We start from the raw sequence: 57,671 nt of genomic DNA, 5'->3' as shown, positions 1-57,671 counted from the left end.
CCCATAGTAAAATTTCTCCGTTCGCCTCATTAAAACGGTCCATTTTATGGAATGATGTATACGTTGGAGTTGGATCTGAATTACGTGGAACAACGATTGCTTCTAGCACTTCCTTAGACGAAGCATCTTGTCTTTATGAACATAGTGTCATCGGAAACCAGGTGCACATTGGTAAGAAGGTCACTGTTAAACCGGAAGTGAAGGTATGGCCAGAGAAAGGTATTATCGATAATACGATTGTGCATACCTCATTAATTTGGGGTAAAAAGACGACGAGATCATTGTTTACGAGTCGTGGGATTAGTGGAATTGCTAATATTGAAATCACACCGGACTTCGTCGCAAGGGTAGCCTCAGCTTATGGATCCGTATTATCTCAAGGAGGTTTACTCGGGGTCGCATCTGATGATCATCCATTTTCCGAACTGATCTTGAAGGCTTTTGTTCAAGGGCTTCACTCAGCTGGGATACACACTGTTGATATATCGCCAACAATGGCGCCAGTTCTTCGTTATATCATCGAACAAGAGGAGTGGGTAGGCGGAGTCTATATTCGATTCTGTAACCACCATAATGAAATGCTTGTTGTTATAGAGTTATATGACGAGAAAGGGTTATCTATTGATGGAGGGATGGAAAGAAAGATCGAAAATGCGTTTTGGCAGGAGGATTATCGAAGAGCTCCTTTCGATAAAATTGGCATCGGGATGCATGAATCAGGGAAATCAGAAAGATATATGAAAAAGGTCTTGAATGGCGTCAATATCCGTAGTATTCAAGAATGTGCATTTCAAATCGTATTGAATGCGAATGGATCACCGTTCTCGATGGTGTCAAAGCTATTTGAGCGACTTAACTGCAGTGTAATCACAGTTCCATCCGAAACCTCCCAAGAAAATATGATTGGAGTCGTTCAAGCTACAGGGTCACATTTGGGAATATGGATCGATCAATCTGGTGAAAGGCTACAAGTGATGACAGAGGATGGAAGCTGGTTGGATGAAGACCAGATGCTTTCTCTTTACGTCTTATTAGCCTTTGGAGATCATCAACTTTCCCAATATGCAGTTCCGGTTTATGGATCATCTGAACTTGATCAATTAGCCGATAAGCTGAATGGGACATTGATCCGAACGAAAGCAGATGCGAGGTCCATTCTTGAGGTAGGAGGAACCGTACTTAATGTCCAATACGATGCCATTTTCGCTCTCTCCTCCATTCTAAATATGATCTCAAGCCGTCAAATGCCGCTCACACAGCTTGTGAAAATGCTGCCTGAGATCCGTTTGATCAGGGAAAGCGTACAATGCCCTTCCAGAGTTAAAGGAAGGGTGATGCGAAAGTTGATGGAGGAAACAAAAGGACAACAGATTGACCTAGTCGATGGTATAAAAGTATATCATCCTGGAGGTGGTTGGACACTCATCTTACCCGACATCGTAGATCCAACCTTTACAGTGTACTCTCAAGGACCTGATCTTGAGAGCGCGAGGGAAAAGTCGAAATCTTACGTCCATAAAATCAAGTCCTTTCAACAAATGTAGAAGCCCAGCGATATGCAAGAAAGCGTTAAAAGTAGAGAAAGAGTATCTTGATTGTTTGGTGAATATTTGATATGATACAGGGGTGTCATTTGACAATTAGACGAAATCAACGAAATGTTAAGCACTCATCCATCCGCGTGGTGGTTGATTCGTAGCGCTTAATCATTGTAGATAGTTTGGAGGGAAAGAACATGCGCGTACAAGTTACATTAGCTTGCACAGAAACGGGTGACCGTAACTACATCACTTCAAAGAACAAACGTAAAAACACTGACCGTATTGAGCTTAAGAAATACAGCCCAAGATTGAAGCGTCACACACTACACCGCGAAACAAAGTAAAACAGTAGGAGTACTCCTGCTGTTTTTTTCTTGAGTAAAGAAAGTATAAAAGTTTGCGGCATGGATGTAATGTCCAGCTTCAGCGCCCAACCACTTGGATCACTTCAGGCCTCCTGCGGCGGCAACAGCCTCCTCGTCGATCTTCCAGTGACCTTCGTGGCTAAGCAGGGCGCTTGCGCTTTTCTTAATACATTTTTTTCAAGTGCAGAAGGAGAACCTTTATGACGAAAAAAGAAATACGCCAAAACATTCAAAAGCAACTCGTAAAAATGCCAAAGCGGGATAAAGAGAAGTTATCCGAACAAATTAGAGGAAAATTATTTGCGACAAAAGAGTGGGAAGCTGCACATACGATCGGAGTTACTGTATCCCGTGGCACAGAAATAGATACATATTCTATCATTCGGCGTGCTTGGGAAGATGGGAAGGTTGTGGCAGTCCCGAAATGTCATCCCTCAGACTTTTCAATGAGCTTTCACAAACTAGAATCATTCGATCAGTTAGAAACCGTTTATTATGGATTGAAAGAACCAATTATTGAAAAGGTAGAACCTGTTTTCCCCGAACAAATTGATTTACTAATTGTACCTGGTCTCGCATATGATCAAGGTGGCTACCGTATTGGCTTTGGTGGAGGTTATTACGACCGCTATTTACAGAGATACTCTAATCGAACCGTATCATTGCTACTCCCAATACAGCTCGTTCATGATTTACCGAAAGAGTCGTTTGACCTACCTATTGATTGCTTAATACTTCCTGATAAGGTTAAATATGTACGAAAGTAAAAGAAGAGGTAGGAGCCGTTTATGAACAAAGTTTCTAGAAACACATATACAGGCATTACTTTGGCAGGGGGACAATCTAGACGATACGGGACTCCAAAAGCACTTGAAACGCTTGACGAAGAGCCTTTTTATAAACGGAGCATACGCTCTCTTCAACCGATTGTGGATAAACAAATACTTGTCGTACATCCGTCGTTGCAACTACAGATGAGTCAAGAGTATAAGGGATTCATGATAACGGATGAGCCGGAGTTTGCAGGGCATGGGCCTTTAGCAGGTATATTCAGTGCAATGAATCAGGTGACCACATCTCATTATATCGTTCTTGCTTGTGATATGCCGTTAATGGATACAGAGACCTTACAATTACTTAAGGCGGTACAACCCTTTGCTTTAGAAGAGAGTTGTATCGTACCTGTGGTCGAAGGAAGAACCCAACCTCTCGCGGCCATTTATCCAGCTTCTGCAAAACGAGTGATCTACCATCTTTTAACGAGTGAAAAAAGACGGTTGACTGACTTGCTTAATCATTTGAGTTGTATGTACATCAGGTTTGAATCCCCACGGCGAATTTCTGCATTTCAAAATGTAAATACCCCTAAAGATTACCTGCAAATCACTAAAAGTCAGTTTGATGATTTAAATTAAAATGAGAAGTAAAAAGATGTTCCCCAAGTGGATCATCTTTTTTTGCGCGCCATATGAATTTTATTTTCGTCGATAAAGTGCTTTTGACTAATTTTCAACTTAGTTTTTGCTCAAAATACTAAGTTAAGCTCGAATCGAAATCCGGGAAAAATCTTGACGAATCTTGGTGGCAGGCTTATAGTAGAAGGTGCATTTATACTTAAACGCACAAAAGCACAAAAGCATTAAAAAAAATAGAAATTAACATAAAAACGTAGGTGCGAACTGGAGAGGATTACGATGACAACTAAGAAGCAACTCACATTTTCGTTATTAACGTTATTCTTGATTATGGGAACTATTTTATATTCGATGCTCGTACTTAAAACGGAGCCACATATCCCCCTTCTTATTTCATTGGTGCTTATCTCACTTTTAGCGCTATTATTTGGCTTCAAATGGGAAGTGATGGAGAAGGGAATTGTTCAAGGAATTACGATAGGTATTAAACCAGTGCTCATTCTAATGGTGATTGGTATGCTGATTGGAACTTGGATGATGAGTGGAACAGTTCCGACACTGCTTTATTTTGGTACCTCGTTTATATCTGCAGAATGGTTTACAATTAGTGCTCTTGCGGTAACGATTATTGTATCAACCTTTACAGGAAGTTCCTTTACGACAATCGGTACCGTAGGGGTTGCGTTAATGGGACTTTCAGCAAGCCTTGGGATTCATCCGGGTCTAGCTGCTGGTGCAATTATATGCGGAGCCTGTTTTGGAGATAAGATGTCTCCTTTATCAGACACGACAAATTTCGCTCCAGCTGTAGCTGGGGTTCAACTATTCCGTCACATCCAACACTTAATGTGGACTACAATTCCTGCATTGCTATTAACGTTTATCATATTCATCGTAATTGGCAGTGGATCAGGAGTGTCTGGATCTTTATCTACTATTGAAACAGTTCAAGACAGCCTTCAGGAGTTTTTTAAGATAAGCGGTTGGACACTTATCTCACCCCTGATCGTCATTATACTCGCTGTGAAGAGAGTGCCTACACTACCTGCATTAATGATTGGTGTTATTACTGGAATAGCGACGGTTCTAATTGTACAAGGTCAGTCTTCTATAGCTGAAATATTAAGTATGCTACAAAATGGATTTGAGGGAAATTCAGATGACAAAATAGTTAATGAAATTGTGAATCGTGGCGGAATTCAGTCGATGATGTGGTCAATCTCATTAATCTGGATTGCCTTGGCACTTGGAGGACTTGTACAATCAGTTGGTATATTAAAAACGCTCATGGATACTCTTGAAAATAGAATAAAAGGAATGGGAAATACGATCGCTACAACAGCTTTATCCTCGATCGGTGTGAACGTTCTGACAGGAGAACAATACCTGTCAATTCTTATTCCAGGTCAAACGTTTAAAGCCAAGTTTGAAAAGGAGAAATTAGGTCTCCCAAACCTTTCCCGTACGCTAGAAGATGCGGGAACACTCGTGAACCCTCTTATCCCATGGGGGGTTAGTGGTGCCTTTTTTGCTTCCACCCTTGAAATAAGTGTTCTCTCTTATTTACCATATGTGTTCTTTCTTTACTTGTCTCCGATTTTTACAATCTTGTTCGGTTATATTGGAATTGGAACAAATGTATCCACAAAGTAAATACTTGTAATTAGGATTGACCCCTAAGAGAAGGATTTTTGGGAGGTTGATCCTTTTTAGTTCTACGTTAAGAAAGTATAAAATTTCGGTTGCATAGATGTAATGTATATTCCTAACCTGATTATCAGATAGTAAGGATAGAAAGGTGGGAGTATTAATGAAGTTTGGTTTAATTAAATGGGTTGCAGTGTTAGTTGTAACTGTTTTTGCGTATCAAAACCGTTATCGTTTGTTAAATATGATTCTGGGTATGCGACTGCTGAGAACAGTAGCCGTTAGAGGCTTAATGCGGATTCCGGGTATTAGGGGGAAAATGGTCCAAGATCTCTTTTGATGGATTTATGGAACAATTATCCTTTTCCTAATTACCTTCATCAACGTATTCACTTTTTTCTTACACGTTAAGAAAGTATAAAAATACTTTCTATAGTATAAGCGCAACTAAGGAGATCGCCGGCGCTAAGGCTTGGCGCTAGCCAAGTTTTCTTTAAGGGTCAATGAATTGGATGAATTGAACCTCTTTACCCGATGCCGTTTTTGAAAGGAAGATTAGGTGGCTCATATTTTTGTGAAAGAGTAGTAATGGCATGGTGCTTCCAATAGGAGATTCAATATGTCCTTCATATTTCACACCAAGAAAATAATTTTTATAAATGCCTTCCCACAATCCACCGACGACCTTGTCGGTTTTTTCTTTTGATAAACCAGGAAGTGAGTGATTGGTATACATAACGAGTTGCGTAAAAGGAATCATAAAATACTCATCGGTTGGGATGTTGTAATAGTTAATTAAGGAATCCCAAACCATTTTAAGCTGTTGGTCAGTAGCATGATCTAATATTTTTTTGTTATCTTTGTCCTCTACAGTTTCAGGTGTTTTAAAGGACTCTAACGGTTGAAGAGGTGTATCGATTACATAAAGCTGATCATAGCTCATCGTTTGTGCACTTTTAATCACATCATTTGGATAATGAAGTTCTGCATGGTGAAAGCTAATTGCCTCGAAATGCCCACTATCTTCACTCATCATCGTTTTTTCCTGTTCAATTTTATCGGTATCTTCCGTCCATCTTGATGAGGTTTCCTTCAATCGTCCATCCTCAAAGAGAAGAGAGATATCCTGACGTAAATACGCATCTTTCCCTATTGTTGAATTGACTTTCCAACGAATTGAATATTCATCCTCATCCTCTTCTTCTAGTAACTTTAGGGTTGTAGAGGCTGAGGTAAACGTTACAGAAGAATCAATCGGAAAGAAGATAATACTTTCCTTTATTTTGTTATTTTGGTTATCATGGAAATAGAGAAAAACTCCAATTATTGTGACCAGAATTCCTGCAATGATTGCTAGCTTTTTCATACATTCTTAACCCCCATGGGACAGACTATCATTACTACGATATGTTTTACGTGGGGGAATTAGAAGAGATTTTTATAATCGAAAGGGGAAGGGAAATGAATCATAACAACAAAACGAATGAAGTGATGAACCTGATCAAGGAGCTCGTATCGATTCCGAGCCCGTCCGGCAATACAGATAAAGTTATTAATTATGTGAGCGAATATTTCAATGAATTAGGATATGAAACAAGGAGAAATCGTAAGGGTGGACTCCTAGTTACTATTGGGGGTAAAAATAAGAAGAGGCACCGTTTTTTAACGGCCCATGTTGATACACTTGGCGCAATGGTTAAAGAAATCAAGCCGAACGGTAGACTTAAGTTATCCATGATTGGTGGATTTCGATGGAACCATGTTGAAGGTGAGTATTGTCAAATCCAAACGGCAGAAGGTAAGGTGTATTCAGGTACAATCTTAATGCATCAAACTTCTGTTCATGTTTATAAGGAAGCGGGTGACGCTAAACGGGATGAGAATAATATTGAGGTTCGTATTGATGAACGTGCTTCTAGTGAAGAAGAGGTAAAGAATCTGGGAATCTCTGTTGGTGACTTCGTATCCTTTGACCCTAGGGTAGAGGTAACAGAGAGTGGATATATTAAATCCCGTCACCTTGATGACAAAGCAAGTGTAGCCTTATTAATGGATGCGGTAAAAGCCTTAAAAAATGAAGGACATGAACTTCCGCATACAACTCACTTTCTAATTTCGAATAATGAAGAGATCGGTTACGGTGGAAACTCGAATATTCCTGAAGAGGTGGAGGAGTATCTTGCAGTGGATATGGGTGCAATTGGCGATGGACAAGCTACGGATGAATATACCGTCTCAATCTGTGCAAAAGATTCAAGCGGCCCCTATCATTACGAGCTGCGAAAGCATCTAGAACAGCTTGCAATAAGACATGACGTTGAGTACAAAACAGACATATATCCTTACTATGGTTCAGATGCATCTGCAGCAATTCGGGCGGGCTTCGATATTAAGCATGCATTAATCGGACCTGGAATCGATGCTTCCCATGCATTTGAGCGCACACATGAGACCTCTTTATATCATACAGGAAAGTTAATCGAACACTACTTAAAATCAGAAATGAAATAATTTTCAGGAAAACACGACACCCTGTTTTAGGTGTGATAAGCGTTGGATATTTCTGATCAAGAACCTGCTTTCTAGCGTTAGACAGAATAACAAAGTTTTAAACTTTCTTACCCTTTTATAAAAAAGACCCTTCCTTATAGTATGCCATTAACCAAATTGGTTAAAGATGGTAACTGAAAGGATGGGTTTTATATGTCTGAGCATAAAAAAGTACCAGCTATTAAGGATTATGAAGCTACAATTACATATGTAAAAAAAGAATTAGGTATCGGTATTAGCTTTGACCAAATCCATCTGGAGCTAGAATACGCAGGAAGACGGATGAGTCTTTTTATGATCGATGGCTTTACGAAAGATGAGATCATGCATTTTTTGATGAAGCTTTTAGCCGAACTTGAGCCTGAGCAGCTTGAACCTGATCCACTAACTAGATTGATGAAAACATACCTTCCTTACATGGAGATAAGTAAAGAAAAAGATCTTGAAAAGGCAATTGACTTTTCACTTGGTGGTCCTACGATGCTTATCGTTGATGGTGTAGATACAGTTATTATCCTAGATGCTAGAACGTACCCTGTCCGTAGTCCAGAAGAACCAGATCTCGAACGGGTGGTACGTGGAGCGAGAGATGGATTTGTTGAAACAATCATTTTTAATACCGCTCTTACACGAAGGAGAATACGAGATCGATCACTTCGCATGGAATACATGAGTGTAGGAAGACGTTCACAAACTGATATTTGTATCTCTTACATTGAGGACATTGCAGACCCTCATATCGTCAAAAAAATAAAAGATTCTATTTCAAAAATTGATACAGATGGGTTGCCAATGGGTGAAAAAACAATTGAAGAATTTATTTGCGGCAGACATTGGAACCCTTACCCTCTTGTACGATATACAGAAAGACCAGATACAGCAGCGGTTCACTTATATGAAGGTCATGTTCTCGTATATGTTGACGGCTCTCCAAGTGTCTTAATTACACCAGCTACTTTTTGGCATCACCTTCAGCATATGGAGGAATATCGTGAGAAGCCGGTTGTCGGTGCCTATTTACGATTGGTTCGGTTCTTTGCTGTTTTCCTATCGATCTTCTCTTTACCATTGTGGTACATTATGGCTACAAATCCTGAATTATTGCCGGAGCAAATGAAATTTATCGGTCCAGAAAAGTTTGGAGAAATTCCACTCTTTCTTCAGTTTTTCTTGATTGAGATAGGTCTTGATATACTACGAATGGCAACCGTTCATATCCCATCTTCATTAGCAACTGCTCTTGGATTAGTAGCGGCAATCCTAATTGGGCAGGTTGCAGTTGAGGTCGGTCTATTTATTAATGAGGTCATACTCTATATTGCAATTGCAGCAATAGGTACATTTGCAACACCCACATATGAGATGAGCCTCGCAAATCGTCTTGTAAGACTTGCTTTGTTAATTGCAGCTGCATTGTTTGGGGTACCAGGCTATTTTATATTAACAACACTATGGATCATCATGCTCGCAAAACTGAAGTCATTTCATGTTCCATATCTATGGCCGTTCATCCCATTTTCTTATCGAGGATTTCGTGATGTTCTTATACGTTCACCAATCCCTCTCAAAAATCGAAGACCTAAAGTTCTGCATACAAAAGATCCAGATCGTTAAAAGCTGCCAAATCGGCAGCTTTTTCTTTTACGTAAAGAAAGTATAAAAATTTGCTGCATAGATGTAATGTCTAGCTCCAGCGCCCAGCCACTCGGATCACTTCAGTCCCCTTCCGGCGGCAACACACTGATTTGCATCCTGTGTATTCCCACGCAGGGCCGAACTTGTTTGGACCGAGCCTCCTCAGTAGCCTTCCAGTGACTTTCGTGGCTAACCAGGGCGCTTCCGCTTTTCTTTTTGATTCATATTTTTATAAGAACAATGATATAATGGCAAAAGGTGAAAAATATGAAGACATTATATGACGTTCAACAGGAACTAAAAAGGTTTGGCTCCTTTATTTATACGGGGAATCGAAAGGCAGACCTTGAGCTAATGCATGATGAAATACAAGAGTTATTCCAAAATGGTCTACTCGATCGTACTCAATACATGAGTGCCTTATTGATTTTACGGGGCGAATTAAGAAAATGTCCGAAAGAATAAATAGAAACTAAGGATGAATACAAGATGAAACAGAAATTATTAATTGGCGTTGACATAGGCGGTACCACGATAAAAATGGCTTTTATAAATATGAATGGTCAGATACGGGAACAGTGGTATATCCCTACCGATACGAGTGAAAAAGGTAAACAAATTAGTAATGATATCGCCAACTCAATTCGTGATCATTCCTTACAGTTGAACATTCCATATGACACCTTCGCAGGGATTGGGATGGGTGCACCTGGTTTTATTAATATGAAAACAGGATTTATTTATAATGCTGTTAATTTGGGATGGGAAAACTATCCTTTGAAAGACGATTTGGAACTTAAATCCGGACTACCTGTGTATATTGATAACGATGCGAATATAGCAGCACTAGGTGAGATGTGGAAAGGTTCTGGAAACAGATCTGACGACTTGATTTGTGTAACACTTGGTACTGGTGTTGGCGGAGGTATTATTTCCAATGGAATGATTCTTCACGGAGCCAATGGGATGGCAGGCGAGATTGGCCATATGACAGCTGTTCCACAGGGCGGTGCACCTTGTAATTGCGGAAAAACGGGTTGTGTAGAAACAATTGCATCAGCAACAGGTATTGTTCGAATTGCAACGGAAGGGCTAAGTAAATACCCTGAGAGTCTTTTAAATCAAACGTACGATATAAATAGGAGTTTGACGTCTAAGGATGTTTTTGAATGTGCAAGTAAAGAGGATCAATGGGCGGTTGATGTCGTCCAATTTGTGTCTCTACATCTTGGATTAACAATTGCGAACCTTGCAAATGCACTGAACCCATCAAAAATAGTCATTGGTGGTGGAGTATCTAAAGCAGGGGAGCGATTGCTTGAACCACTACAAGAAGTATTTAATCAATTTGCACTGCCACGTGTAAGAGATAAAGCTGAACTGGTGATAGCGAGTCTGGGTAATGATGCAGGTATAATTGGTGCAGCGTGGCTTGTGAAAGAAAACATATCCTGAATTTAGATGTACGTAAAAACCACTATAATTGCGAATAATCTATTCGAAGATTTACTTAGATTGAATTCGTACAAGCAATGAACCATTAAATTACTGGTAAAAAGGTAACGAGTTACAAGTCCTGAATAAATGAAAGGTTCCATTGGGAAATGTGAAGAAAGTGTGAATTATAGATATCTTGTCAAAAGTATGAAACCTTTTATCTTATTTATACGTCTATAGGTTTAGAGCTTGTTTACATAGGGGATTAATCATTTACATCTAACAAATATCCTTTACAATCTCTTTACAATTATTTGAAATTAGTCTTTTTTCACTTGAAATATACAACAAAAGAGAGTAAGATAACAATCATGTGAAAACGAGTGAAGCGTTTGAGAGTTAATAAATACACAAAAAATTATAGTTGTAGCATCTAAGCACAAGGAGGTTATGATGCAATGTTGAAAAACACCTTATCTAAATATCAGGCACTTATCATCACAGGTGTTTTGCTTTGGATTAAATCGTATATCGTTTATAAATTTGCATTTGACTTATCAATTGAAAATAGTGTGCAAGAATTTATCTTGCTAATTAACCCACTAAGTTCTGTCGTATTTATTATTGCATTTGCTTTATTCTTCTCGGGTAAAGGAAGGAACATTGCGATATTAGTACTAAACTTTATAGCAACATTTGTTTTGTTTGCAAATATGGTGTATTACCGATTTTTCAATGACTTTATTACAATCCCAGTTCTCTTCCAAACAAGCAATATGGGAGATTTAGGAGAAAGTATTACATCATTACTTTACCCATATGATTTCTTATTATTCATCGATATTATTTTAATGGCCGTTTATTTTAAAGTTCGAAAAACAGACGGGCCAAAAGTCTCTTCGAAAAAGATTGGATTAACATTTGCAGCAGGTTTAATTCTGTTTATCGTGAACGTAGGAATCGCCGAAACAGAACGGCCACAGCTTTTAACACGATCATTTGACCGTGAAATGTTAATTAAAAATATTGGTGCATTTAACTATCATGTATATGACGCGGTTATCCAATCCAAAGCAAAGGCACAACGTGCGCTTGCAGACAGCAGTGAGATCGTGGATATTGAGAATTATGTAAAAGCTGATTACCGACAACCAGATCCGGAAAAGTTCGGTGCAGCGGAAGGTAAAAATGTTGTTATGATCTCAATGGAATCTCTGCAAGACTTTGTTATTAATAACGAAGTAGAAGGAAAAGAAATTACACCATTTCTAAACGATTTAATTGAAGATGAAGATACGTATTACTTCCCTAATTTCTATCATCAAACGGGTCAAGGGAAAACATCCGATTCAGAATTTATCGTAGCGAATTCAATGTATCCATTACCAAGTGGAGCTGTGTTCTTTACACATTCACAAAATGAATATCAAGCTATGCCAGAAATTCTCGATCAAAAGGACTATTATACAGCATCCATGCATGCCAACAATAAGAGTTTCTGGAACCGAGATATTATGTATAAATCTCTTGGATATGATCACTTCTATTCACTAAAGGACTATAAAGTAACACCAGAAACATCAATTGGTTGGGGCTTAAAGGATGAACATTTCTTCGAGCAATCAGTTGGCCATATGAAAGAAATGCCTGAACCATATTTTACGAAACTCATCACACTGACAAACCACTTTCCATTCAGTTTAGAGCAAGAAGATGAACTTATCCCTGAATGGACTTCACAAGATGGAACAGTGAACAGATACTTCACGACTGCAAGATATACGGATGAATCAATTAAGATGTTCTTTGATAGTCTTAAGAATCAAGGAATGTATGAAGATACTGTGTTTGTTCTATATGGTGACCATTATGGAATTTCAGAAAACCATAATGCTGCAATGAGCAAGTATCTTGGTAAAGAAATTACACCTTTCGTTTCAACTCAGCTGCAACAAGTACCATTACTCATTCATATTCCTGGCGATGGAAATGGTAAAGTGATGGAGACGGTTGGTGGACAGATTGACATTCGTCCAACACTCCTGCACCTACTTGGTGTTGATACGAAGAATACAATTCACTTCGGATCAGATTTGTTCAGTAAAGACCGTCAAGACTTTGCAGTACTTCGTGATGGAAGTTTTATTACGAAAAACCATGTGTACACAGACGGGAAATGCTATGACAAAGAAAGTGGAGAACCAGTAGAAAAAGCACAATGTGAACCATATATGGAAAAGGCGAAGAAAGAGCTGGATTATTCCGATCGTATTATTTACGGTGATCTATTGCGATTCTTCGATCCAAAATCCGGTCAAGTTAAAGAAGAAAAATAAAGATAAAAGGAGTTGGCTCTAACAGGGGCCGCTCCTTTTTTACACGTTAAGAAAGTATAAAAATACTTTCTATAGTATAAGCGCAACTAAGGCTCAGCCGGCGCCAAAGGCTTGGTTTTGCCAAGTTTTCTTTACGTTAAAGTAAAGAACAAGGCCACGGGTAAAAGCATGTCAGGTGCTCTTTAGGAAGGCTTTATGTCAATCCTTAAGATCTAAGTTTAATTCATAACTTCCATCCAACTCCATATATATGGTAGGAGAATGATTTATTGGAGGGAATAAGATGAAAGTAACGGTCCGCCAGGGAGATACTCTATGGTACTATAGTAAATTATTTAATGTTCCTCTTACACTTATAATAGATTCAAATCCTACGTTGAATCCAAATGCATTATCGGTTGGATCTAGGGTCGAAATACCTGGATATGTAACTGAAACATATACGACTAAGCACGGGGATACATTTTATAAACTTTCCCAAGAAAGAAAAAACCCCTTGGATGCTTTGTTACTATTAAATCCAAATGTATCACCCACGACACTACAGGTGGGACAAACAATAACGGTTCCATTCAGAATTCTGAATGCTGTTGTTAATCCGAAGCAAGAGTACACCTATAATACGATGATCCAACACTTAAACAGACTTGAAATGATTTATCCGTTCTTAAACATACGAACCGTTGGAAGCTCTGTATTAGGGAAGACAATCCCTGAAATTCAAATTGGGAATGGGCCAAAGAAAGTTCATCTAAATGCTTCATTCCATGCAAATGAATGGATTACGACATCAGTTGTGATGAATTTTCTTAATGATTACGTATTAGCACTTACCAATCAGCGGACAATAAGAGGATTGAAAATATCGCCTTTTTATGACGGTGCAACATTATCAATTGTTCCAATGGTAAATCCAGACGGCGTTGACCTTGTACTAGAAGGTCCTCCAGAAAGTGAATATTATAGCCAATATGTTGTTGAATTAAATAATGGTAGTTATGACTTTTCAGGTTGGAAAGCGAATATAAGAGGTGTGGATCTTAATAATCAATTCCCAGCTAAATGGGAGGTTGAAGAGACTCGAAAACCACAGCAACCAGCACCAAGGGATTATCCGGGAGAAAAGTCATTAAGTGAGCCAGAAACGATGGCAATGGCTGAACTAACTCAACAAGGGGATTTTGATCGGGTTCTTGCCTTTCATACGCAAGGAGAGGAAATATATTGGGGGTACGAGGGTCTGGAACCACCATACTCTGAGACAACCGTTGATGAATTTGAGAGGGTTTCTGGATACAAGGCTGTCCGTTATCTTGATAGCTATGCAGGATATAAAGATTGGTTCATTAAGGAGTGGAAAAGACCTGGGTATACTTTGGAGCTTGGTGAAGGTGTGAACCCATTACCGTTATCACAATACGATGAAATATACGAAGAAAGTCTAGGAATAATGTTAGCGTCTCTTTATATGTGAAGTAAGAAAAGGTATTGACCATAATCAGGGGTCAGTACCTTTTTATTCCTTGAAACGTTTACGTTATAATAGAGGTTGTTCAAAAAGTCCGGTAAAAATAGCTGTCGAATTTCTTCGTTCCTTGGAAAAGGAGTACACTTTTCCGGCGTGCGAGGCACTGCTTCCGTAGAATATTCTTGTGCTCGGTCTCTTCGGTCCTCACGTATTAATAGCATACGTTCCGGTCCTCGAGACTTTTCGCGCCTCGAACTTCTCGGCTCTTTTTATCCTCCTTTTTGAACACGCACTAATAAGAGTATTTCATGAAAAATGGAGAGCAGATAATGGAAACTAACTCAATTTTACGATGTGAAAATGGATCTACGAGGATATTAAAACAGTTATGCTTTTCAATCCCAGAAAACAGGATAACAACAATCATAGGACCTTCAGGAGCTGGAAAGTCGAGTTTAATAATGCTCTTAAACCGCCTGGAGAATCTTGATAATGGTACGATTTATTATAAGGGAAACAATATAAATGACTATCCAGTTACCGAACTAAGGCGAGAAATAGGGATGGTCTTTCAATCTGCTTACTTGTTTGACGGTACAGTTGAGGATAATTTGAAGTATGGTCCCTCCTTACAAAATAAATGGGACTCAAAAAACGCAGACAAACTGTTGGATTTAGTGGATTTACCATCGTCCTATAAATTACGAGCGGTTACGACTCTTTCTGGTGGAGAGCAACAACGGGTAGCTCTAGCAAGAACATTAGCAAACAAACCAAATGTGTTGTTGTTAGATGAAGCTACTAGTGCGCTGGATGTTAATACTACGAAAATTATTGAACAGCTATTGGAGCGAATTCAGCAAGAAGATGATATTACTATGGTTATGGTAACGCATAACCTTGCTCAATCAATGCGAATCGGTGATTTTTCTTTATACCTACAAGAGGGAAAACTAATTGAATCTGGTGTGACAAAAGAACTATTAGATAACCCTTCTACTAAAGAATTGAAGAACTTCCTAAACATTAAGAAAGCTTAAAGGAGTAAAATAAGAAATGGATACAACTGAAATATCAAACCTTTCACTTACGTTTCTAATCGTGTTTGTCATTATCCCGGTTTCGCTTTCTTATTGGTTTTCACTTGGATTATCAAAATCAATAGTATGGTCATCCTTCAGAGGTGTCGTACAGTTATTTCTTATTGGTTATGTCCTAACGTTTCTATTCTCGATACCGGACTGGCAAGGAATTGCATTATGGGTTACTGTAATGGTTCTGGTTGCGACGATTAACGCTTCTAAACGAGGAGGAAATATCCCTAAAGTACGGATGGTTGTATTTTTGATCATAGCCATTATTGAGGTATCTGTACTTGCTCTTTGGCTCGGGTTTGGATACATAACCTTCACAGCAGATAAAGTGATACCAATTAGTGGGATGGTGATTGGAAATAGTATGATTGCAATCGGGTTAGCACTTGAACGTCTACAAAGTCAATTTAAGGAAGAACGGGGACGGATTCTTGCTGCTCTATCATTAGGTGCAACTCCTAAACAATCATCATTAATGATCGTCAGAAAGTCATTAAAAGCGGCCATGATTCCAAACATCGACGGCCTGAAAACAATCGGTCTTGTACAGCTTCCGGGCATGATGACTGGGTTAATTTTGGGCGGGGTTTCTCCTTTAGACGCAGTTAAATACCAAATAGTAATATCGCTTAGTATTTTTGTATCCGTCGCTATATGTGCAATGCTTGTGACAATGGTTTTATATAAAACCTTCTTTAACGATAAAATGCAATTAAAGGTAATTGACAAATAAGAAAAAGTACAAGCCCGTGGAGATTATGTAGCACAACACGTTCTTTGTGTTTGTGGAAGAATCGAAGTGACGATCTGCACCTAAGCTTCCGAGATTAACACTTCATCAATACAATAAATTTTATATGTACAATAAGAAAAGCGCAAGCGCCCTGGGTAGCCCCGAAGGTCACTGGAAGGCCAACGAGGAGGCTGTCGCCGCCGCAGGAGGACTGAAGTGATCCGAGGGGTTGGGCGCTGGAGCTAGACATTGCATCAATGCAGCAAATTTTATACTTTCTTAACGTGTGAAAAAGAGGATTGGTCCTGTGACCAATCCTCTTCGAGCCAAATTAATGGCCGCCACCCCAGCCGCCTGTTCCTAAGGTATCGATTACGGTCATTACCGTAAACCAACCAAATACGGCTAAGGTGAGAAATGCAAAGCCAAATGAAAACATATTCTTTTTCTTTACTTCTCTAATACACCCTGCAAGGGCAAATAGGGTTACGAGGCCAAAAATAATTGCCAATCCCATATGATTTCCTCCCTTATCTGCTTAGGAATTTGAATTATCCTTAATATACCCTGATTATCGAGAAATACCTTACCTCTATGTAATCGAGTGATACCTTATCTTATTGTACTTGTTTTTCAAATCATTGTCGAGGGTCCATTCTTTACAAAAAAGTGACGCCTATTTTGTAAGCTCTTGCAATCCCTTCAATCAGTTCTTGTTGCTGGCGGTCTACATAATAAATAGTTGAGCTACCTTGTTCTTCGGCAATAAGATGTTCTTTCATTTGCAAAAAAGCCATGTGTTGCTGTTGATTTTCTCCAACCGGTTCATTGAACTGAAATGGAAGACTTAATTCTTTGTAAACATATAGGTGACCAGTGGTAGAAGTAAAACCATAATCGGTATTACATGTGTTCGTTGAGTCGCCACTGAGTTGGTATAATTGGTAGTTTTCTTCAAAGACGCCTTCTTCACTAAATAGTTGTAGAAGGCTATTGGATTCATCTATCGAATTTACAATTACTAAGCGTTCATCCCGATCGATTACATTCACGAGGGAATCAACCCTGTTATATAGGTCGTTTAGATTGCTTTGACTTTGATCGATTTGTTCACAATGTTCAACCCCATAAACATTTTTCATAGTCCTCACACTTTCATATTTGTTTAATTGTTGATATCTTAGAAATGACAACATTAATCAATACTTTACTTTAGTGTAAAAGATGAATAAGAAAATAACAATGGAGGCGATTATAATGGAATGGAAACAACTAACGGTAGGTCCTGTTCAAGCAAATTGTTACCTGCTTTGGAATAGTACTGGTGAAGCGTTAATTATTGATCCGGGCAGTGAAGGGGACCGAATTAACAAACAAATAAGGGATCTGAACGTCCAACCGGTCGCTATTTTACTTACTCATGCTCATTTTGATCATATCGGAGCGTTAGATGAGGTTAGAGCACAATGGAATGTACCTGTGTATCTGCATTCTAAAGAAACGGAGTGGCCGAATAATCCCGATTTGAATGGTTCAAGCCACTTTCCAATGATCGAACCGGTAAGGGCAAAAAAAGCTGATCATGAATTAACCCACGGTGAGACGTTAAATATCGGACAGTTTACCTTTGAGGTATTACATACACCTGGTCATTCTCCAGGAAGTGTTTCATTTTATTTTAAGGAGGAGGGGATTGTCTTAAGTGGCGATGCGTTGTTTATGGGCAGTGTCGGACGTACAGACTTGCCTGGAGGAGACCATGATACACTTATTAAAAGTATTCACAACCAATTGTTAAACCTTGATGAAGAGACCCTTGTATTATCAGGACATGGTCCTTCAACAACGGTGGGAGAAGAAATGAACACAAACCCATTCTTGAATGGATTTTCTCTATGACCGTTCAGGCTTCAGGGGTTATACCAATTCTACAAAAGAAGATTCAACAATCAATTGCAGACGACATCTCCTATGCAGAATTTATTGAAACCGCCCTGTACGATCCAGTCCGTGGTTACTACCGGAGAAAATCGGATAAGATAGGATCCTCTGGTGACTTTTATACGTCTAGCTCAGTTCACCCAGTTTTTGCCTGGGTGTTTGCAGATTACTTTTATGACTACTTGACAAGGTGTAATGCCCCATACATGATTTGTGAGCTTGGTGGTGGGAGTGGATCTTTCGCTAAGGAAGTATTGTCTCACTTAAAATTAAAGCACCCGGAATTCTATAATGAGTTGCACTACCTCTATGTGGATGTTAGTGAAGATCACTTAGCGAAGGCGCAAGATCAACTAGCCTCGTTTCAATGTGTTTCTTTTTATCAATCGACAGATAAGTTGAAGTCAGCGCAGGGAACCATTAATGGTGTTGTGTTTTCAAATGAGCTTCTAGACGCAATGCCCGTTCATGTTGTCGAAAAGCGTGAGGGAGTCATAAACGAGGTTAGAGTTTCGATAAAGTCAACAGAAAAATTAGAAGAAGTGATTGTGCATAAGGTGCAACCAGAGATTGAAGAATGGTTGAATTGGAGTGGACTTAACATACAGGAAGGAAATCGGATAGAAGTACCACTAAAGATGAACGAGTGGGTCGATGAGATGTCGGCACTGATAGAAAGCGGGCTGCTCGTAACCGTTGATTACGGCTATTCCAATGCGGAGTGGCAGGAACCTTCGCATCGTAAAGGAAGCTTACGTGGCTACCATAATCACCAGCTAATCGAAAATCCGTTGCTGAATCCAGGTCAGATGGATTTGACGACTCATATACATATCGATTCATTATTGAAGAAGGGAAAAGAAGTAGGGTTTACAACTATATCGTGTACTCGCCAACGGGATTTTCTGTTAGAACATGGGTTGTTTAATTTCTTGTATGAACATCAAAATCCAGATCCATTTTCAAAGGAAAGCCGATTGAACCGGGCTATTCGTTCTTTTGCAACACCAGGTGGAATTAGTGATTCCTTTCATGTCATCGTGCAGGAGTGTTAATAAAGTTCCTTACTTTAGACAATACAATGAAACAAATCCGAATATCCTTAGGATGCAGATATTCAGCACATCAAGTAGTACTGGCCTATCAAAAGTGTATTGGGGTTAATACTCTTTACATAATAATTTAATCCAAAAGGTGTTGTGACACGAATGATGGATTAAAGAAGAAATGGAAAACAGTTAGCAGTATTAATTGGCCAGAACTTCTAAAACTAAACGTGTTTAAGGTCACCGGTTTGCCTTATATCCCACGGACGACCTTAAACTGATTTAGAGGAGGATTCAGAACTCAAAATAATGATTCTGTATGGTCCCCTGGCTTAAAATGACTCAACAGAGTCCGGTATTCCCACAAAGGGGAAACCGGACTTTTTTTAAGTCGCAAAATTAGCGATTTTCATTGCACGTTAAGAAAGTATAAAAATACTTTCTATAGTATAAGCGCAACTAAGGCGATCGCCAGCGCTAAGGCTTGGCGCTAGCCAAGTTTTCTTTATTTATTTTTTACATAGATCAGATTTCGAAAACTTCTTTGTTTAGTGGGAATCAATCTTAAAAGGCTTCTTCTCTTAATTTTTAATTTTGATAAGTAAGCATAATTACCTTCCTACGGGAAAAGATAACAAGGTTCTCAGGCTATATATCAAACAATGAAAGGGGAATGACCATGAATCAGAAATGGCTTCTTATGTTAACGTGTATATTTTTATCGACTTTGATGGTAGTGGGCTGTAACAATAATCAAGAGCCGGCTCCAGAGGAAGAACAAGCTCCAACAACTGAAAATATGGATGATACTGATGATATTGATCCAATCGGAGACGAAAATACACCTGGTGTCGATGAAAATGATACCCCGAATAAGGATGATGAAAAGGATCAAGATCCAGATCCAGAAGACCCAATAGAGGATCCAGAGGATATTGATGATGAAAATAATAAAGATAACTAATTCAGTGGTCGGATCCCTTTAAAGGAGCCGACCATCTTTATGTTTCGCTTTGAAGCAATCTCTTAACGTATAAAATTTCAGGTATGTTAACGAGATTTCCTATTTATGAAAGTGATACGAAAAAAGGTAATGTTTCAGATCATTTATTTTTTCATTCAACCAAGTTCCATGAATAATGATTACCGTTGTCAACTAAGGTACGGGATAATAAATGCAACGACCCCAAGTCCGATTGCCCACCATGCTAACGATTTCCGTGGTGTTGCTAAACCAATTAATCCTAAGATTACACCAATACCGCCTAACCAGAGCGGGGCGTAGAAAAAACCGATCACAGCTGAAAGGATCCCTAACCATACAATCCATTTTCCTTTTACATCATTCATCTCTTGACAATCCCCCTTTTAACCTTTTTCAAAGAAGTATCATATAAAACGGATTTACTCTGTTTTATTATATGATCCCGAAATTCTTTGGTTCCAACATAATTTAAGCAGATAACTGTATTGAATTATTGTTAGTTGTGGTACTTAAAAAATTACCGACGAATGAAGTTTCTGAAATTGGATTTCAAAAAAGCAACAATCACCTTAACCTTAAGCCGTTATTCTCCAACATTTCAGGGTAAAGATCGGATCAAAAGAATTTAGTGATTTTCATCACCAAGTCATTGCAACTTCATTCAAGGGGCAATATCGGAGTTGATGTTATCTCCACAGAAAAACTAAGCCTTGAAGAGTATAGGTATAGTAAAAAACTGATAAAAAGCGTATTAAAAATGGTTAAATAATGGGGGATAAGAAGGAGTCTTTTTGAGTCGAATAGTAATGAAGTAATACTTATAGTGCTTGTTAGCAACTGAAATAAAATCTTCATTGATAGCTAACGTGGTTGGTTCTTTAATAAAAAAGGATAAAACTACTATTGACCCTGTACCATAGTACGGAGTACATACTAATACGAGGAGGGATGAGATGAAAGGATTAACAATAAGCCAAGTAGCAAGAGAAGCAAACGTCAATATTGAAACCATTCGCTATTATGAAAGGCGTGGGTTGATTTCTGAACCTCCTCGAACGGAATCGGGTTATAGAAAATTTCCTCAAGAAGTCGTGAAAGATATTAAATTCATCAAACGAACACAAGATTTAGGGTTTACCCTCGAAGAAATTAAAAGCCTTTTAGCTGTTTCAAAGGATCAAAAGTTTCGTTCAGAAGAAATGCATGATTTTGCAACAAGTAAAATGAAAGAGATTGAAACGAAAATTCACGATTTACACCAAATGAAAACATTACTTGAGGACTTAGCAGAAAAGTGTCCTGGTTCTGGGATTTCAAAAAGGGAATGTCCAATTATTGAAAATTTTGAAGGAGTGAATTAGAAATGGCTAAACGATTTGTAGAAGTATTTACATCTGGTTGTTATTTATGTGAGGATGTAGTCAAACAAGTGAAAGATTTAGCTTGTGATAATTGTGAGGTTGTCGTTTACGATTTAAATAAAGGTTGCAACACAAACGAATGTGAAACAAGAGCAAAACAACATGGTGTAAAATCAGTTCCGGCCGTTGCAATTAATGGTGAATTAGTGGATTGTTGCAAAAATAACGGAATCGACATTTCATCTTTAAAAGCAGCAGGATTAGGTCAATAATTAACTAATTACAGGGGTGGGCATCATTTCACCCTTGTTTATTTTTTGATGTAGGGGATATTCAAAAAAATTTTACTCTTGAATATATAAGTAAATGCCTATATAATGATTTGTGAATACAGATAAGGGGGAGACAACAATGATGATAAACAGCAATGTTGTACCTGTACTCATTTTCCTTCTCCTCATCTTTGGATGGAGCGTATTTATGCTTCGATCAAGCTCAAAATCTTCAAATCTTGTGTCAGGTTATTTACAACGGTTGAAGTTTTGGGGGAAAAAAGAACAATAATGCATAGTTTTATTTTTTTAGTTAAAAATATTAGTGTATAATTATATATTGATTTATCCTGGAATAGGAGGTGTATCTTATGGAAAAGACAGTCATTGAGGTGGAACAAGTGGCCCATGTTTTAAAATTGTTAGGTGATAAAACCCGCTTAACGATGGTAGGCTTACTAGAAGGTAGTGAATGCTGTGTGTGTGAATTTGTTGAAGTTTTTCAAATGAGTCAACCTTCAATTAGTCAACATCTTAGAAAGTTACGAGATGCTGGGTTGGTAAGAGAAAAACGAAAAGGACAATGGATCTTTTATTCGATCAATAAACAACATATCGCCTACCCCCTTATCCAAGATTTATTAAAACATATGCCTGATCAAAAAGAAAAGTTAGAGGCATTGGAAGCAGAAGGTTTACGCATTATATGTGATTAAGGGGGAACTAAATTGACTTCTATTGTATTAGCATCAGTTATTTTTATACTTACGTTAATTTTGGTTATTTGGCAGCCAAAAGGGTTATCCATTGGTTGGTCTGCCTGTGGTGGTGCAATCCTTGCATTATTAGTCGGAGTTGTTGACTTTAACGATGTCATTACAGTAACCGAAATTGTTTGGAACGCAACCTTTGCATTTATTGCGATCATCATTATTTCCTTGATTTTAGATGAAATTGGCTTCTTTGAATGGGCTGCATTGCATATGGCTCGTACAGCTAAAGGAAATGGTTACAAAATGTATGTGTATGTGACTTTGTTGGGAGCTGTAGTAGCTGCGTTTTTTGCGAACGATGGTGCTGCGTTGATTTTAACACCAATTGTTTTAGCAATGGTCCGTGCTTTAAACTTTAAAGAGGCGATGGTCTTACCGTTTATAATGGCGAGTGGGTTTATTGCGGATACCACCTCATTACCATTAGTGGTAAGTAACTTGGTGAACATTGTTTCAGCTGACTTTTTCAACATCGGATTTGCTGAGTATTTCTCCCGCATGATCATACCGAATTTGTTTTCATTAGGGGCAAGTATTCTCGTTTTATTCTTATTCTTTCGGAAAAACATCCCGGTTAAATACGATTTGACTCAACTGAAAAAACCGCAAGAAGCGATTAAAGATCATCACATGTTTCGCTTGTCGTGGGTTGTTCTTTCCGTCTTACTCATTGGGTATTTTGTCAGTGAATTTCTTAACATTCCCGTATCGATTGTCGCGGGTGTGATTGCTTTATTCTTCTTATTAATGGCAAGGAAAAGTCCAGCGGTTCATACAAAAAAGGTCATTAAAGGAGCCCCATGGGCTGTGGTCTTTTTCTCGATAGGGATGTATGTCGTTGTTTATGGACTACGGAATGTAGGGTTAACAGATGTGTTAGCAAATGTGATTCAAGCTACAGCTAATGAAGGATTGTTTGTTGCAACGATTTCAATGGGTTTTATTGCAGCCATCCTTTCTTCAATCATGAACAACATGCCAACGGTGATGATCGATGCTTTGGCGATAGCAAATACGGATACAACAGGTACCATGCGAGAAGCTTTGATTTATGCCAACATAATTGGATCTGACTTAGGACCAAAAATAACACCGATTGGTTCGCTGGCGACATTATTATGGCTACACGTACTATCATTGAAGGGTGTTAAAATTTCATGGGGCTATTATTTTAAAGTCGGTATCATTTTAACGGTTCCAACACTCTTTATCACCTTAACTGGTTTATACATCTGGTTGTTAATCATTTCATGAAGGGTTTAAGGGGATACAAAAAACACACATTCAAAAGGAGACAGAATATCATGACAAAACCAATTGTTTATTTCTTATGCACAGGAAACTCTTGCCGTAGCCAAATGGCAGAAGGTTTTGGGAAAAAGTACTTAGGAGACAAATATGAGGTTCATTCTGCTGGAATAGAAGCTCATGGAGTGAATCCGAATGCCATTAAAGCCATGAAGGAATCCGGAATTGATATATCTGAACAAGAATCCTCCATTATTGATCCAGAATTATTAAATAAAGCTGATTTTGTTGTCACACTATGTGGAGATGCCAACGACAAATGCCCAATGACTCCTCCTCATGTAAAGCGTGACCACTGGGGATTTGATGACCCAGCCAAAGCGGAAGGAACCGAAGAAGAAAAGTGGGCGTTTTTCCAGCGTGTTCGTGATGAAATCGGGGGACGTATCCAACGGTTTGCAGAGGAAGGAAAATAAATAAAAGTCAGAGAGTGCTCTATTGCTTATTAAAGAGGAGGAATTCAAAATGAAAATCGACATTTTTGATCCGGCAATGTGCTGTGCTACAGGGGTTTGTGGACCAAGTGTTGACCCTGTATTGACAAGGGTGGCGAATACGATCTTTCTTCTTGAAAAAAGAGGCATTGATATCCATCGCTATAATTTAACGAATGATACAGAGGCCTTCATCTCAAACACAACGATTCAAAAACTGTTGGACGAAAAGGGTTCAGACGCTCTTCCTGCAACGATCGTTGACGGAGAGCTTGTAAAGGAAGGAACTTATCCGACAAATGAAGAGTTTGCTCGGTGGTCGAATGTTAATGAAAAGGATCTAATTGTCGAGACACCGTCTTCTAAAACAACTGGTATTGATTTAAACTCACTGAAAAAATAGGGGATGTATACGATGAATTGGTTTCACGAGGAAACAAAAGAGATGACACGTCACCTTTTCTTTACTGGAAAAGGCGGAGTCGGCAAAACATCAACCGCTTGTGCAACAGCAATTTCACTTGTTGATCAAGGAAAGAAGGTCCTCATTGTGAGTACCGATCCAGCTTCGAATCTTCAAGATGTATTTGAAATGGAGATCCCGAATCACCCAATCCCGATTACGAATGTACCAAATTTGTATGCCGCTAATTTAGATCCTGAACAGGCCGCTGCTGCCTATCGCGAAAAAGCGGTAGGTCCTTATCGTGATAAGTTACCAGCTTCTGTGATTTCGGATATGGAAGAACAGCTTTCCGGAGCTTGTACGGTTGAGATCGCCGCATTTGATGAATTTACAAATTTACTTTCAAACCCAGAACATGTTGAGGGTTTTGACCATATTCTATTCGACACGGCCCCGACAGGGCATACGCTGCGGCTTCTTCAATTGCCTACAGCTTGGTCAGGTTTTTTAAGCAAAAGTACGCATGGCGCCTCTTGTCTTGGTCCCCTTTCTGGGCTGAGTGAGAAAAAGGAGGCTTATGCGAAAACTGTAGAAGTACTTTCAGACGACAATGAAACCACTCTAATCCTTGTCACTCGTTTAGATATGTCATCACTGACAGAGGCTGAAAGAGCTTCACAGGAACTTCGTGCGATCGGGATTCAAAACCAACAGCTTTTGATCAATGGTGTTTTGCAAGACCATGTTCAAGAGGACGAGATTTCAAGCGCTTTTTACGAGAGACAACAAAAAGAATTGGCGAACATGCCAAACGAATTAAAGACAATGAAAAGAGCACAGTTACCACTTGTATCTTACTCCTTGACTGGCATGGACCATTTACGAAAATGGGCATCTGGTGTGGATGAAGAGGATAAGGTAAATGAAGAACTGGATAACATTAATATTCCGGGTCTAGGAAGTTTGCTTGATGATCTTAAAGAAAAAGATCATGGTGTCATTTTTACGATGGGAAAAGGCGGAGTTGGTAAAACAACGATGGCTTCTGCGATTGCAGTCGGTTTGGCTGAACAAGGACATACAGTGCACTTAACAACAACGGATCCTGCAGCTCACCTGTCCCATGTCATAAAGGAAGAAGAAATCGATGGAAGACTAACAGTGAGCCGAATTGATCCGAAAGATGAAGTGGCTGCATATCGTAAAGAAGTACTGCAAGAAGCCGCAGAAGGTCTTGATGCGAACGGTCTGGCTTATTTAGAAGAAGACTTAAATTCACCTTGCACAGAAGAGATTGCTTTTTTCCGCGCTTTCGCTAGAGTCGTAGATCAAGCAAAAGGCGAGTTTGTCGTCGTGGATACGGCTCCTACCGGACATACGTTACTGTTATTGGATGCGGCCAAGTCTTATCATAAAGAAATAGCCCGTTCCACCGGGGACGTACCGGAGTCAGTCAAAAAGCTATTACCACGTTTGCGTGACCCTGAAGAAACGACGGTTGTACTGGTGACCCTTGCTGAAGCGACACCCGTGTTAGAGGCGACCCGTCTTCAGGAAGACTTGAAGCGTGCTGAAGTTTCCCCACAGTGGTGGATCATTAATCAAAGTTTTGCAACTACCCCAACAAGAGATCCGATTTTAAGGGGCCGTGGGCATGCTGAAATTCCATGGATCGATCGGGTGAAAAATGAATTGGCACAAAATTGTGCGATCGTACCCTGGCAAACCAAAGAAACAGTCGGCTACAAGAATTTAAAAACATTGTTGTCTTAAACGGGTATTACTATCTAAAAGGGAGTAAAGAATCGATGAACATAACCGATACAGCAAAGCCGCATATTGAAGCGATTTTGCAACAAAATAACGCTCGAAGCCTTCGTCTATATTTTGCAGGCATGGGATGAGGTAGCCCCACAGTGGGGTTGGCTCTGGATGGGCCAAAAGAAGACGATAAACTGGAAGTAGTCAATGGTATTACGGTGGCCATTGATACAAAAATTTTACCGCAAACAGAAAACCTGACCCTTGATTTTCAAGACACTCCTCAAGGCAAAGGGCTTGTGATGCTAGGAGATAATAATTGTTGTTAAATGATAGAATTCAAACTTCGGATTTGCTCTGACAAAAAAGGACCTGAGTGGAGATGTTTTTTCTCCACTCGGGTTTTTCAACTTCCAGTAGTATCATTGTTACGGATTTAATAAGCCTTTTATTGTTCAAAAAGAGAAAGAAGGGTTATGATAATGTCTATGAATAAAGAGAAATAGACAAAGAAAGGGAGGAGAGTCAGGATGACTACCCAAAATTATAACAAGACATCGATCGCTGCGCTATTGCTTACAGGGGCGTTTATCGCCATATTGAATCAGACGTCAATGATTACAGCCATCCCTCCCATTATGAAGGAAATGCATATCAGCGCCAATACAGGTCAATGGTTGACAACGGTCTTTATGCTCGTGAACGGTATAATGATACCCATCAGTGCCTTTTTAATTGAACGATTTACAACGAGGCAGCTTTTTATTTCTGCAATGAGTATTTTTGCAGTTGGTACCTTAGTTTGTGCGATTGCTCCGAATTTTCCGATCCTTCTATTAGGTCGGATCATTCAGTCGAGTGGTGCGGGTATTATGCTACCGTTGATGCAAACCGTCTTTCTATTAATTTTTCCAGTAAATAGGCGTGGAGCAGCCATGGGGATGGTTGGTCTCGTCATCTCTTTCGCGCCAGCCATTGGACCCGCACTTTCCGGCTGGGTGATGGCCCATTATTCCTGGCGAATGATGTTCTGGATCATCTTGCCCATAGCGCTTTTAGATATTCTCTTATCATCTAAAGCGCTTCGAAACGTGACAGAGCTAACTAACCCGAAAGTTGATGTTACATCAATCATACTATCCTCTTTTGGCTTCGGCGGATTGCTATATGGATTTACTAGTGCAGGAAATAACGGTTGGGGAAGTGAAATCACTGTAATCACCTTAATTATCGGAGTGGTTGCGCTGGTTCTGTTTGTATTGAGGCAATTGCGAATGAGTCACCCTATGCTTGAATTCAGGGTATTTAAATTTTTCATATTCACACTGACTACCATCATTGGAATGATCGGTTTTATGGGCTTAATCGGTGTGGAGACTTTGATCCCTCTTTATATGCAAAATATGCGTGACTTTACCGCAATGGAATCAGGATTGGCTATATTACCGGGAGCACTAGTGATGGGCATTATGTCACCTTTAACAGGTCGAGTATTCGATCGATTTGGTGCAAGGTGGTTAGCTATTACTGGTTTAATCATTCTAACAGTGTCCACATGGGCTTTTTCTAATTTGGATACGACTACATCGTTCCTATACATCACTATATTGTATTCGATTCGGATGTTCGGTTTATCCATGGTGATGATGCCGGCGACAACAGCTGGCTTGAACCAACTGCCTAAGCGGCTAATCCCACATGGGGCAGCGATGAGTAATACGATGCGCCAAGTTGCTGCGTCTATTGGAACAGCTATTATAATCACTGTCATGACAACAACAGCAGAGGCTACCCAACAGGGAAAAGACGTCTTACAACCAATGATTTATGGTGTGAATGTCGCTATGATGGTTATTACGGTTCTATCACTTATTGGGGTGGCTTTATCATTCTTTATTAAGAAAACATATCCCCCGAAGGAAGAAATAGAGGATAGTAAAGGGTAAAAATCTGCACAAAAAAAGGAGGTCTAATAAAGACCACCTTTTTTTGCTTGTGCTTTTCTTACACGTTAAGAAAGTATAGAAATACTTTCTATAGTATAAGGGCAACTAAGGCTCAGCCTACGCCAAAGTCTTGGCATTGCCAAGTTTTCTTTACACTTAATGTCCTCCAGATCCAGGGGACATCATAAATGTGGACCAGTACGTGAATCCGATAAAAAAGACCGTTAAGTATGCACCGAAAATATAGATATACATTCTTTCAGACAAATTCAAATATCCGAGTGCAACAAACATAACTGTTTGCCCTACAAATAACAGGGAGAAAGCGGGCATTTCGCCAACATAAGCCATGACAGCTATAACAGCTGTCCAAAATCCCATCATGCGGTACATTCTTGCCATATGTATTCCTCCTTTGCAGCAATGATCGACGAATTAAATAAGTGCTATCTCGATTATCCGTCCAAAAATAAATGGACTCCTCTTGTATTATAAAACAAACAAGCGAAAAAAGTAAATTACATTTGCTATGTCAATTTTGTGTCGAGTACTTATTTCAGTTCACTGTTTAGTATTTAGGTTTTGAAAATAAATATTCAGTGTTCATTTATTTACTTGAATTACGGAAAGTTGAAAGATAGGAGAAGGTATCATCACCAGTGTGTACATTCGACAGATAGATGTAAAAAATATTTTTGAATAAAAAAAGGATTGTATATATTAGTGTCGAATATCTTCTATACTTCCCGAAAGAAGGTGGTCCTATAAGTGTAAATGTCGAAAGTAAAAGCGAATCTCTTTTAAAACGAGCAATATCAATGGGCGCAACTGATCTCCACATTGTCCCCCAAAGGAGGTCATCATTAATTCAAGTACGAATCAACCAACGTTTGTATCCTCTTGAAGAAGTACCCCTAATTTACAGCGAACGTCTTATCTCACATTTTAAATTTTTGGCTGCGATGGACATTGGGGAAAAGCGCAAACCCCAAAATGGTGCTATTCATCACTACCTCCCAGTTAACGGAAACGTCCATTTAAGACTATCAACCTTACCCTCTGCTTACAATGAAGCATTAGCGATTCGAATCTTACCTCAGGAAGACAATACACATTATACAAACCTTTCCATATTCCCGAATGTTCTTGAACAAGTATACTCTTTATTACTTAGACCCCAAGGCTTATTGTTATTTGCTGGTCCAACTGGCTCAGGAAAAACGACATTGATGTACTCATTGCTCAAAGAAACACAGTTATACAAAAAGCGGCAGGTGATCACATTAGAAGATCCGATCGAAAAGAAGATGGATACGGTCTTGCAAATTGAAATAAATGAGCCAGCAGGAGTTACTTATCTGGAAGGATTTAAATCAATCTTAAGACATGATCCTGATGTTATTATGATTGGTGAAATCCGAGATGAGGCTACTGCACAGCTCGCAATTCGTGCCTCACTGACTGGTCACCTCGTTCTTTCGACACTTCATGCGAAAAATACAATTGGATGCCTATACAGGTTAAATGAATTTGGGATTCATATTGAAGATCTCCGCCAAACACTTCTTGGAATTGTATCGCAAAGACTCTATGAATTAAAGTGTCCACATTGTGGGAATGCGTGTTCATTATTTTGTATGATGCGAAGACAACAGCGAAGAATGGGTGTGTATGAACTCCTTAATGGTCAACTTTTACAAAATGTAATGAATATGATTCAGGCTAAGAAACCGATCACGGTCTCTTTTCCAAAGCTCGATGATTATTTCCATAGAGCAGTTGCGATGGATTACATTTCTGCACCTTTTTCCGATACATCAACGGAGCATGGGTATGAGAAAACGTGAATGGAACCGGATGGAACAATCAAAGTTTTTGAGAGAGTTAGGAATGTTACTTGATAAAGGTTATTCGGTCTCCAATGCACTCGTCTTACTGCAACTGCACTATCAAACCTATCCCCAATACCCAGTTAAAGACATTATGCGGGAATTGAAAAGTGGTGCTCCGTTATTTGAGGTGCTTGAAGGGAAGAAGATCCCAGGGGATATATTGGGTTGCTTGTACTTTGCTTCTGAACAAGGAAGGTTATCATTTGGATTACTAGAGGGAAGCAGAATTTTGTTGAAAAGAGAACAGCTGAAAAAGATGTTTTTACGAACGATACGCTACCCGCTTACCTTGCTTCTCATCCTTAGTGCTATGATGTTTTTTATGCTCCGGTTTCTTATTCCGCAATTCACGGCACTTTTTAATTCCGTTGATTTATCCCTTCCTACTGTAACGGTGTATTTACTTACAGTTTTGCAGATGGTACCATATCTCTTCTATTTTGTAATGAGCGTTGGCCTTTTATTGTTGATCTTGTACCCCTTTACCTTTCGGAAGAAATCTCCACATGAACAACTCATGATTGCGCTTAAGGTTCCTCTGCTTTCACATTACCTTCGAATCCTCGTGACTCAATTCTTTGCATTTCAGTTTGGTCATTTGTTAAAAAGTGGTCTTTCTGTATCGCAAGTTCTTCAATTATTCGAAAATCAAAATTATGTGCGTTTGTATCAAGATGAAGCTTTATTATTAAAAAGTGATTTAAGAAAAGGAAAAGCTCTTGATGAAATTTTTCGAGATAAACATTATTTCTTGCCTGAGTTAGCACAGGTTGTTTCCTTTGGGCAGTCCAATGGAAGCCTTGGCGATGAATTAACCCTTTATGGGGAAATGTTGTTCAGTAATTTAGAGGAAAGAATCCAAAGAAGTATATATCTCATTCAACCGATTCTTTTTGGAGCAATCGGATGTCTCGTATTGATCTTGTTCCTTTCAGTAATGGGACCGATTTTCCAGCTATTCCAATCCTTATAGTTTGTTTCGACGCTCATTTAAATGAAAGGGGATTAATATGAAGGGTGAGAAAGGATCTATTTTAAACGAAAAAGGTTTTACGCTAATCGAAATGATGATCGTAATTTTAATTATTTCTGTTCTTCTGTTAATTGCGGTACCAAGCATGTCGAAAAGCAATAAAGTGGTTAAGGAAAAGAGCTGTGAGGCAACGATAGATTTGATTCAAAGCCAAGTAAGCGTATATCAAATTGAAAAGGGTGTGCTGCCATCTACGATAAGTGATATGAAGACCGCTGGTTATATCGATCAAACGACGTGTCCAGGAGAGATCGCATTGGAGATTACCGCGGATGGAACTGTCCAACAAGTCGTCACTCCGTAACAACAAAGGATACACAATGATCGAAATGATGATTGTTCTATCTATTTTAGTTGTGTTAACTGGAATGGTTGTCATCAATCTCGAGCAAATGAAATCGAACCGAGAACTCAACCAGTTCATTCAGTTATTAACATCAGATCTACACTTTGCACAGCAATATGCCCTATCAGAAGGTGCTCAAGTTAAAGTAAAATTTAATAATGGAGAAAAGAAGTATGTCATTCAGTCTGGACCTGAAACAAAGGTTAAACAGGTAGGCTATCCCGAACAAGTCTATTTCCAAAAAGGTACAACTGACTTAACAATTACCTATAGTAGTAACGGCACAATCCAAAAAGGAGGGACACTACTATTACGCTTAGAAAAGAGGACGTATAAGATCGTTTTTCACCTCGGAAAGGGACGGTTTTATATTGAACAATTGTAAAGGGTACTTTCTACTAGACGCTATGATTGGATTAAGTATTTTTACTTTTATGGTGGTTTGGGTTTTGCCGCAAATGACATTGATTTATGAGGAACGTCTTTCATTAAAAGAGAAAAATTTTGGAATACAATTGTGCCATAACTTATTACAAGAATGGGTAGCAACGAAAGAAGAACCGAGTCGAACACTTGAAAAGGGTAAGTATGGGACGGAATTTGAAGTTAGTTGGACAAATAGCACAACTGGCATTGAAATTTGTATTGATTGGAAAGGGAAAAATAACCGTAATGAAAAGATTTGTGGGCACGCAAAGTGAAAGTGGCTATACGTTGATTGAAATGATGATTGGATTAACGGTTTTTCTTGCGATTGCTTCACTCGTACCGACAGTTTTTTCTGTTATCTATTCCACGGATGATGATACATTACAAGATCAAGAGGTATTTCTCTTTTTTGAACAAACAGGTAAAGAGATTCAAGGTTCATTAAACGCATATATACAATCAGGAAAACTTCATTTACAACAACCGGATGAATCCGTAGTAACTTATGAACAATATGGAAACCGAATTATTCGGAAAGTTGATGGGCGCGGATTTGAAACAGTTCTTCAAAATAGTAGCGAATTCAATATCCAAATCTTTACGAACCTTGTGGAAATGCATATACAAGCACATAATCAATTGTATAATCATAAAGTTGTGCTCGTTCAGCCAGTAAGTAAACAAAGGTTGGTACCCAATGAAAAATGAATCAGGGTATATTACTGCATTATCGATTATAATGACCCTAATTATACTATCCGTTATGGTTTATAATGCTAAACTCTTAATGAGTGAACGATTATTTTTACAAGCAAGAGAAGTATGGTTTCAAACAAGTTTGCACTTACAATCAGGGAGAAAGGATCTCATAAGCAAAGTCCGATATGAAGAAGAAATAAACGATGGGGACTTTGGTACTTTCATTTATCCCGATGGTAGAGTAAACTATTTTACAACCAAGTTGTCTGATGCCATTTATGTTTTTCGTTTGGAAGTACGATTAAATAAATCGGGAAGTGCGATAGGTTTACTATATTATGATTATGTAAAGAATGAAGTTGTAAAATGGGTGGTGGTATGATGAGAGCAATTTATATAACTGGCTTTATGGCCACTGGTAAGACGTCCATTGGAAGGGAACTCGGAAAAGTGTTAGGCTTTCCTGTTATTGATACCGATCAATATATCGAGGAAAAGCTTGCGTGGGACATCCCCTCCATTTTTGAAAAAAAAGGGGAGCACTTTTTTCGTGACGAGGAACAAGCTGCACTACAGGAGCTCCCTAAAGAGAATGTGATCATAACAACAGGTGGAGGAATCGTGCTTAGAAAGGAAAATCGGCGCTTCATGAACGCAGTTGGGTATGTAATTTCATTACAGACCTCTGTTGATACAATTGTTGACCGCCTTCGAAATGATGAAACAAGGCCTCTTGCGATAGACAAAACAAAGGAAGAGATTCAAAAGCTTTTTGAAAGCCGTCAGCCGTACTATCACGATGCAGACTTGGTTATTGATACAACTGAAAAAAGCATACCGAGGATCGCTTCCGAAATTGTCGGTTGGATAAAAACGTCAGGTATTGTTAACACTAAGTACTAAATCTTTTGAAAATAAAAGCAGGTGTTTACAATGTCTACGAATGATTTTGTAAAGTTTCTTACACAGCAATTTGTTCGTTACTTTGATCAACCTAAGGAAAAGCGTCGGAAAAAGAAGACAACACGCAAAGATCACAAACCGCCCTTATCCGTTCAATGGTTTGGTCTCGTACCGATGGCAATTTCGATGCTGATTAAACGAAAGTAACAGAAGTTAAAAGAGTCAGGATACTCAACCAGCGCAAGGTGTTTTATCTAACCTTGATAAGGCGCCTTGGAGTTTCCTGACTCTTTATTCTGTTGCATGGATGTAATGTCTAGCTCCAGCGCCCAACCCCTTGGATTACTTCAGTCCTCCTGCGGCGGCGACACACTGTTTTACACCCTGTGTATTCCCACGCAGGACCGAACTCGTTTGGTCCGAGCCTCCTCGTTGACCTTCCAGTAACCTTCGGGGCTGAACAAGGTCGCTTACGCTTTTCTTAATGCAGTATCATCTTTTGGTCGGAGAGATAGAACATTCCTCCGTTAATGATTTTGACGTAAACGGTGGGTTCGTACAATTCCTTCAATGCACTCTTTTCGACATGGTAATATTCAGGCTTATCCTCAACATCCTGATAAAAGTGCTCTAATAGTTCTTCGTCTTCTGCCCAGCGTTTCCTCGCATCAATCGCCCATTGAGGGTCATCCTGTTCGATCACAGAATCAATGTATTGTTCCACTCTTTTAATTCCACTCATTGGTCGAATTAGAGGGCTCATCGTGTAACAATAATCAGAGATTTTGGGTGTCAACGATTTCGAATCAAGAAACGTTTGAAACTGATCGGTCATTTGTCCATTGATTAGATTCAGACCAATAGAGTAAAGAAATTCCTTTTTTCGATCACATTGGTAAGATACTTTAATATTTAATCCTAACCAGGGAACGAGAGGTGTAAATGAACCTAACGTTTGTTCAACCTGTTCAAATAAACGAATGTAAGGAGCCAACTGTTGGCTTGACTGAAAAATTTGGTGGAGTCTTGGTGATCCAAAATGAATAAATTCTCCATCCTTTTCAGACTCATCCGGCTGTTCCGTTCTAAGCTTTAATTGCATCGGGTTCGGTACACCACCCGTTTTCTCCAAGTAATGCCAGTAGAAAGGACGATTCATTAACAATTTGTCGAGTTCAATCGTCAATTGGACATTAAGTAAGTGCTCATGTCTTTCAAGAATTTCACATTCGTTTGCGATAAAAAACCGATCCAAAAAACTATGAATGTCTTTCTGCAGCATACGAATCCCCCTCGTCATCAGAATGTTTCAGCATCGAAGTCAGGTTCTCCATCTTAATACGAATTTCACCATCAGAATCGGATTCATAAAAAATTTGCCGGATGTGTTGTTCGATATTTTTCATCCCGACCTTTGTTAGAATTTCATCTAAATTACCGATGACACTTTCAAAAAGATTGATTTTTTCATATAAGAGTTTCAGGATATGTTCCTCTATTGTATTTTCTGTTGCAAAATTATAAATGTGTACGTCCTGTTCCTGACCAATTCGATGGACGCGGCCGATCCGTTGTTCAATACGCATTGGATTCCATGGAAGGTCATAATTGATGATATGCTGACAAAATTGCAGGTTAATTCCTTCCCCCCCTGCTTCTGTAGCAATTAACACCTTTGCGTGATTTTTGAAGAGCTGTGTCATCCAGTCCTTTTTGTTTCGCTTAAAACCACCTCGAAATGGAACGGAGCTAATGCCATGCTGTTGTAAATACCACTGAAGATAGAGTTGGGTGGCTCGATATTCTGTAAAGATAATTACTTTACCATCGATGTTCTTGATGAGCTCCAATGCTTTCTCTGCTTTTGAATTTCGATCGACATTTTCAATCTTCCTCATTAAATACAGTGAGGTTTCACGTATGGCGGAATTTGTCTCTTCTCTTTCACTCATCGCTTTTAAGGTTAGGAAGGCTGCTTCCCGACTACTGCATACTTCACGTTGCAACGTAATCGTAGAGAAGGAATGTTGGAGAACAGTTGACTGATCCTTCTTTACTTCGGTGATGGATTCATAGAGTTCACGTTCTGCAGGTGAAAGGGTAATAGGGATGGTTTTCACAAAGCGTTTTGGCCACTTTAATCCGGTGTCTTCCCGACGATTCCGTACCATTACTTTATTAATTAACTGCTTTAGCTTTTCTTCATTTTGAACGTTATATCGCCCTGACCGGTATGCTTCATCGAAGTATTCTTCATTTCCTAAATGTCCTGGCTTCAATAAGGATACGAGATTAAATACTTCTTCTATTTTATTTTGGATAGGTGTAGCAGTTAATAGTAAACAATATTTCTTCTTTAAACGTTGAACAAAATCGTAGTTTTTCGTCTTTTTATTCTTAAGCTTATGGGCTTCATCAATTATGATAAGGTCGTAGTCCTGTTCCAACACAATTTCACGGTGAGGACTTCTTTTAGCAGTGTCAATTGATGAAACGACGACATCGAATTGCTCCCAGACATAAGATTTCCGTTGAGGAACTGCAGGGATAAGAAATTTTGAAGTCAATTCATGCGTCCATTGCAACACGAGTGACGCAGGAACAAGAATTAAGATTTTCTTAGCTAATCCCCGTATCATATATTCTTTTGCTATCAAACCTGCTTCAATTGTTTTTCCAAGTCCAACCTCATCCGCGAGAATCCCTTTTCCGTTCATATCCTCGATGACGGTTCTCGCAACCTCAAGCTGATGGGGAAGTACTTGGACGTGAGGGATGTGTTTCGGAGCCTGTAATCCTAGAAAGTCCGGGATTGTTACACTTTCTTCCGCTTCTAATGCTAGTTTATAAAGCTCCCAATTTGCCCATGGTCCATCTCCTTCAATCCGTTTAAGAAATCCTTCAGACCATTCTTGATCATGCTTTATGTTAAGAGTCATAAACGAAAACCCTTTCTATATGGAGTGAAAAACGACTTTGAACACGAACGTTTTACTAGTAATAAAATCCAATGTTCGTTATTTCTTGTCATTAGAACGCTTTCATCGAAAAAGATGATTGCGAATCTACATCATTCGATGATAAGATATAAATAGTTTCATACTTAGTATTAACAAGCATCAATGGATTTATAATAGCTGTTTCAGAACAAGTTGAAATCAGATTGAAATGAAGAGCGTACTTTCATTTAAATTCAATACTGGCGAATGAGAACAAGGGGAGAGTCTACTCTAATATGGTAGCGCCGAAGGAGCAAGCAAGACAGCGAATCTCTCAGGCAAGCGGACTCTTGTTTGACGCAACTCTGGAGAGTGCTCTTAAACTAGAGCCACCAAAGGGGACATTGGGAGGATGAAACCTACCCAAAAACTTTCAGGTAAGAGGACAGAGAAGACTAAAGCAGTCTTCTTTGTCCTTTTCTTTTTTTTTGCTACAGGTTCTGACTACTCTGACAGCTTTATACTACTAAATGAATAAAAGGAGAGATGCTCAACATGTCATCCTTACAGCGAACACCACTTTTTGAACTGTATAAGGATTATGGAGCAAAAGTAATCGACTTTGGTGGATGGGAACTTCCGGTTCAATTTTCAAGTATTAAAGAAGAGCACGAAGCTGTCCGTACAAAAGCAGGATTGTTCGATGTATCCCACATGGGAGAGATTACTGTAAAAGGCTCTGATGCTCTGAATTATTTACAGTATGTCCTAACGAATGATGTATCTAAGCTACAGGAGGGTGCAGCACAGTATACAGCAATGTGCTATGAAAACGGCGGTACTGTAGATGATCTTCTCGTTTATAAGCGCGGTGACGACGATTATCTTCTCGTTGTAAATGCGTCCAATATTGAAAAAGACTATGATTGGCTTTTGAAAAACAAGAAAGGCAACGTAGAAATTGAGAACATTTCAAGCGATGTTGCTCAGCTTGCTCTTCAAGGACCAGTTGCTGAAAAAGTTCTCCAGAAGTTAACAGACTATGACCTCTCTCAAATTGGCTTTTTTAAATTTGAAGATGATGTAGAAGTTGCTGGAGCAAAAGCCCTTGTATCTCGTACAGGTTATACAGGTGAAGATGGCTTCGAAATTTACTGTGATAGCAAGGATGCTGCTTCCCTATGGAAGAAGTTTCTTGAAGCAGGAGAAGCAGAAGGAACTCTTCCTATCGGATTAGGGGCACGTGATACGCTGCGGTTCGAAGCGAAATTAGCTCTATACGGACAAGAACTGACTTCAGAAATTTCTCCACTTGAGGCGGGAATCGGTTTTGCCGTCAAGCTGAAGAAAGAAGCAGATTTTATTGGAAAAGAAGCATTGATACAACAAAAAGAAGAAGGCTTGAAGCGTAAGCTCGTTGGAATTGAAATGATTGAAAAGGGAATTCCACGTACACATTATGAAGTGTTTAAGAATGACAACAAGATTGGTGAAGTTACAACAGGAACCCAGTCTCCAACATTAAAGAAAAACCTCGGATTGGCTTTGATTGACTCAGCGTATACAGAGCTTGGTACAGAAGTTGAAGTACAGGTTCGTAAAAAGCGCTTAAAAGCTGAAGTCGTCAAATCACCTTTCTATAAACGTTAACAAGGGGGGGAATAAATGGTGAAATTTCGTTACTTACCAATGACAGAGCAAGACCAAAAGGAAATGCTTGCAGAAATCGGAATTGATTCGATCGATGAGCTGTTTAAGGATATTCCAGAAAATGTACGGTTTAAAGGTGACCTGAACATAACAGAAGCAATTCCTGAGCCTGAACTTATGAAGAAAATGAACGGGTTCGCACAAAAAAATGTAAATACGAAAGAATACACATCCTTTTTAGGTGCAGGTGTTTATGATCACTACATTCCATCGATTGTAGATCATGTTATTTCACGTTCTGAGTTTTACACTGCCTACACACCTTACCAGCCAGAAATTTCTCAAGGGGAACTGCAGGCAATCTTTGAATTTCAAACAATGATTTGTGAATTGACAGGCATGGAAGTAGCTAACTCTTCTATGTATGATGGACAAACGGCATTGGGTGAAGCTGCTTTCTTAAGTGCTGCTCATACGAAAAAGAATAAAGTTGTTGTTTCTAAGAGCATTCATCCGGAAGCATTAAGTGTCCTTAAAACGTATGCGAAAGGTCCTAACCTTGATGTTGTTGAAATCGATGCAACGAATGGAACGACAGACCTTGATGCACTTAGAGCAGAAGTTGATGAGAATACGGCATGTGTGATCGTTCAATACCCGAACTTTTTCGGACAAATTGAACCATTAAAGGAAATTGAAGAAATTGTTCATCAGCAAAAGGCGATGTTTGTTGTATCCAGCAACCCGCTTTCTCTAGGAACTCTACAACCTCCAGGAAAGTTTAATGCCGATATCGTGATTGGGGATGCTCAACCATTTGGTATTCCTGCTGCATTCGGTGGGCCGCATTGTGGATATTTTGCTACAACGAAAAAGCTAATGCGTAAAGTTCCAGGACGTCTAGTTGGTCAGACAAAGGATGAAGAAGGTAAACGCGGGTTCGTATTGACCCTTCAAGCTCGTGAACAGCATATCCGTCGAGATAAAGCGACTTCAAACATTTGTTCGAACCAAGCCTTAAATGCTGTTGCAGCTTCTGTAGCAATGACGGCTATTGGTAAAAAAGGCGTTAAAGAGATCTCCATGCAGAACCTGCATAAAGCGAATTATACAAAGAAACAACTCGAAAAGAATGGAATGAAGGTTATCTTTGAAGGAGCGTTTTTTAACGAGCTTGTAGTAAAGTTACCAAAGCCGGTGAAAGATGTGAACAAAGCGTTATTGGAAAAAGGAATTATTGGTGGCTACGATCTAGGACAGTATTACCCAGACCTTGAAGACCATATGCTTATCGCTATAACAGAACAACGTACGAAAGAGGAAATCGATACATTTGTAAAAGAATTGGGGGGAGTCCAATGACTAATCAAAACCAATCACTCATATTTGAATTGTCAAAACCAGGACGAATCGGCTATAGCATTCCTGAGCTCGACGTCCCTGAAACTCCCATTGAAGAACTAATCGGTTCTGATTATGTGCGCGCTGATGAACCTGAACTACCAGAAGTATCTGAACTGCAAATCATGCGTCATTACACTGCACTTTCGACCCGTAACCACGGGGTTGACTCTGGATTCTATCCACTCGGGTCTTGTACAATGAAATACAATCCGAAAATCAATGAAGATGTAGCAAGAATTCCAGGACTTGCCCACATTCATCCGTACCAGGATGAAGATACGGTTCAAGGCGCAATGGAAATGCTCTATGACCTACAGACAACACTTGAAGAAATTACGGGTATGGACGAAGTTACATTACAACCTGCGGCAGGAGCACATGGTGAATGGACAGGCTTAATGATGATTCGTGCCTACCATGAGAAAAACGGTGATCATCAACGAACAAAGGTTATTGTCCCTGACTCTGCTCATGGAACAAACCCTGCATCTGCCACTGTTGCTGGATTCGATGCCGTCACTGTAAAGTCTGATGAAAATGGCCTCGTTGACTTAGAAGATTTGAAGCGTGTGGTTGGGGATGACACGGCAGCATTGATGCTTACGAATCCAAATACACTAGGCTTATTTGAAGAACAGATTCTGGACATGGCACGCATTATTCATGAAGCTGGCGGAAAGCTTTACTATGACGGAGCAAACATGAATGCAATCATGGGACGTACTCGACCCGGAGATATGGGATTCGATGTTGTTCACTTGAACCTGCATAAAACGTTTACAGGCCCTCATGGAGGCGGTGGTCCTGGATCTGGTCCCGTAGGTGTGAAGAAGGATCTATTACCTTATCTTCCTAAACCTTTGCTCGTTAAGACGGAAGATGGATATCGTTTTGATTACAACCGTCCAGATTCAATTGGCCGTGTAAAACCATTCTATGGTAACTTCGGAATTAATGTTCGTGCTTATACGTACATTCAAACCATGGGACGTGAAGGCTTGAAGAAGGTTAGTGATTATGCTGTCCTAAATGCAAACTATATGATGCGTAGACTAGCTCCTCACTTCGACCTTCCTTACAATCAGCATTGTAAGCATGAATTCGTCCTATCTGGTAAACGACAGAAAAAGCTCGGCGTTCGTACGCTTGATATGGCCAAGCGATTGCTTGATTTCGGATACCATCCCCCGACCATCTACTTCCCATTAAATGTTGAGGAAGGCATGATGATTGAGCCGACAGAAACCGAATCAAAAGAGACGCTGGATGAATTTATCGAGGCGATGATTCAAATCGCAAGAGAGGCGGAAGAATCACCTGAAGTTGTGCAGCAAGCACCTCATACAACTGTTGTAAAACGGCTGGATGAAACGACTGCAGCACGTAAGCCGATTCTCCGGTATGAAAAAGAATAGGTCAAAAATTAAAGGTTCAGTAGATGTTAACTACACTACTGAACCTTTTTGCTATATCGAGAGCGTACTTAATTAAAGATACAATCAGTTTGAGTGGGAATCATCCCAGCTTCTTACAAAGATTGCGAGTTTGGAAAAGTATCAATGGAATTACAAATAAAATGAACTAATATTGATGGTTTCCTATATAATTAAGCTCAACCACATACATATTTGCGTACCATTTACTGAAAATCTCGCAGCAATGTCCCATCCCCTGCATTATCGGTTTCGTTTGACCATCATATGCTATCCCAAAGACAAAATGGTACTCAAGAGGAGATCACAGAAATGCTGAACAGATATAAAGCAAAAAGGAAGGCAAAGGAAGCGGGCAATGATGTTAAACCGTGGATAAGGGGCTTTGCCAGATTTGGTCATCTAGCGAAAGGGATGGTATTTATTTTGGTCGGCACGCTTTCGGGTATGGCGGCTTTTGGAGTAGGAGGTAAGACCACAGGGGCAAACGGGGGCCTTGGCTTCCGTTGCAAACCAACCCTTTAGTGAATTCTTTATTGTGGGTGCTGGCTGCTGGGCTGCTGGGTTATGCCGGTTGGCAATTGATTCAAACCATATATGATCCTGATCAGAAGGGGAGAGACATGGTAGGAATCGTAACAAGGATCGGCTATTTTATCAGCGGCATGACATAGTATACCTATAAACAGAAAAGCTGGCCCAATATAAATAAAGAGTTTGCTCAATTAAAGGGACAGAATAGTTTAAGAGAGCATTTCAGGCAAGAGTGAGAAGTGGTAAAAATAGCAATTAAACAATTTTTAAGGGGTAGAAAAAATATGGATATATCTATTCGAAACGCCGAGCGAAACGACTACGAGTCATTGTTGCCTTTATTTAGGCAGGTTCATAATTTCCACGTTTCTGCAAGACCAGATTTGTACATAGACAATTCAAATCCAGTCGAGCAAGAATTCTTTGAACGTCAATTGAATGATGGTAAACAACATATTTTTGTGGCTACCATAGGCAAGGATATAGTCGGAGTTATAGTGACGAAGGAAGAAGAAACAACCGAAAATTCTTTTGTCAAAGCGAGGAAAGTATTAGTTATAAACAGTTTATCCGTTACTGAAACGCATAGGAAGAAAGGCATCGGAAAAAAGCTAACTAAATATGTTTTTGATTTTGGGAGGAGGCTCACAGTTGATAGTATCGAATTGGGAGTATCCGAGAAAAATACATCTGCCATTGAATTTTATAGGTCAATCGGAATGGCAACAAAGAGTAGAAAAATGGAGATTATATTTAACTAACAGGGGCTCGAATGGAATAAGACTATAAAACCCAAAACAGTTTCGTTATAGCGAAACTGTTTTTTTATGTAAAAGTAATTTTTCCTCGGCTACCAGAAGCGTATCTTAGGCAGCCCTAAGTTCTCCAACGGTTGTATATTTTGATTTTCTGCAACATCCCAATAGAAGCGAAGTTATTTGCTACCCATACGGCAACTTCTTGTTAAGTTGGAGAAAACGGAACCAATATAGGTGATTGTCTAGCCATCGTTTTGAGACACCTTGAAACCTATCTAACCACTGTCTTTCATACTTTCTAGAAGATAAGTTTCATCACTTTCAATGACACCTTGAAGAACATTGTCCCCAATTGAGCGAACAGCATTTAATACTTTATGCCTCCAGTAGAAAGCAGTAGAAATATGGATATCAAGGTGTTTTACGATTTTGGGAAGGGGATATCCTTCTACCATCAATTCAATATAGCGGAGCCACAAATGAGGTTTATGTGTGCCGCCGATTGGAGTATTAGTCATATCGTTAAATGTCTTGCTGCAATCCTTACATTTATAACGTTGGCGACCACGGTACTTTCCGTGTCGGACTACTGCTGTTGAACCGCAGTGAATGCATCCCAGTCCTTCGCTAAAACGGGTTTCTCGAATGTTGGAAATTAGTTTGGCAATATTAGAACTGTTGGCAGTTTTATCTCGCTCTATCGCTCGTATAAACTTTTCCTTTTCATCATCAGGTACATCAAAGTAAGTTTGATACACATCTTCCCACATTGGAAACCCTCCCGTACACTTGTTCTTATACCTGTTATAAGGGAACTAGGGGATATCACACAATATTTACGAAAACAGGCATACCTTAAGAAAGTATAAAATTTTGCTGCAGAGAGGCAATGTCTAGCTCCAGCGCCCAGCCACTCGGATCACTTCAGTCCCCTTCCGGCGGCAACAGCCTCCTCAGTGGCCTTCCAGTGACCTTCGTGGCTACCCAGGGCGCTGCGCTTTTCCTACATATTCAAGATATGTTGAAAGTGTTTATAGGTATTCAATTGCACTTGTTCGGATACATGAGGTACAAATCCCCAGCCCATCGGTTACCTTGCTATGGTAGTGCTTTAATTTACTAATCATCCCTTCATGTGTTGCCAAATGTTCAGCCATCAAACCTAAGTCAATCGCTGGTAAAGACATATTAAACGCTCCCCTGTTTAGGTATTCATCCACCTTTTATAATATGAAAAACAACAAAATTGGTTAAATGTTCAACTTGAATAACCCTTTTCTTTATACGTAATAGTATTAAATTAAACGTGTAGGGGGTATAAAGTTGTGATTTAATTGAATTGATCTACGTCAGTCTGCTCATTATATAATTCATAAATAAATTTTAATTTACCTATTGACAATACCTATAGGGGGTATGGTAATATGTGATTAAGAAATGAAACTAACTGAAAACAGGAGGCTTTACAAATGACAAACACAACATTAGTAGTTCAGGGTATGTCTTGCGGACATTGCGTTAGCTCGATTGAAGGAAATGTGGGTAAACTGAATGGTATTGAAACGGTGAAAGTTCATTTGAAAGATGGAAAAGTAGATGTAAAATTCAACCCAGAAAAGGTAAGCTTGAAGGAGATTACAGAAGTGATTGAAGAACAAGGGTATGATGTAGCTTAAGGTAAATATTCCAATTTGTCCGGTGTTTTATTAAAATGATAGTGCCAATAGGTTTGTTACATTGACACGGTATGTCTGGGTTGATACATTGCTAATGATCAGCCCTATTTTTACCAAATTTTTATACCCCCACGCAGTATATAAAAGGAGTGTTTGAATAATGGGAGCACAGAAAGAAGTGAACCTGCAAATTCAAGGAATGACCTGTGCGGCTTGTGCCAATAGGATCGAAAAAGGATTGAAGAAGGTTGAAGGGGTAGCAGACGCCAATGTCAACTTTGCACTGGAAAGATCAAAAATTTCTTATGACCCAAGCATAACAGATTTAAAAAAGTTTGAAGAAAAAATACAATCGCTTGGTTATCAAGTTGTTAAAGAGAAAGCAGAATTTAATGTTACTGGAATGACTTGTGCTGCGTGTGCAAATAAAATAGAAAAAAAATTAAATCGATTATCAGGCGTGTCTACAGCAAATGTGAATTTTGCACTGGAATCAGCCTCAGTTGAGTATGATCCAAATGAGGTTACGATTGAGGAAATGAAAGAATCAATTAAAAAGCTTGGGTATCAATTAGATGAAAAGTCTGATAAAGGTACAGAATCGGTGGATCATCGTGAAAAGGAAATTAAAAAGCAACAAGTAAAATTCATCGCTTCTGCTATTCTTTCTTTGCCATTATTATGGGCGATGGTTAGTCATTTTGAGTTTACATCATTTATCTGGTTACCTGAGGTCTTTATGAATCCGTGGTTTCAATTAGCCTTAGCAACACCCGTACAATTCATTATCGGTGGACAATTTTATGTCGGTGCATATAAAGCACTAAGAAACAAAAGTGCGAACATGGATGTCCTTGTGGCTTTGGGAACTTCGGCTGCCTACTTTTATAGTTTATATCTGACCATCCAGTCACTTGGTGGACATGGACATATGGTAGAACTATATTTTGAGACGAGTGCGGTATTAATCACACTGATTCTGCTTGGTAAGTTGTTTGAGGTCAAGGCGAAAGGTCGTTCATCTGAGGCTATCAAAAAGTTGATGGGGCTGCAGGCGAAAAATGCGACGGTCGTTCGTGAAGGGACAGAAATGGTTATCCCAATTGCAGAGGTATTAGTAGGTGATGTGGTCTATGTGAAGCCTGGGGAAAAGGTTCCTGTCGATGGAGAAATCGTTGAGGGGCAATCGGCTCTAGACGAGTCAATGCTAACAGGTGAAAGTATTCCGGTCGATAAAACGATTGGTGATCATGTCATCGGGTCGACGATTAACAAGAACGGATTTTTAAAAATAAAAGCTACTAAAGTTGGTAAAGATACGGCTCTTGCGCAAATTATCAAAGTGGTTGAAGAAGCGCAAGGATCAAAAGCACCGATTCAACGACTGGCTGACAATATTTCCGGTGTATTTGTTCCAATTGTGGTCGGAATATCAATTGTTACTTTTGTGATCTGGTATACGCTTGTTGCACCAGGTGATTTTGCAGAAGCACTTGAAAAATTGATTGCCGTCCTCGTTATTGCTTGTCCATGTGCACTCGGGTTGGCCACACCGACTTCCATTATGGCAGGATCTGGACGTTCTGCTGAATTCGGGATCTTGTTTAAAGGTGGGGAACATCTTGAGCAAACACATCGTTTAGATACGATTATTTTGGATAAAACCGGAACTGTGACGAATGGTGCACCGAAATTAACAGATGTATCAACCGATTGGAATGAAGCAGAACTTCTAAAACTCGTTGGGGCAGCCGAAAAGCAATCTGAACATCCATTGGCCGAAGCAATTGTTGAAGGTATCCAAGAATTAAATATTCAACTAGGTAAATCAGAATCTTTCGAAGCAATTCCAGGGCACGGGGTGCAGGCCACGGTTGATGGTCGATTATTGCACATCGGAACACGTCGTCTTATGAAAAAAGAAAACATTCAGGTTCCTGAAAAATCTTTAGATCAAATGGTTTCATTTGAAAAAACAGGTAAGACCGCAATGCTTGTGGCCGTTGATCATCAGTATGCCGGGCTCGTAGCCGTCGCTGATACGATTAAGGAAACATCCAAAGATGCGATCGCCCGTTTAAAAGAAATGGGATTAGATGTCGTTATGATTACCGGTGATAATCAGCAGACTGCTGATGCAATCGCGAAAGAAGTTGGTATTGAACATACGATTGCTGAAGTACTCCCAGAAGGAAAGGCTGAAGAAGTTAAGAAACTTCAGGCAAAAGGACGGAAAGTAGCGATGGTAGGTGACGGTATTAATGACGCACCTGCTCTAGCAACTGCTGATATAGGTATGGCAATCGGGACTGGAACAGATGTGGCGATGGAAGCGGCAGATATTACACTTATCCGCGGAGATCTCAATAGTATAGCAGATGCGATTATGATGAGTAAGAAAACAATTCGAAACATTAGACAAAACTTATTCTGGGCTTTCGCTTATAACAGTGCAGGAGTACCGATAGCAGCATTAGGATTTTTAGCACCATGGCTTGCAGGAGCGGCGATGGCCTTCAGCTCCGTATCCGTAGTCTTAAATGCGCTTCGGTTACAACGTGTAAAGTTAAAAGCATAGAGTCTCTTGGAATTTAGGAGTTATACGTTTTAATAAGGGAGGGGTTTGATGGAATTAAACGGAGTCAATCAACATGTGATGCTTTGCAATGGAAAGAGCTGTACCAAAAATGGTGCAGACGAAGTAACCGAAGCGATTCGCAATGAAATCAAATCATTAGGTTTGGCACAGAAGATCCATACTACAAAAACCTTGTGCAATGGACAATGTAAACGAGGTCCAACCGTTATTGCATATCCTGAAGGTGTCTGGTATAAACACATGACTGCCGATTCAGGGAGACAGTTGGTCCAACGTTTACAAAAAGAAGAACAATTGGATGAGCATATTTCCTATACTCATAACGGAACAAGCTTTCATCCCTACAATGATCAAGGTGAATAATAATATTTATAATGTAGCCTTATAAGAAGTATGAAAGGGAGGGGATTTACCTCCTTTTTATAATGAGTAAAGAAAGTATAAAAGTTTGCGGCATGGATGTAATGTCCAGCTTCAGCGCCCAACCACTTGGATCACTTCAGACCTCCTGCGGCGGCAACACACTGAAGTACTCCATGTATATTCCCACGCAGGACCGAACTTGTTTGGGCCGAGCCTCCTCGTCGGTCTTCCAGTGACCTTCGTGGCTAAGCAGGGCGCTTACGCTTTTCTTGTGTCCTTTTGTAATAAATAATTAAAAGCAGATATTCGATTTATCTGCACAAAATTTGCATATTTTTTGGGTAGTGTATTACAAAATGAGAGGAAAAAGGATATTTCTTAAGAAGGTGTTTCAAAGAGTCATTTAAATCCGAAGATAATTTAATGTCATTATTCCAATTTTGAAGGAGGACGAAGATGATGATCAAAAAAGCAATAATGGTAGGATTTATTTTACTTTTCTCAGCAACGTTAGCTGCATGTGCGAGTGATGATCAAGGAAAGGGCAAAGAAGAAAATCATGAAAATATGGATATGGGTTCTGATTCTCATGAAAGTATGGATCATTCAAGTTCAGGTGAAGTTCCAGACGATTTGAAAAAAGCAGATAATCCAACCTATGAAGTTGGAAGTCAAGCGATTATCAAAACAGATCACATGAAAGGTATGAAGGGTGCTGAAGCAACCATCGTAGGAGCCTACGATACGACTGCCTATGTTATTTCGTATACCCCAACAACTGGCGGAGAAAGAGTTGAGGATCATAAATGGGTGATTCATGAAGAAATCGAAGGTGCCGGAGAAAAACCTTTTGAACCCGGTGCAGAAGTCACAATTGATGCATCACACATGAAAGGAATGGATGGCGCAACAGCGGAAATCGAGTCGGCCAAACAAACTACTGTATATATGATTGATTACACTCCGACTACCGGTGGAGAAGAAGTGAAAAATCATAAATGGGTAACAGGAAGTGAACTATCGAATGAATAAAGTTTAAGTAGATTGCTCTTAATTTTAATCCAAAAAAACACCGTCTATCAAAAATCAAAAATCAAAAATTAGACGGTGTTTTTACCATTTATAGTTTAAACTTTTAAAATTCTCGCATTAAAGGCTACAACAATTGTACTTAAAGACATTAATACAGCACCGACTGCTGGATCCAACAAGATTCCAATTGGATATAGAACCCCGGCTGCTAAGGGTAAGGCTATAATGTTATACCCCGCCGCCCACCAGAGGTTTTGAATCATTTTTCGATAGGTAGCTTGTGAAAGATTGATAATAGCTACAACATCTTCTGAATTACTTTTTGCTAAAACCACATCTGCAGTTTCCATTGCCACGTCTGTTCCGGCACCTACAGCAATTCCTAAGTCCGCGTTTGCTAAAGCAGGTGCGTCATTTATACCATCCCCGGTCATCGCTACTCTCGTCCCTTGACGCTTAATTTCTTTTATTTTATCAGCCTTTTCATGTGGAAGAACCTCGGCAAATATTTCATCCTCATCTATGTCTAATTGTCTCCCAACCCAGCTTGCTACTTGACGATTGTCTCCTGTAAGCATCATAGGTTGAATTCCCATTTCTTTTAGTTTTTTGATTGCGTTTACTGAAGTTTCTTTAATTTGATCCGCTAATGCAATCATCCCATGAAGTTGGTCATCTGCAATCACAAAAATGACTGTTTTTCCATCACTAGCGAGTTTGTCATATTGGTTTTCATCATATTGAATGTTATATTCCGTAGCATACCCGGGACTGACTATTTTGAGCTCTTTTCCATCTACGCGCCCTTGTAATCCTTTTCCGGTAATCGATTCAAAATCATCAGGTTCGATAAGTCGAATTTCTCTTTCATTGGCTGTCTGAACAATTCCTCGTGCGATAGGGTGTTCGGATTGTGCTTCTAATGATGCTGCTAACTGAAGTACATCTGTTTCACTTTTGTTGTTCTGAGTAATAATATCTGTGACTCCAAACTCCCCCTTGGTAAGTGTACCGGTTTTATCAAAAACGATTGCTTCTAATTTTCTAGCTTCTTCAAAGCTTGTGCGGTTACGAATTAACAGTCCATTTTGAGCAGATAGTGCTGTCGATTTCGCAACAACCAATGGGACAGCTAAACCAAGCGCATGTGGACAAGAGATTACAAGGACAGTAACCGTTCGTTCAAGAGCAGAGTCGAAAGGATATCCGATCGATAGCCAAATGACAAGAGTGATTGCACCAGCGCTGAGTGCAACGTAGAAAAGCCATTTTGCAGCCCGGTCTGACAATGCTTGTGTTTTTGATTTTGTTTCTTGTGCTTCTTTTACTAGATTAACGACTTGAGATAAGTAACCTTCTTCTCCAGTTTTCTTAATTGATATCGTAAGGGAACCTTCTCCATTAATGGATCCACCAATCAACTCATCCTCTTTTTGTTTGTCTACGGGGATGGATTCCCCCGTAAGCATAGATTCGTCTATGGAAGAGTTCCCCTTAATTACAGTTCCATCTGCTGGTACCTTTTCTCCAGGTTTAATAAGGACATGATCCCCTTCATTCAATTCGGAGACAGGAACTTCCATTACATCTCCGTTCTCAGAAATCAAATGGGCTTCCTTAGGCATTAACTTCACTAATTCCTCTAGTGAATTTGAAGCATTCATAACAGAACGCATTTCAATCCAGTGACCTAACAGCATAATGTCGATCAGCGTAGCTAGTTCCCAGAAAAAGTTTTTACCCTGAAATCCAAAGATGACCAGTGAACTGTATCCATAAGCGACAATAATCGCTAGACCGATCAGTGTCATCATCCCGGGGCTTTTTTGACGTAGTTCATCAGCTAAACCTGTTAGAAAAGGCCAACCACCGTAAAAGAAGACTATTGTGGCTAATGCGAATAAAACATACATTGATCCTGGGAAGGTGAGTTCAAAACCGAGGAACATTTGGATCATCGGTGAAAGAAGCAAGATTGGGATAGTTAAAACGAGCGAAATATAAAAGCGTTTTTTAAAGTCATCAATCATATGCTCGTGATCATGACCATGATGATCGTGCCCGCCATGTCCTTCATGTCCATGATCTTCAGGGGCAACGTGGTGGTGATTTTTATGGTGATGTCCAGTACTGCCGTTATGATCTTCGTGATTGTGATGTTCTTCATGTTCTGTATGACTGGATGGAGGTTCTTCGTGTTGTTTAAGTGATGGTTCTTTCTTTTGCATTTCGATTCAACTCCTCATATGAAATAATATACCCCGGTAAGGTAAAAATACCCTGTCTGTTATTTTTGAAACCTATCATGTAGTATCTTTTCTCTAGTGAAGAATTATTATAAAAGAAATATTAAGTTATACAAAGTAACTGCACATTTTCTCGATAACTAGCTTTTATAATCATCTTAAGAAATTAATTATTAAGAGAAGGTGTGGAGAATGAAAAGACCAGTCTATTTTGTACTATTGATGGTATTTATCTTATTAGTAGCTGCTGCTTGTTCAAACGATAAACCGAGCAGTCATGAAGGTCATAATATGGAAGAGATGGGAGACAAGAATACTTCAGAAGGTGAATCGAAGAAAACCAAATCTACTTCGGATGAATCAAACGTTATTATAGCAAATGAGTTTACAATCACCGCAAATGAACAAACATTAAAAATAAACGAAGAGACGACTCTACCGGTATGGACGTTTAATGGATCCGTACCTGGATCTGAAATTCGAGTAAAAGAGGGTGAAAAGTTAACGATTAATCTGAAAAATGAATTACCCGACCCTGTGACGATTCACTGGCATGGCGTTCCTGTTCCAAATGAAATGGATGGAATACCAGGTGTCACCATGAATGCTGTCCAACCTGGGGAATCATTTACGTATAAATTCACTGCTGATGTTCCAGGGACATATTGGTACCACTCCCATCAAGATGGAGTAAATCAGGTTGACAAAGGACTTTACGGAGCTTTTATTGTCGAACCGAATAACTCTAAAGATAAGCCTGATCGTGATTATACGTTGATGTTGGATGAATGGATGAGTAGAGGAATGAGTGAAGATAACATGGAGGGCATGGATCATAGTGAGATGGCTAATGATTCTAACAAGGAAGAGAAAGAAAAGTCTGAGGATGACCATTCAGACATGTCACAAGACAGTGGTATGGAGATGGGTCATGACATGAGTATGTATGATCTTTACACCATTAATGGGAAAAGTGGTTCTTTGACAAAACCCCTAAAAGTTAAAAAAGGTGAGAAGGTACGTATTCGATTAATCAATGCTGGGTTTATGTCTCACAAAGTTCATTTACACGGACATGAATTTAAAGTAGTGGCAACAGATGGACAACCGATAAACAATCCAGCATTTGTCCGGGATCAAGCGATTTCAATTGCACCGGGGGAACGATATGACATCGAGTTTACTGCAGATAACCCTGGGAAATGGCTATTGGAGTCACATGGCGAAAATGTTGCAGTGACCGGAATGAGAACCTATATTCAGTATGAAGAATCTCAAGAAGAAAACGATCAATCAAATTATAGTGAAGACTTACCAGTATTGAACATTACGAAATATGGGGAGCAATCTAAAAGTCAGTTTTCACTTGATCAAAACTATGATTTAGAATATACAATGGACCTTAATACAGATATGAGAAAAGAGGAAATGGTCTATACGATTAATGATAAGGTATGGCCAAAAACAGATAAAATTGAAGTAGAAAAGGGAGACCTGGTGAAAGTAAAGCTAGTTAATAACTCAAAAGAAGATGATCATCCTATGCATTTGCACGGACATTTCTTTCAAATATTGAGTAAGGACGGTAAGCCGGTATCGGGTTCTCCGATCATGAAGGATACACTCAACTTAAAACCAGGTGAAGAATACATCGTAGCCTTTAAAGCAGATAATCCAGGAAATTGGATGTTCCATTGCCATGATTTACACCACGCTTCTGCGGGTATGGTAACCCAGGTTAACTATAAAGGCTATGAAACGGATTTCGTTCCTGACCCTGATGCTGGGAACCAACCTGAATAAAACAATCAATTTCGAAAAGAAAATTGTTTCAAAGGGCTGGTATTGGAAGTAGACAAGTGAATTGGTGAATCTCAATTTTCTTCTTCCACCCAGCCCTTTTTCTTTAGAATAATAATAAATAGGGAGAAAGCTATGTATGAATTTTTCACATCGATTACCCGACTTTTTTATGAGCCTTTAACAAATGCAGTATATAATACTGAAAATGTCCCGATAATATCTGCTTTTTTTATTGGGTTATTAGGTTCACTAGCTCCTTGTCAACTAACTGGGAACATTGGAGCGATCACCATTTACGGTAATCGTTCCATTCAAAAAGAAGTTTCTTGGGCAGAGATCCTTTTCTTTCTTTTAGGGAAAATAGCTGTATTCTCATGCCTTGGCATAATTGTTTGGATACTCGGACAGGAATTTGAAAAGACAATGGTCGGTGTACTCCCATGGATTCGAAAACTCATAGGACCGTTGTTCATCGTAATCGGACTTGTTATGCTAGGATACTTAAAATTAAAGTGGAACTTCACTTCTGATCGATGGTTAAAACGAGTAACAGGACGCGGAAAAAGGCAATCATTTTTCCTAGGCTTTTTATTTTCATTAGGTTTTTGCCCAACAATGTTCCTTTTATTTTTCGGTTTATTGATGCCTCTCGTGCTTTCAAACCCATACGGTTCTATCCTTCCTAGTATTTTTGCGATTGGGACATCGGTACCGGTCATTATTGTGGTATTTCTCATTTGGTACTTTGGTTTGAGTGGTTCGATATTAAAAAAAAGCAGGAAATTCGGACTATTCATCCAAAGACTGTCCGGAGTTTTTATTTTGATTCTTGGGATTCTCGATACAATTACATATTGGACTCTTTAAATAAATAGAACGAATGGGCTTTGGAAAGGGACATAGTGCTTCGTTTTACAGAAGAATGTGGTTATGAATGCTTACAGATATCATCAAAAAGATGTCTGTAAGTTTTCTTGTTAGAAACGAGGATCGCTTTAAATAATGTTGTGCACAATTCCTCGACATTTTTAGGTTAGTATGTGTGTTGGAAAAGTATGCTGAGTTGAAGTGATACTCATCCAATAAAGAACGTAGAAGGAAATGCGGGAGATATGAATGAACGATACGATTCTCTGGTTTTTTGATGAGTATTCTAGCGTTTCAGTTTTTATTAGCCTGTTTATAAGTATTTTAATTAGCATAGTTGGAATCGTTCCAAGTTTCTTTATCACGGCTGCCAATATAACTTTTTTTGGAATTTGGTACGGTCTCCTTTTTTCTTTTCTAGGAGAAGCATTAGGTGCCATAGTATCATTTATACTATACCGAAAAGGTTTTAAAAGATTTTCGCAAAACATCGATTCAACTAAATTCCCCCAAGTTGCAAAGTTACTAAAGGTTGATGGAATGGAAGCGTTCCAATTAATACTGGCTTTAAGGCTATTCCCCTTTGTTCCTTCAGGGACTATTACTATCTTTGCAGCTCTAGGAAAGGTTTCCTTGCCTCTTTTTACATTGGCAAGTACAGTTGGGAAAATACCGGCACTTATTATTGAGGCATATTCAGTTGTTCAAATAAATGAATTTGATTGGGAAGGAAAACTGCTTTTAACCTTGATTTCACTTTATCTTTTAATTACTGTATTAAAAAAAATAAGAAAGCAATAAAATTGGCTGTTTATTCTTTATGAGTCCCGTAGATCCCATTAAATATGAAAGGATTGATATTTATAGATAAGATATCAGTAAAACTTGGTACTTTATTTCTTATTACAATATTATTAATAGAAACGATATTATTTGTGTTTCTTTATTATGGGTTGCTCAGTAATCGAATAGAAGACGAAACGAATTCATTGCTGGCAAGAGGGAATAGTCATAGAGATGTCCTCGCAAAACATTTTGAAGATGTAACATTGGACCATGTTGCTTTAATGGAGTCTGAAGCAGAGACAATTGTCGTAATAACAGATGAATATAACGATATCCTTGTTCACTCCGATTCAATCAGTGATGTGATGATGCAAACAATCAATTCAGATCGAACTCACACCGAAAAAGGTCAATTAATTGAAAACAGGTGGCGAAACAAGCCTTATATGGCATCTGTTTCCCCTATTTATATCGATGATCAGTTGAAAGGATACGTCTATATGTTTTTAGATACCAAGTCGATAAGAAATGTTAGTGATCGACTAACCTTTCAATTTCTCATAATCGGGGGTCTTTCCATCATTCTCACTGCGATAACCGTATTCTTTTTATCAAAATTCATTACAAATCCACTGATCCGAATGAAAAAAGCGACCGAACATATCAATACAGGTTTGGGTACAGAGTCATTAGATGTTCAACGTAAGGACGAACTCGGAGACCTTGCTAGATCGATTGCATCCCTTTCGAATGATTTACAACACTTGAAAAAAGAAAGAACAGAATTTCTTGCTAGTATTGCCCATGAACTTAGAACACCCTTAACCTATTTAAAAGGTTACGCAGACTTTGCAAACCGTTCCACTACAGATGAAAGCAAGCGTAAGCAATATTTGAAAATCATTAAAGAAGAATCAGAGCGTTTATCTAAATTAGTAACTGCGCTGTTTGACCTTGCGAAGATCGATCAACATTCATTCTCTATACAAAAAAAACATGTTAATATTGTCATTCTCATCAATGAAATTATTGAAAAAGTGAGACCGACCTTTGAAGAAAAAGGGGTCAAATTAGATTTGGAATGTAAGGACACTTTCTATCTAAGTGTTGATGAAGAGCGAATAAAACAAGTGATTATCAACCTCTTAGATAATTCTTTGCATTATACGGATCGAGGTAAACTTGTTCAAGTGAAGATAAAAGAAGATGGTCATGATGTTATTATCTCAGTCATGGATGAGGGGGAAGGGATTCCAGCTGAGCAGCTGCGCTATATTTGGGATCGCCTTTTCCGAGTAGATAAGTCTCGATCTAGAAAGCATGGCGGAACAGGAATTGGATTGTCCATTGCAAAGGAAATTATCGAGAAACATGGAGGCACGATTGAGGCCTCAAGTGTATTAGGGAAGGGCACTATAATGAAAATTAGGCTGAAAAAGGGGGAGGATAATTGTGAAAAAGATATTGATTGTTGATGATGAACAGAGAATGGTTGACTTAATCTCTTTATACTTAACTCCCTATAACTACATTTGTACCCAAGCCTATTCTGGGAAAGAGGCATTGCAACGGTTAGAAGAGAAAGTAGTAGATTTAATCCTTCTTGATATTATGATGCCAGAAATGGATGGTTGGGAAACATGTAAGGAAATCAGAAACTATTATACGACGCCGATTATTATGCTTACTGCGAGAGACCAAAATATGGACGTCATCAAAGGTTTAAAAATGGGTGCGGATGATTATATTTCAAAACCTTTTGATGAAGATGTTTTACTAGCAAGAATTGAAACGGTTTTGCGGAGATCAGAGAAAGCTGGTTCGGAGTGTATTGATTTTAAAAGTTTGATTTGGGATCGTACACGGTACACGGTTTCCTATCAGTCCCAAGTAATCACCACGACACCGAAGGAATTTGATTTGCTTGGGTTGTTCTTGAAGAACCGACAAAAAGTGTTTACACGCGACCATCTTATTGAGGCTATTTGGGGGTTTGATACAGATACTGAGGGAAGAACAATAGATTCTCATATACGTAATCTGCGTGATAAATGCAGGAAAGCAGGATTTGACATCGATCAGCATTTAATAACTGTGTGGGGGGTAGGGTACAAATGGATCTAGATTATATAATTAAAAAAGGGTCCGACAGTTGCGTCAGTCCCTCTTCATAACTTTATTTGCCTCTTTTAACTTTGCCATCCCATTTTTTAAACCCGCCTTTAAGCTGATAAAGATCCTTAATTTGCTTTTTACGAAGAACGCCGGCAGCTCTGACCGTTCTCATTCCACTTTCACAATATAGGTATACAGGCTGGTCAGTACGAATTTCTTTATAACGCATCCTCATCTGAGACAAAGGAATATTCCGTGCACCTAGGATATGCCCATTTTTGTATTCGTTCGGTTCACGTACATCGATTAGTTGTGCTTTTCGATACCCTTCACGAAATTCTTGTTCAGAGAGTGTTTTAATTTGTTTCCTCTGATAGAGACCTGCGCCAATCATATAAATAAGAAGTGCTGCAGGTAATATCCATAGCCATTCCATTTTACGAATTCCCCCTAAAAAAATCTATCTAAGCTGTACTTATTATACCATGTCCATTATAGCGGATGTTTAAAAAGTAGCCAAATGATAAACAGCCATTTTTTCCAATCCTAAAATTCGTATCAATTTGATGGATACACGATTTTGTTTCTGTTAAACTATGAGAGGTACTTTTCGATGAAGTAAAGAGAGAGGCGTACATATATGAAAGAACAATGGTATTTTATTGATTCAGGTGCATGCTCACCATCGTATAATATGGCGCTCGATGAAGCGTTGCTCGAATGGCACAGTAAAGGAGATATCCCACCGGTCGTCCGTTTTTATGAATGGAACCCAGCTACTCTATCAATTGGGTACTTTCAAAAAGTTGAGAAAGAGATCAATTTAGAAGCAGTCCATCAGCATGGTTATGGATTTGTTCGTAGGCCAACTGGGGGGAGGGCTGTTCTTCACGACCAAGAATTAACCTACAGTGTCATTGTTTCAGAAGAACACCCAGAAATGCCACAATCGGTTACCGAAGCCTATCGAGTTATATCAAATGGGATTCTCGAGGGGTTCAGAAACTTGGGATTGGAAGCTTATTTTGCAGTTCCACAGACGGATGAAGAACGTGCAGGACTAAAGAATCCACGGTCAGCCGTTTGTTTTGATGCTCCGTCTTGGTACGAGCTCGTCGTTGAAGGACGTAAAGTAGCAGGCAGTGCACAAACCCGGCAAAAAGGAGTTATTCTCCAGCACGGATCCATCTTGTTAGACATTGACGAAGATAAACTCTTCGATTGCTTTAAGTTTACTAATGACCGCGTTCGTGAGCGAATGCAACGTGCGTTTGGAAAGAAGGCAGTAGCAATCAATGATTTACGAGATGAAAACGTTGAAATTGTTGAAGCAAGGCGTGCGTTTAAAACCGGTTTTGAACAAGGACTTGACATTGAGTTAGTTCCATATGAACTAACGGAAGATCAGCTGCTATATGTTGAGGAGATCGCCAAACGAAGATATGAAAATGATGAGTGGACCTATCGACGATAAACGGTTTGGAAGAGGATGACGGCTCACAAAAAACGTCATCTTTTTTACACGTTAAGAAAGTATAAAAATACTTTCTATAGTATAAGTTATCATGAACGAAACTAGCCCCTGTTCGTAACAACGTAGGTTAATTTGGTAATACTGTGTTTAAGGCAACAACATACCAAATCAGAGCTATAATTACGAAAGGAGCTAGTTAGTATGAAGGATACCACAAAGTACGTAGGTTTAGACGT

General features: G+C 39.2%; 61 protein-coding genes, 1 pseudogene and 1 riboswitch (1 of these 63 running past the window's edge). Of the genes and pseudogenes, 51 read left to right on the top strand and 11 right to left on the bottom strand.

Features of this window, described 5'->3' with window-relative positions; genetic code table 11:
* The 6 genes from NON16_RS00310 to NON16_RS00285 all read left to right on the top strand — a co-directional run.
* Positions 1–1,544, top strand: partial view of a sugar phosphate nucleotidyltransferase gene (locus tag NON16_RS00310; RefSeq protein ID WP_257345868.1) — the 3' portion only. The gene continues 865 nt to the left of window position 1, outside the view; only the last 1,544 of its 2,409 coding nucleotides appear in the window; the start codon falls outside the window, past its left edge; its stop codon occupies positions 1,542–1,544.
* Positions 1,545–1,735: 191 nt separating this feature from the next.
* Positions 1,736–1,885: a 50S ribosomal protein L33 gene (rpmG, locus tag NON16_RS00305; protein WP_257345865.1), complete on the top strand. Its 150-nt coding sequence runs from the start codon at positions 1,736–1,738 to the stop codon at positions 1,883–1,885.
* A gap of 221 nt (positions 1,886–2,106) precedes the next feature.
* Positions 2,107–2,673 carry a 5-formyltetrahydrofolate cyclo-ligase gene (locus tag NON16_RS00300; protein ID WP_257345863.1) on the top strand — a complete coding sequence of 189 codons (567 nt, stop codon included), beginning with the start codon at positions 2,107–2,109 and terminating at the stop codon, positions 2,671–2,673.
* Positions 2,674–2,694: 21 nt separating this feature from the next.
* On the top strand, positions 2,695–3,321 hold the full coding sequence (locus tag NON16_RS00295; RefSeq protein WP_257345861.1) for a molybdenum cofactor guanylyltransferase: 627 nt from the start codon (positions 2,695–2,697) through the stop codon (positions 3,319–3,321).
* Between the two features lie 279 nt (positions 3,322–3,600).
* Complete coding sequence (gene nhaC, locus NON16_RS00290) at positions 3,601–4,974, top strand: Na+/H+ antiporter NhaC (RefSeq protein ID WP_257345859.1); 1,374 nt, start codon at positions 3,601–3,603, stop codon at positions 4,972–4,974.
* A gap of 157 nt (positions 4,975–5,131) precedes the next feature.
* Positions 5,132–5,308, top strand: a complete 177-nt coding sequence (locus NON16_RS00285) for a hypothetical protein (RefSeq protein WP_257345857.1) — start codon at positions 5,132–5,134, stop codon at positions 5,306–5,308.
* Between the two features lie 153 nt (positions 5,309–5,461).
* Here NON16_RS00285 and NON16_RS00280 read toward each other — a convergent pair whose 3' ends face one another.
* Complete coding sequence (locus tag NON16_RS00280; RefSeq protein WP_257345855.1) at positions 5,462–6,334, bottom strand: hypothetical protein; 873 nt, start codon at positions 6,332–6,334, stop codon at positions 5,462–5,464.
* A 95-nt stretch (positions 6,335–6,429) separates the two neighbouring features.
* Between NON16_RS00280 and NON16_RS00275 the strand changes: the two genes are divergently transcribed.
* From NON16_RS00275 to NON16_RS00240, 8 genes are all read left to right on the top strand, one after another.
* Entirely contained in the window at positions 6,430–7,479 is a 1,050-nt protein-coding gene (locus NON16_RS00275) for a M42 family metallopeptidase (RefSeq protein WP_257345853.1), read from the top strand.
* A 192-nt stretch (positions 7,480–7,671) separates the two neighbouring features.
* A complete protein-coding gene (locus tag NON16_RS00270; protein ID WP_257345851.1) occupies positions 7,672–9,132 on the top strand; it encodes a spore germination protein in 1,461 nt (486 codons plus the stop codon).
* Between the two features lie 288 nt (positions 9,133–9,420).
* A complete protein-coding gene (locus NON16_RS00265; protein ID WP_257345849.1) occupies positions 9,421–9,618 on the top strand; it encodes a YqgQ family protein in 198 nt (65 codons plus the stop codon).
* A gap of 24 nt (positions 9,619–9,642) precedes the next feature.
* Positions 9,643–10,608 carry an ROK family glucokinase gene (locus tag NON16_RS00260; RefSeq protein WP_257345845.1) on the top strand — a complete coding sequence of 322 codons (966 nt, stop codon included), beginning with the start codon at positions 9,643–9,645 and terminating at the stop codon, positions 10,606–10,608.
* A 440-nt stretch (positions 10,609–11,048) separates the two neighbouring features.
* Positions 11,049–12,926, top strand: a complete 1,878-nt coding sequence (locus NON16_RS00255; RefSeq protein WP_257345842.1) for an LTA synthase family protein — start codon at positions 11,049–11,051, stop codon at positions 12,924–12,926.
* Positions 12,927–13,209: 283 nt separating this feature from the next.
* The gene (locus NON16_RS00250) at positions 13,210–14,400 is read left to right on the top strand and encodes a M14 family metallopeptidase (RefSeq protein ID WP_257345839.1); all 1,191 of its coding nucleotides are present in this window, start codon (positions 13,210–13,212) and stop codon (positions 14,398–14,400) included.
* A gap of 323 nt (positions 14,401–14,723) precedes the next feature.
* Positions 14,724–15,434, top strand: coding sequence for an ABC transporter ATP-binding protein (locus NON16_RS00245; protein WP_257345836.1), 711 nt, complete (start codon positions 14,724–14,726; stop codon positions 15,432–15,434).
* A gap of 16 nt (positions 15,435–15,450) precedes the next feature.
* The gene (locus NON16_RS00240) at positions 15,451–16,221 is read left to right on the top strand and encodes an ABC transporter permease (RefSeq protein ID WP_257345835.1); all 771 of its coding nucleotides are present in this window, start codon (positions 15,451–15,453) and stop codon (positions 16,219–16,221) included.
* A gap of 331 nt (positions 16,222–16,552) precedes the next feature.
* Here NON16_RS00240 and NON16_RS00235 read toward each other — a convergent pair whose 3' ends face one another.
* Positions 16,553–16,738, bottom strand: coding sequence for a DUF2759 domain-containing protein (locus NON16_RS00235; protein ID WP_257345832.1), 186 nt, complete (start codon positions 16,736–16,738; stop codon positions 16,553–16,555).
* 142 nt (positions 16,739–16,880) lie between these two features.
* Positions 16,881–17,363, bottom strand: coding sequence for a hypothetical protein (locus tag NON16_RS00230; protein ID WP_257345829.1), 483 nt, complete (start codon positions 17,361–17,363; stop codon positions 16,881–16,883).
* Between the two features lie 115 nt (positions 17,364–17,478).
* On the opposite strand from NON16_RS00230, the gene NON16_RS00225 reads away from it, so the two are divergent.
* From NON16_RS00225 to NON16_RS00215, 3 genes are all read left to right on the top strand, one after another.
* On the top strand, positions 17,479–18,120 hold the full coding sequence (locus NON16_RS00225; protein WP_257345826.1) for an MBL fold metallo-hydrolase: 642 nt from the start codon (positions 17,479–17,481) through the stop codon (positions 18,118–18,120).
* Positions 18,117–19,217: a class I SAM-dependent methyltransferase gene (locus tag NON16_RS00220; RefSeq protein ID WP_257345823.1), complete on the top strand. Its 1,101-nt coding sequence runs from the start codon at positions 18,117–18,119 to the stop codon at positions 19,215–19,217. The genes NON16_RS00225 and NON16_RS00220 overlap by 4 nt, the downstream gene beginning before the upstream one ends.
* 670 nt (positions 19,218–19,887) lie before the next feature.
* Positions 19,888–20,172 (top strand): hypothetical protein, encoded by a 285-nt coding sequence (locus NON16_RS00215; protein ID WP_257345820.1) that lies wholly within the window; start codon positions 19,888–19,890, stop codon positions 20,170–20,172.
* Positions 20,173–20,360: 188 nt separating this feature from the next.
* Here the strand turns inward: NON16_RS00215 and NON16_RS00210 are convergent, their stop codons facing one another.
* Positions 20,361–20,558, bottom strand: a complete 198-nt coding sequence (locus NON16_RS00210; RefSeq protein ID WP_257345817.1) for a hypothetical protein — start codon at positions 20,556–20,558, stop codon at positions 20,361–20,363.
* A gap of 588 nt (positions 20,559–21,146) precedes the next feature.
* Here NON16_RS00210 and NON16_RS00205 point away from each other — a divergent pair.
* The 9 genes from NON16_RS00205 to NON16_RS00165 all read left to right on the top strand — a co-directional run bounded on the left by NON16_RS00205 (position 21,147) and on the right by NON16_RS00165 (position 28,454).
* Complete coding sequence (locus tag NON16_RS00205) at positions 21,147–21,554, top strand: MerR family transcriptional regulator (RefSeq protein ID WP_257345814.1); 408 nt, start codon at positions 21,147–21,149, stop codon at positions 21,552–21,554.
* A gap of 2 nt (positions 21,555–21,556) precedes the next feature.
* Complete coding sequence (locus NON16_RS00200; protein ID WP_257345811.1) at positions 21,557–21,826, top strand: thioredoxin family protein; 270 nt, start codon at positions 21,557–21,559, stop codon at positions 21,824–21,826.
* Between the two features lie 371 nt (positions 21,827–22,197).
* The gene (locus NON16_RS00195; RefSeq protein ID WP_257345808.1) at positions 22,198–22,542 is read left to right on the top strand and encodes an ArsR/SmtB family transcription factor; all 345 of its coding nucleotides are present in this window, start codon (positions 22,198–22,200) and stop codon (positions 22,540–22,542) included.
* Between the two features lie 12 nt (positions 22,543–22,554).
* Positions 22,555–23,853 (top strand): arsenic transporter, encoded by a 1,299-nt coding sequence (locus NON16_RS00190; RefSeq protein WP_308216561.1) that lies wholly within the window; start codon positions 22,555–22,557, stop codon positions 23,851–23,853.
* A gap of 50 nt (positions 23,854–23,903) precedes the next feature.
* Positions 23,904–24,323 (top strand): arsenate reductase (thioredoxin), encoded by a 420-nt coding sequence (arsC, locus tag NON16_RS00185; RefSeq protein WP_257345805.1) that lies wholly within the window; start codon positions 23,904–23,906, stop codon positions 24,321–24,323.
* Between the two features lie 49 nt (positions 24,324–24,372).
* Complete coding sequence (gene arsD, locus NON16_RS00180) at positions 24,373–24,744, top strand: arsenite efflux transporter metallochaperone ArsD (protein ID WP_257345802.1); 372 nt, start codon at positions 24,373–24,375, stop codon at positions 24,742–24,744.
* Positions 24,745–24,756: 12 nt separating this feature from the next.
* Positions 24,757–26,520 carry an arsenical pump-driving ATPase gene (arsA, locus tag NON16_RS00175; RefSeq protein ID WP_257345799.1) on the top strand — a complete coding sequence of 588 codons (1,764 nt, stop codon included), beginning with the start codon at positions 24,757–24,759 and terminating at the stop codon, positions 26,518–26,520.
* Positions 26,521–26,555: 35 nt separating this feature from the next.
* A complete protein-coding gene (locus tag NON16_RS25520) occupies positions 26,556–26,837 on the top strand; it encodes an iron-sulfur cluster biosynthesis family protein (RefSeq protein WP_332925372.1) in 282 nt (93 codons plus the stop codon).
* 201 nt (positions 26,838–27,038) lie between these two features.
* A complete protein-coding gene (locus tag NON16_RS00165) occupies positions 27,039–28,454 on the top strand; it encodes an MDR family MFS transporter (protein WP_257345794.1) in 1,416 nt (471 codons plus the stop codon).
* Between the two features lie 156 nt (positions 28,455–28,610).
* Here NON16_RS00165 and NON16_RS00160 read toward each other — a convergent pair whose 3' ends face one another.
* On the bottom strand, positions 28,611–28,856 hold the full coding sequence (locus tag NON16_RS00160) for a DUF2626 domain-containing protein (protein WP_257345791.1): 246 nt from the start codon (positions 28,854–28,856) through the stop codon (positions 28,611–28,613).
* A 317-nt stretch (positions 28,857–29,173) separates the two neighbouring features.
* Here NON16_RS00160 and comGA point away from each other — a divergent pair, with 317 nt between their 5' ends.
* Genes comGA through NON16_RS00115 form a run of 9 tightly spaced genes read left to right on the top strand, consistent with a single transcriptional unit; the run spans position 29,174 to position 33,963 of the window.
* Positions 29,174–30,301, top strand: coding sequence for a competence type IV pilus ATPase ComGA (gene comGA / locus NON16_RS00155; protein ID WP_372508716.1), 1,128 nt, complete (start codon positions 29,174–29,176; stop codon positions 30,299–30,301).
* Positions 30,288–31,319, top strand: a complete 1,032-nt coding sequence (comGB, locus tag NON16_RS00150; protein ID WP_257345785.1) for a competence type IV pilus assembly protein ComGB — start codon at positions 30,288–30,290, stop codon at positions 31,317–31,319. The genes comGA and comGB overlap by 14 nt, the downstream gene beginning before the upstream one ends.
* A 37-nt stretch (positions 31,320–31,356) precedes the next feature.
* Positions 31,357–31,683 carry a competence type IV pilus major pilin ComGC gene (gene comGC / locus NON16_RS00145; RefSeq protein WP_257345782.1) on the top strand — a complete coding sequence of 109 codons (327 nt, stop codon included), beginning with the start codon at positions 31,357–31,359 and terminating at the stop codon, positions 31,681–31,683.
* Positions 31,652–32,110 (top strand): competence type IV pilus minor pilin ComGD, encoded by a 459-nt coding sequence (comGD, locus tag NON16_RS00140; RefSeq protein WP_257345779.1) that lies wholly within the window; start codon positions 31,652–31,654, stop codon positions 32,108–32,110. Before comGC ends, comGD begins: the two co-directional genes overlap by 32 nt.
* Complete coding sequence (locus NON16_RS00135) at positions 32,097–32,426, top strand: hypothetical protein (protein WP_257345776.1); 330 nt, start codon at positions 32,097–32,099, stop codon at positions 32,424–32,426. The genes comGD and NON16_RS00135 overlap by 14 nt, the downstream gene beginning before the upstream one ends.
* The gene (locus NON16_RS00130; RefSeq protein ID WP_257345773.1) at positions 32,398–32,862 is read left to right on the top strand and encodes a competence type IV pilus minor pilin ComGF; all 465 of its coding nucleotides are present in this window, start codon (positions 32,398–32,400) and stop codon (positions 32,860–32,862) included. The genes NON16_RS00135 and NON16_RS00130 overlap by 29 nt, the downstream gene beginning before the upstream one ends.
* Positions 32,852–33,235: a competence type IV pilus minor pilin ComGG gene (gene comGG, locus NON16_RS00125; protein ID WP_257345771.1), complete on the top strand. Its 384-nt coding sequence runs from the start codon at positions 32,852–32,854 to the stop codon at positions 33,233–33,235. Before NON16_RS00130 ends, comGG begins: the two co-directional genes overlap by 11 nt.
* Positions 33,235–33,756, top strand: coding sequence for a shikimate kinase (locus tag NON16_RS00120; RefSeq protein WP_257345769.1), 522 nt, complete (start codon positions 33,235–33,237; stop codon positions 33,754–33,756). Before comGG ends, NON16_RS00120 begins: the two co-directional genes overlap by 1 nt.
* A gap of 30 nt (positions 33,757–33,786) precedes the next feature.
* The gene (locus tag NON16_RS00115; protein ID WP_257345766.1) at positions 33,787–33,963 is read left to right on the top strand and encodes a YqzE family protein; all 177 of its coding nucleotides are present in this window, start codon (positions 33,787–33,789) and stop codon (positions 33,961–33,963) included.
* Positions 33,964–34,237: 274 nt separating this feature from the next.
* Here the strand turns inward: NON16_RS00115 and NON16_RS00110 are convergent, their stop codons facing one another.
* Positions 34,238–35,038 (bottom strand): YqhG family protein, encoded by an 801-nt coding sequence (locus NON16_RS00110; protein WP_257345763.1) that lies wholly within the window; start codon positions 35,036–35,038, stop codon positions 34,238–34,240.
* The gene (locus tag NON16_RS00105; RefSeq protein ID WP_257345760.1) at positions 35,016–36,695 is read right to left on the bottom strand and encodes a DEAD/DEAH box helicase; all 1,680 of its coding nucleotides are present in this window, start codon (positions 36,693–36,695) and stop codon (positions 35,016–35,018) included. Before NON16_RS00105 ends, NON16_RS00110 begins: the two co-directional genes overlap by 23 nt.
* Positions 36,696–36,962: 267 nt before the next feature.
* A riboswitch (glycine riboswitch) is annotated at positions 36,963–37,055 on the top strand.
* Positions 37,056–37,250: 195 nt separating this feature from the next.
* Between NON16_RS00105 and gcvT the strand changes: the two genes are divergently transcribed.
* The 6 genes from gcvT (at position 37,251) to NON16_RS00075 (ending at position 42,477) form a co-directional block, all read left to right on the top strand.
* Positions 37,251–38,345 (top strand): glycine cleavage system aminomethyltransferase GcvT, encoded by a 1,095-nt coding sequence (gcvT, locus tag NON16_RS00100; protein ID WP_257345757.1) that lies wholly within the window; start codon positions 37,251–37,253, stop codon positions 38,343–38,345.
* Between the two features lie 18 nt (positions 38,346–38,363).
* Positions 38,364–39,707 (top strand): aminomethyl-transferring glycine dehydrogenase subunit GcvPA, encoded by a 1,344-nt coding sequence (gene gcvPA, locus NON16_RS00095; protein WP_257346621.1) that lies wholly within the window; start codon positions 38,364–38,366, stop codon positions 39,705–39,707.
* Entirely contained in the window at positions 39,704–41,164 is a 1,461-nt protein-coding gene (gene gcvPB / locus NON16_RS00090; RefSeq protein ID WP_257345754.1) for an aminomethyl-transferring glycine dehydrogenase subunit GcvPB, read from the top strand. The genes gcvPA and gcvPB overlap by 4 nt, the downstream gene beginning before the upstream one ends.
* A gap of 330 nt (positions 41,165–41,494) precedes the next feature.
* Entirely contained in the window at positions 41,495–41,707 is a 213-nt protein-coding gene (locus NON16_RS00085; protein WP_257345752.1) for a hypothetical protein, read from the top strand.
* The gene (locus NON16_RS00080) at positions 41,689–41,856 is read left to right on the top strand and encodes a DUF1206 domain-containing protein (RefSeq protein ID WP_257345749.1); all 168 of its coding nucleotides are present in this window, start codon (positions 41,689–41,691) and stop codon (positions 41,854–41,856) included. The genes NON16_RS00085 and NON16_RS00080 overlap by 19 nt, the downstream gene beginning before the upstream one ends.
* Before the next feature lie 99 nt (positions 41,857–41,955).
* The gene (locus tag NON16_RS00075; RefSeq protein ID WP_257345746.1) at positions 41,956–42,477 is read left to right on the top strand and encodes a GNAT family N-acetyltransferase; all 522 of its coding nucleotides are present in this window, start codon (positions 41,956–41,958) and stop codon (positions 42,475–42,477) included.
* 284 nt (positions 42,478–42,761) lie between these two features.
* On the opposite strand, the pseudogene NON16_RS25815 reads toward NON16_RS00075, so the two are convergent.
* Positions 42,762–43,142: pseudogene (locus NON16_RS25815) on the bottom strand (transposase); the annotation flags it as partial.
* Positions 43,143–43,505: 363 nt separating this feature from the next.
* Positions 43,506–43,661 (bottom strand): hypothetical protein, encoded by a 156-nt coding sequence (locus NON16_RS00065; protein ID WP_257345743.1) that lies wholly within the window; start codon positions 43,659–43,661, stop codon positions 43,506–43,508.
* A gap of 282 nt (positions 43,662–43,943) precedes the next feature.
* On the opposite strand from NON16_RS00065, the gene copZ reads away from it, so the two are divergent.
* The 4 genes from copZ (at position 43,944) to NON16_RS00045 (ending at position 48,144) form a co-directional block, all read left to right on the top strand.
* Complete coding sequence (gene copZ, locus NON16_RS00060) at positions 43,944–44,150, top strand: copper chaperone CopZ (protein ID WP_257345740.1); 207 nt, start codon at positions 43,944–43,946, stop codon at positions 44,148–44,150.
* Between the two features lie 160 nt (positions 44,151–44,310).
* Positions 44,311–46,728: a heavy metal translocating P-type ATPase gene (locus NON16_RS00055; RefSeq protein WP_257345737.1), complete on the top strand. Its 2,418-nt coding sequence runs from the start codon at positions 44,311–44,313 to the stop codon at positions 46,726–46,728.
* A 48-nt stretch (positions 46,729–46,776) separates the two neighbouring features.
* A complete protein-coding gene (locus NON16_RS00050; protein ID WP_257345734.1) occupies positions 46,777–47,112 on the top strand; it encodes a (2Fe-2S) ferredoxin domain-containing protein in 336 nt (111 codons plus the stop codon).
* A 459-nt stretch (positions 47,113–47,571) separates the two neighbouring features.
* Entirely contained in the window at positions 47,572–48,144 is a 573-nt protein-coding gene (locus NON16_RS00045) for a YdhK family protein (protein ID WP_257346619.1), read from the top strand.
* A 95-nt stretch (positions 48,145–48,239) separates the two neighbouring features.
* Here the strand turns inward: NON16_RS00045 and NON16_RS00040 are convergent, their stop codons facing one another.
* Positions 48,240–50,372: a heavy metal translocating P-type ATPase gene (locus NON16_RS00040; protein WP_257345731.1), complete on the bottom strand. Its 2,133-nt coding sequence runs from the start codon at positions 50,370–50,372 to the stop codon at positions 48,240–48,242.
* 210 nt (positions 50,373–50,582) lie between these two features.
* Here NON16_RS00040 and NON16_RS00035 point away from each other — a divergent pair, with 210 nt between their 5' ends.
* The 5 genes from NON16_RS00035 (at position 50,583) to NON16_RS00015 (ending at position 55,970) form a co-directional block, all read left to right on the top strand.
* Positions 50,583–52,193, top strand: a complete 1,611-nt coding sequence (locus NON16_RS00035) for a multicopper oxidase family protein (RefSeq protein WP_257345728.1) — start codon at positions 50,583–50,585, stop codon at positions 52,191–52,193.
* Between the two features lie 132 nt (positions 52,194–52,325).
* The gene (locus NON16_RS00030; RefSeq protein ID WP_257345725.1) at positions 52,326–53,060 is read left to right on the top strand and encodes a sulfite exporter TauE/SafE family protein; all 735 of its coding nucleotides are present in this window, start codon (positions 52,326–52,328) and stop codon (positions 53,058–53,060) included.
* A gap of 249 nt (positions 53,061–53,309) precedes the next feature.
* Positions 53,310–53,861, top strand: coding sequence for a TVP38/TMEM64 family protein (locus tag NON16_RS00025; protein ID WP_257345723.1), 552 nt, complete (start codon positions 53,310–53,312; stop codon positions 53,859–53,861).
* A 44-nt stretch (positions 53,862–53,905) separates the two neighbouring features.
* On the top strand, positions 53,906–55,321 hold the full coding sequence (locus NON16_RS00020; protein WP_257345720.1) for a sensor histidine kinase: 1,416 nt from the start codon (positions 53,906–53,908) through the stop codon (positions 55,319–55,321).
* Entirely contained in the window at positions 55,299–55,970 is a 672-nt protein-coding gene (locus NON16_RS00015; RefSeq protein ID WP_257345717.1) for a response regulator transcription factor, read from the top strand. Before NON16_RS00020 ends, NON16_RS00015 begins: the two co-directional genes overlap by 23 nt.
* Before the next feature lie 52 nt (positions 55,971–56,022).
* On the opposite strand, the gene NON16_RS00010 is transcribed toward NON16_RS00015, so the two are convergent.
* On the bottom strand, positions 56,023–56,397 hold the full coding sequence (locus NON16_RS00010; RefSeq protein WP_257345715.1) for a rhodanese-like domain-containing protein: 375 nt from the start codon (positions 56,395–56,397) through the stop codon (positions 56,023–56,025).
* 204 nt (positions 56,398–56,601) lie between these two features.
* Here NON16_RS00010 and NON16_RS00005 point away from each other — a divergent pair, with 204 nt between their 5' ends.
* Positions 56,602–57,435, top strand: a complete 834-nt coding sequence (locus NON16_RS00005; RefSeq protein ID WP_257345712.1) for a lipoate--protein ligase family protein — start codon at positions 56,602–56,604, stop codon at positions 57,433–57,435.
* Positions 57,436–57,671 lie beyond the last annotated feature (236 nt).

Source organism: Pseudalkalibacillus decolorationis (assembly GCF_024609785.1).
In the GTDB taxonomy this organism is placed as follows: Bacteria; Bacillota; Bacilli; order Bacillales; family Fictibacillaceae; genus Pseudalkalibacillus; species Pseudalkalibacillus decolorationis.
Note: the sequence above shows the minus strand (reverse complement) of the source record. Positions and strands in the feature narration are given on the sequence as shown.

What these genes read in the sequence shown, in the direction of transcription:
- rpmG (WP_257345865.1), top strand. Translation starts at nt 1,736, where the DNA reads ATGCGCGTACAAGTTACATTAGCTTGCACAGAAACGGGTGACCGTAAC.
- NON16_RS00300 (WP_257345863.1), top strand. Translation starts at nt 2,107, where the DNA reads ATGACGAAAAAAGAAATACGCCAAAACATTCAAAAGCAACTCGTAAAA.
- NON16_RS00295 (WP_257345861.1), top strand. Translation starts at nt 2,695, where the DNA reads ATGAACAAAGTTTCTAGAAACACATATACAGGCATTACTTTGGCAGGG.
- nhaC (WP_257345859.1), top strand. Translation starts at nt 3,601, where the DNA reads ATGACAACTAAGAAGCAACTCACATTTTCGTTATTAACGTTATTCTTG.
- NON16_RS00285 (WP_257345857.1), top strand. Translation starts at nt 5,132, where the DNA reads ATGAAGTTTGGTTTAATTAAATGGGTTGCAGTGTTAGTTGTAACTGTT.
- NON16_RS00280 (WP_257345855.1), bottom strand. Translation starts at nt 6,334, where the DNA reads ATGAAAAAGCTAGCAATCATTGCAGGAATTCTGGTCACAATAATTGGA.
- NON16_RS00275 (WP_257345853.1), top strand. Translation starts at nt 6,430, where the DNA reads ATGAATCATAACAACAAAACGAATGAAGTGATGAACCTGATCAAGGAG.
- NON16_RS00270 (WP_257345851.1), top strand. Translation starts at nt 7,672, where the DNA reads ATGTCTGAGCATAAAAAAGTACCAGCTATTAAGGATTATGAAGCTACA.
- NON16_RS00265 (WP_257345849.1), top strand. Translation starts at nt 9,421, where the DNA reads ATGAAGACATTATATGACGTTCAACAGGAACTAAAAAGGTTTGGCTCC.
- NON16_RS00260 (WP_257345845.1), top strand. Translation starts at nt 9,643, where the DNA reads ATGAAACAGAAATTATTAATTGGCGTTGACATAGGCGGTACCACGATA.
- NON16_RS00255 (WP_257345842.1), top strand. Translation starts at nt 11,049, where the DNA reads ATGTTGAAAAACACCTTATCTAAATATCAGGCACTTATCATCACAGGT.
- NON16_RS00250 (WP_257345839.1), top strand. Translation starts at nt 13,210, where the DNA reads ATGAAAGTAACGGTCCGCCAGGGAGATACTCTATGGTACTATAGTAAA.
- NON16_RS00245 (WP_257345836.1), top strand. Translation starts at nt 14,724, where the DNA reads ATGGAAACTAACTCAATTTTACGATGTGAAAATGGATCTACGAGGATA.
- NON16_RS00240 (WP_257345835.1), top strand. Translation starts at nt 15,451, where the DNA reads ATGGATACAACTGAAATATCAAACCTTTCACTTACGTTTCTAATCGTG.
- NON16_RS00235 (WP_257345832.1), bottom strand. Translation starts at nt 16,738, where the DNA reads ATGGGATTGGCAATTATTTTTGGCCTCGTAACCCTATTTGCCCTTGCA.
- NON16_RS00230 (WP_257345829.1), bottom strand. Translation starts at nt 17,363, where the DNA reads ATGAAAAATGTTTATGGGGTTGAACATTGTGAACAAATCGATCAAAGT.
- NON16_RS00225 (WP_257345826.1), top strand. Translation starts at nt 17,479, where the DNA reads ATGGAATGGAAACAACTAACGGTAGGTCCTGTTCAAGCAAATTGTTAC.
- NON16_RS00220 (WP_257345823.1), top strand. Translation starts at nt 18,117, where the DNA reads ATGACCGTTCAGGCTTCAGGGGTTATACCAATTCTACAAAAGAAGATT.
- NON16_RS00215 (WP_257345820.1), top strand. Translation starts at nt 19,888, where the DNA reads ATGAATCAGAAATGGCTTCTTATGTTAACGTGTATATTTTTATCGACT.
- NON16_RS00210 (WP_257345817.1), bottom strand. Translation starts at nt 20,558, where the DNA reads ATGAATGATGTAAAAGGAAAATGGATTGTATGGTTAGGGATCCTTTCA.
- NON16_RS00205 (WP_257345814.1), top strand. Translation starts at nt 21,147, where the DNA reads ATGAAAGGATTAACAATAAGCCAAGTAGCAAGAGAAGCAAACGTCAAT.
- NON16_RS00200 (WP_257345811.1), top strand. Translation starts at nt 21,557, where the DNA reads ATGGCTAAACGATTTGTAGAAGTATTTACATCTGGTTGTTATTTATGT.
- NON16_RS00195 (WP_257345808.1), top strand. Translation starts at nt 22,198, where the DNA reads ATGGAAAAGACAGTCATTGAGGTGGAACAAGTGGCCCATGTTTTAAAA.
- arsC (WP_257345805.1), top strand. Translation starts at nt 23,904, where the DNA reads ATGACAAAACCAATTGTTTATTTCTTATGCACAGGAAACTCTTGCCGT.
- arsD (WP_257345802.1), top strand. Translation starts at nt 24,373, where the DNA reads ATGAAAATCGACATTTTTGATCCGGCAATGTGCTGTGCTACAGGGGTT.
- arsA (WP_257345799.1), top strand. Translation starts at nt 24,757, where the DNA reads ATGAATTGGTTTCACGAGGAAACAAAAGAGATGACACGTCACCTTTTC.
- NON16_RS00165 (WP_257345794.1), top strand. Translation starts at nt 27,039, where the DNA reads ATGACTACCCAAAATTATAACAAGACATCGATCGCTGCGCTATTGCTT.
- NON16_RS00160 (WP_257345791.1), bottom strand. Translation starts at nt 28,856, where the DNA reads ATGGCAAGAATGTACCGCATGATGGGATTTTGGACAGCTGTTATAGCT.
- comGB (WP_257345785.1), top strand. Translation starts at nt 30,288, where the DNA reads ATGAGAAAACGTGAATGGAACCGGATGGAACAATCAAAGTTTTTGAGA.
- comGC (WP_257345782.1), top strand. Translation starts at nt 31,357, where the DNA reads ATGAAGGGTGAGAAAGGATCTATTTTAAACGAAAAAGGTTTTACGCTA.
- comGD (WP_257345779.1), top strand. Translation starts at nt 31,652, where the DNA reads ATGGAACTGTCCAACAAGTCGTCACTCCGTAACAACAAAGGATACACA.
- NON16_RS00130 (WP_257345773.1), top strand. Translation starts at nt 32,398, where the DNA reads ATGAAAAGATTTGTGGGCACGCAAAGTGAAAGTGGCTATACGTTGATT.
- comGG (WP_257345771.1), top strand. Translation starts at nt 32,852, where the DNA reads ATGAAAAATGAATCAGGGTATATTACTGCATTATCGATTATAATGACC.
- NON16_RS00120 (WP_257345769.1), top strand. Translation starts at nt 33,235, where the DNA reads ATGAGAGCAATTTATATAACTGGCTTTATGGCCACTGGTAAGACGTCC.
- NON16_RS00115 (WP_257345766.1), top strand. Translation starts at nt 33,787, where the DNA reads ATGTCTACGAATGATTTTGTAAAGTTTCTTACACAGCAATTTGTTCGT.
- NON16_RS00110 (WP_257345763.1), bottom strand. Translation starts at nt 35,038, where the DNA reads ATGCTGCAGAAAGACATTCATAGTTTTTTGGATCGGTTTTTTATCGCA.
- NON16_RS00105 (WP_257345760.1), bottom strand. Translation starts at nt 36,695, where the DNA reads ATGACTCTTAACATAAAGCATGATCAAGAATGGTCTGAAGGATTTCTT.
- gcvT (WP_257345757.1), top strand. Translation starts at nt 37,251, where the DNA reads ATGTCATCCTTACAGCGAACACCACTTTTTGAACTGTATAAGGATTAT.
- gcvPB (WP_257345754.1), top strand. Translation starts at nt 39,704, where the DNA reads ATGACTAATCAAAACCAATCACTCATATTTGAATTGTCAAAACCAGGA.
- NON16_RS00085 (WP_257345752.1), top strand. Translation starts at nt 41,495, where the DNA reads ATGCTGAACAGATATAAAGCAAAAAGGAAGGCAAAGGAAGCGGGCAAT.
- NON16_RS00065 (WP_257345743.1), bottom strand. Translation starts at nt 43,661, where the DNA reads ATGTCTTTACCAGCGATTGACTTAGGTTTGATGGCTGAACATTTGGCA.
- copZ (WP_257345740.1), top strand. Translation starts at nt 43,944, where the DNA reads ATGACAAACACAACATTAGTAGTTCAGGGTATGTCTTGCGGACATTGC.
- NON16_RS00055 (WP_257345737.1), top strand. Translation starts at nt 44,311, where the DNA reads ATGGGAGCACAGAAAGAAGTGAACCTGCAAATTCAAGGAATGACCTGT.
- NON16_RS00050 (WP_257345734.1), top strand. Translation starts at nt 46,777, where the DNA reads ATGGAATTAAACGGAGTCAATCAACATGTGATGCTTTGCAATGGAAAG.
- NON16_RS00045 (WP_257346619.1), top strand. Translation starts at nt 47,572, where the DNA reads ATGATCAAAAAAGCAATAATGGTAGGATTTATTTTACTTTTCTCAGCA.
- NON16_RS00040 (WP_257345731.1), bottom strand. Translation starts at nt 50,372, where the DNA reads ATGCAAAAGAAAGAACCATCACTTAAACAACACGAAGAACCTCCATCC.
- NON16_RS00035 (WP_257345728.1), top strand. Translation starts at nt 50,583, where the DNA reads ATGAAAAGACCAGTCTATTTTGTACTATTGATGGTATTTATCTTATTA.
- NON16_RS00030 (WP_257345725.1), top strand. Translation starts at nt 52,326, where the DNA reads ATGTATGAATTTTTCACATCGATTACCCGACTTTTTTATGAGCCTTTA.
- NON16_RS00025 (WP_257345723.1), top strand. Translation starts at nt 53,310, where the DNA reads ATGAACGATACGATTCTCTGGTTTTTTGATGAGTATTCTAGCGTTTCA.
- NON16_RS00020 (WP_257345720.1), top strand. Translation starts at nt 53,906, where the DNA reads ATGAAAGGATTGATATTTATAGATAAGATATCAGTAAAACTTGGTACT.
- NON16_RS00010 (WP_257345715.1), bottom strand. Translation starts at nt 56,397, where the DNA reads ATGGAATGGCTATGGATATTACCTGCAGCACTTCTTATTTATATGATT.
- NON16_RS00005 (WP_257345712.1), top strand. Translation starts at nt 56,602, where the DNA reads ATGAAAGAACAATGGTATTTTATTGATTCAGGTGCATGCTCACCATCG.